59 protein-coding genes (2 of these 59 running past the window's edge) are annotated in these 54604 nt (G+C 62.1%); 29 read left to right on the top strand and 30 right to left on the bottom strand.

The genetic code is table 11. The features are described from left to right. The 3 genes in view from EJ070_RS24965 to EJ070_RS24955 are tightly spaced (each overlapping or abutting the next) and all read left to right on the top strand, a layout consistent with a single transcriptional unit that may run on beyond the window. A protein-coding gene (locus tag EJ070_RS24965) for an ABC transporter permease (RefSeq protein WP_126093732.1) crosses the window boundary here: on the top strand, window positions 1-155 show its final stretch. Its footprint begins 676 nt before the window's first position; 155 of the gene's 831 nt are visible here — the last part of the coding sequence; its start codon lies off the left edge, out of view; it ends in the stop codon at window positions 153-155. After that, window positions 152-724 (top strand): nitrous oxide reductase accessory protein NosL, encoded by a 573-nt coding sequence (locus EJ070_RS24960; RefSeq protein ID WP_126093731.1) that lies wholly within the window; start codon window positions 152-154, stop codon window positions 722-724. Before EJ070_RS24965 ends, EJ070_RS24960 begins: the two co-directional genes overlap by 4 nt. After that, a complete protein-coding gene (locus tag EJ070_RS24955) occupies window positions 721-1770 on the top strand; it encodes an FAD:protein FMN transferase (protein ID WP_126093730.1) in 1050 nt (349 codons plus the stop codon). Before EJ070_RS24960 ends, EJ070_RS24955 begins: the two co-directional genes overlap by 4 nt. A gap of 236 nt (window positions 1771-2006) precedes the next feature. Here EJ070_RS24955 and EJ070_RS24950 read toward each other — a convergent pair whose 3' ends face one another. Continuing rightward, the gene (locus tag EJ070_RS24950) at window positions 2007-2603 is read right to left on the bottom strand and encodes a YitT family protein (RefSeq protein WP_245464670.1); all 597 of its coding nucleotides are present in this window, start codon (window positions 2601-2603) and stop codon (window positions 2007-2009) included. Between the two features lie 581 nt (window positions 2604-3184). Here EJ070_RS24950 and ric point away from each other — a divergent pair. The 4 genes from ric to EJ070_RS24930 all read left to right on the top strand — a co-directional run bounded on the left by ric (window position 3185) and on the right by EJ070_RS24930 (window position 6789). Continuing rightward, on the top strand, window positions 3185-3880 hold the full coding sequence (gene ric / locus EJ070_RS24945; RefSeq protein WP_126093729.1) for an iron-sulfur cluster repair di-iron protein: 696 nt from the start codon (window positions 3185-3187) through the stop codon (window positions 3878-3880). A gap of 354 nt (window positions 3881-4234) precedes the next feature. Continuing rightward, entirely contained in the window at window positions 4235-5662 is a 1428-nt protein-coding gene (locus tag EJ070_RS24940) for a PAS domain S-box protein (protein ID WP_348639559.1), read from the top strand. Then, window positions 5649-6260 (top strand): response regulator FixJ, encoded by a 612-nt coding sequence (gene fixJ, locus EJ070_RS24935; protein WP_126093727.1) that lies wholly within the window; start codon window positions 5649-5651, stop codon window positions 6258-6260. The genes EJ070_RS24940 and fixJ overlap by 14 nt, the downstream gene beginning before the upstream one ends. A gap of 127 nt (window positions 6261-6387) precedes the next feature. After that, on the top strand, window positions 6388-6789 hold the full coding sequence (locus EJ070_RS24930) for a response regulator (protein ID WP_126093726.1): 402 nt from the start codon (window positions 6388-6390) through the stop codon (window positions 6787-6789). A 171-nt stretch (window positions 6790-6960) separates the two neighbouring features. Here the strand turns inward: EJ070_RS24930 and EJ070_RS24925 are convergent, their stop codons facing one another. The 7 genes from EJ070_RS24925 to EJ070_RS24900 all read right to left on the bottom strand — a co-directional run bounded on the left by EJ070_RS24925 (window position 6961) and on the right by EJ070_RS24900 (window position 10539). Then, window positions 6961-7461 carry an SRPBCC family protein gene (locus tag EJ070_RS24925; protein WP_126093725.1) on the bottom strand — a complete coding sequence of 167 codons (501 nt, stop codon included), beginning with the start codon at window positions 7459-7461 and terminating at the stop codon, window positions 6961-6963. 83 nt (window positions 7462-7544) lie between these two features. Beyond that, complete coding sequence (locus tag EJ070_RS24920; protein ID WP_210211958.1) at window positions 7545-8072, bottom strand: hypothetical protein; 528 nt, start codon at window positions 8070-8072, stop codon at window positions 7545-7547. Further along, window positions 8044-8757 (bottom strand): hypothetical protein, encoded by a 714-nt coding sequence (locus tag EJ070_RS24915; protein ID WP_245464669.1) that lies wholly within the window; start codon window positions 8755-8757, stop codon window positions 8044-8046. Before EJ070_RS24915 ends, EJ070_RS24920 begins: the two co-directional genes overlap by 29 nt. Window positions 8758-9447: 690 nt before the next feature. Next, window positions 9448-9570 carry a hypothetical protein gene (locus EJ070_RS37485; RefSeq protein WP_281059627.1) on the bottom strand — a complete coding sequence of 41 codons (123 nt, stop codon included), beginning with the start codon at window positions 9568-9570 and terminating at the stop codon, window positions 9448-9450. A gap of 57 nt (window positions 9571-9627) precedes the next feature. Beyond that, complete coding sequence (locus EJ070_RS24910) at window positions 9628-9891, bottom strand: hypothetical protein (RefSeq protein ID WP_245464668.1); 264 nt, start codon at window positions 9889-9891, stop codon at window positions 9628-9630. After that, complete coding sequence (locus EJ070_RS24905) at window positions 9884-10219, bottom strand: metal-sulfur cluster assembly factor (protein ID WP_126093724.1); 336 nt, start codon at window positions 10217-10219, stop codon at window positions 9884-9886. Before EJ070_RS24905 ends, EJ070_RS24910 begins: the two co-directional genes overlap by 8 nt. Before the next feature lie 68 nt (window positions 10220-10287). Continuing rightward, the gene (locus tag EJ070_RS24900) at window positions 10288-10539 is read right to left on the bottom strand and encodes a DUF2249 domain-containing protein (RefSeq protein ID WP_126093723.1); all 252 of its coding nucleotides are present in this window, start codon (window positions 10537-10539) and stop codon (window positions 10288-10290) included. A gap of 229 nt (window positions 10540-10768) precedes the next feature. On the opposite strand from EJ070_RS24900, the gene EJ070_RS24895 reads away from it, so the two are divergent. Further along, the gene (locus EJ070_RS24895; RefSeq protein ID WP_126093722.1) at window positions 10769-11197 is read left to right on the top strand and encodes an Rrf2 family transcriptional regulator; all 429 of its coding nucleotides are present in this window, start codon (window positions 10769-10771) and stop codon (window positions 11195-11197) included. A gap of 114 nt (window positions 11198-11311) precedes the next feature. Beyond that, complete coding sequence (locus tag EJ070_RS24890) at window positions 11312-11674, top strand: hypothetical protein (protein ID WP_126093721.1); 363 nt, start codon at window positions 11312-11314, stop codon at window positions 11672-11674. On the opposite strand, the gene EJ070_RS24885 is transcribed toward EJ070_RS24890, so the two are convergent. Continuing rightward, window positions 11629-11982 carry a hypothetical protein gene (locus EJ070_RS24885; RefSeq protein WP_126093720.1) on the bottom strand — a complete coding sequence of 118 codons (354 nt, stop codon included), beginning with the start codon at window positions 11980-11982 and terminating at the stop codon, window positions 11629-11631. The genes EJ070_RS24890 and EJ070_RS24885 overlap by 46 nt on opposite strands. A 768-nt stretch (window positions 11983-12750) precedes the next feature. On the opposite strand from EJ070_RS24885, the gene EJ070_RS36380 reads away from it, so the two are divergent. Next, the gene (locus EJ070_RS36380) at window positions 12751-12924 is read left to right on the top strand and encodes a hypothetical protein (protein ID WP_189350035.1); all 174 of its coding nucleotides are present in this window, start codon (window positions 12751-12753) and stop codon (window positions 12922-12924) included. Between the two features lie 161 nt (window positions 12925-13085). Next, window positions 13086-13427: a ferredoxin FdxA gene (gene fdxA / locus EJ070_RS24880; protein WP_126093719.1), complete on the top strand. Its 342-nt coding sequence runs from the start codon at window positions 13086-13088 to the stop codon at window positions 13425-13427. An 810-nt stretch (window positions 13428-14237) separates the two neighbouring features. Here the strand turns inward: fdxA and EJ070_RS24875 are convergent. Together EJ070_RS24875 and EJ070_RS24870 are read right to left on the bottom strand one after the other, a co-directional pair. Continuing rightward, window positions 14238-15347 carry a tellurite resistance/C4-dicarboxylate transporter family protein gene (locus EJ070_RS24875; protein ID WP_126093718.1) on the bottom strand — a complete coding sequence of 370 codons (1110 nt, stop codon included), beginning with the start codon at window positions 15345-15347 and terminating at the stop codon, window positions 14238-14240. Window positions 15348-15456: 109 nt separating this feature from the next. Next, window positions 15457-16620: a cytochrome P450 gene (locus EJ070_RS24870; protein ID WP_126093717.1), complete on the bottom strand. Its 1164-nt coding sequence runs from the start codon at window positions 16618-16620 to the stop codon at window positions 15457-15459. 320 nt (window positions 16621-16940) lie between these two features. Between EJ070_RS24870 and EJ070_RS24865 the strand changes: the two genes are divergently transcribed. From EJ070_RS24865 to EJ070_RS24855, 3 genes are all read left to right on the top strand, one after another. Then, window positions 16941-17480 (top strand): ferritin family protein, encoded by a 540-nt coding sequence (locus tag EJ070_RS24865; protein WP_189350033.1) that lies wholly within the window; start codon window positions 16941-16943, stop codon window positions 17478-17480. Then, window positions 17477-17785: a hypothetical protein gene (locus EJ070_RS24860; protein ID WP_126093715.1), complete on the top strand. Its 309-nt coding sequence runs from the start codon at window positions 17477-17479 to the stop codon at window positions 17783-17785. Before EJ070_RS24865 ends, EJ070_RS24860 begins: the two co-directional genes overlap by 4 nt. A gap of 589 nt (window positions 17786-18374) precedes the next feature. Beyond that, window positions 18375-19085, top strand: coding sequence for a Crp/Fnr family transcriptional regulator (locus EJ070_RS24855; RefSeq protein ID WP_126093714.1), 711 nt, complete (start codon window positions 18375-18377; stop codon window positions 19083-19085). 157 nt (window positions 19086-19242) lie between these two features. Here EJ070_RS24855 and EJ070_RS24850 read toward each other — a convergent pair whose 3' ends face one another. Continuing rightward, a complete protein-coding gene (locus tag EJ070_RS24850; RefSeq protein WP_126093713.1) occupies window positions 19243-19764 on the bottom strand; it encodes a DUF2249 domain-containing protein in 522 nt (173 codons plus the stop codon). Between the two features lie 21 nt (window positions 19765-19785). Next, complete coding sequence (locus tag EJ070_RS24845) at window positions 19786-21138, bottom strand: hypothetical protein (RefSeq protein ID WP_189350032.1); 1353 nt, start codon at window positions 21136-21138, stop codon at window positions 19786-19788. Between the two features lie 363 nt (window positions 21139-21501). Here EJ070_RS24845 and EJ070_RS36375 point away from each other — a divergent pair, with 363 nt between their 5' ends. Then, window positions 21502-21942, top strand: coding sequence for a hypothetical protein (locus tag EJ070_RS36375; protein WP_189350750.1), 441 nt, complete (start codon window positions 21502-21504; stop codon window positions 21940-21942). 56 nt (window positions 21943-21998) lie between these two features. On the opposite strand, the gene EJ070_RS24840 is transcribed toward EJ070_RS36375, so the two are convergent. From EJ070_RS24840 to EJ070_RS24800, 9 genes are all read right to left on the bottom strand, one after another. Further along, window positions 21999-22595 (bottom strand): DUF2478 domain-containing protein, encoded by a 597-nt coding sequence (locus tag EJ070_RS24840; protein ID WP_126093712.1) that lies wholly within the window; start codon window positions 22593-22595, stop codon window positions 21999-22001. Between the two features lie 95 nt (window positions 22596-22690). Continuing rightward, window positions 22691-23947 (bottom strand): gephyrin-like molybdotransferase Glp, encoded by a 1257-nt coding sequence (gene glp / locus EJ070_RS24835; protein WP_126093711.1) that lies wholly within the window; start codon window positions 23945-23947, stop codon window positions 22691-22693. After that, window positions 23944-24225: a hypothetical protein gene (locus tag EJ070_RS24830; RefSeq protein ID WP_126093710.1), complete on the bottom strand. Its 282-nt coding sequence runs from the start codon at window positions 24223-24225 to the stop codon at window positions 23944-23946. The genes glp and EJ070_RS24830 overlap by 4 nt, the downstream gene beginning before the upstream one ends. A gap of 10 nt (window positions 24226-24235) precedes the next feature. After that, a complete protein-coding gene (locus tag EJ070_RS24825; RefSeq protein ID WP_126093709.1) occupies window positions 24236-25135 on the bottom strand; it encodes a peptidylprolyl isomerase in 900 nt (299 codons plus the stop codon). A gap of 3 nt (window positions 25136-25138) precedes the next feature. Then, the gene (narI, locus tag EJ070_RS24820; RefSeq protein WP_126093708.1) at window positions 25139-25918 is read right to left on the bottom strand and encodes a respiratory nitrate reductase subunit gamma; all 780 of its coding nucleotides are present in this window, start codon (window positions 25916-25918) and stop codon (window positions 25139-25141) included. 12 nt (window positions 25919-25930) lie between these two features. Beyond that, a complete protein-coding gene (narJ, locus tag EJ070_RS24815) occupies window positions 25931-26629 on the bottom strand; it encodes a nitrate reductase molybdenum cofactor assembly chaperone (RefSeq protein WP_126093707.1) in 699 nt (232 codons plus the stop codon). Further along, the gene (narH, locus tag EJ070_RS24810) at window positions 26629-28155 is read right to left on the bottom strand and encodes a nitrate reductase subunit beta (RefSeq protein ID WP_126093706.1); all 1527 of its coding nucleotides are present in this window, start codon (window positions 28153-28155) and stop codon (window positions 26629-26631) included. Before narH ends, narJ begins: the two co-directional genes overlap by 1 nt. Further along, on the bottom strand, window positions 28152-31892 hold the full coding sequence (locus EJ070_RS24805) for a nitrate reductase subunit alpha (RefSeq protein ID WP_126093705.1): 3741 nt from the start codon (window positions 31890-31892) through the stop codon (window positions 28152-28154). Before EJ070_RS24805 ends, narH begins: the two co-directional genes overlap by 4 nt. A gap of 14 nt (window positions 31893-31906) precedes the next feature. Continuing rightward, window positions 31907-34648: an MFS transporter gene (locus EJ070_RS24800; RefSeq protein ID WP_126093704.1), complete on the bottom strand. Its 2742-nt coding sequence runs from the start codon at window positions 34646-34648 to the stop codon at window positions 31907-31909. Between the two features lie 169 nt (window positions 34649-34817). Here EJ070_RS24800 and EJ070_RS24795 point away from each other — a divergent pair, with 169 nt between their 5' ends. After that, window positions 34818-35534, top strand: a complete 717-nt coding sequence (locus EJ070_RS24795) for a helix-turn-helix domain-containing protein (RefSeq protein ID WP_245464667.1) — start codon at window positions 34818-34820, stop codon at window positions 35532-35534. Between the two features lie 462 nt (window positions 35535-35996). Next, window positions 35997-36338: a hypothetical protein gene (locus EJ070_RS24790; protein WP_126093703.1), complete on the top strand. Its 342-nt coding sequence runs from the start codon at window positions 35997-35999 to the stop codon at window positions 36336-36338. A 21-nt stretch (window positions 36339-36359) separates the two neighbouring features. Here the strand turns inward: EJ070_RS24790 and EJ070_RS24785 are convergent, their stop codons facing one another. The 3 genes from EJ070_RS24785 to EJ070_RS24775 are packed head-to-tail and all read right to left on the bottom strand — an operon-like array spanning window position 36360 to window position 38743. After that, window positions 36360-36632 carry a DUF2249 domain-containing protein gene (locus tag EJ070_RS24785; protein WP_126093702.1) on the bottom strand — a complete coding sequence of 91 codons (273 nt, stop codon included), beginning with the start codon at window positions 36630-36632 and terminating at the stop codon, window positions 36360-36362. Window positions 36633-36644: 12 nt separating this feature from the next. Further along, window positions 36645-37238, bottom strand: coding sequence for a UbiX family flavin prenyltransferase (locus EJ070_RS24780; RefSeq protein WP_126093701.1), 594 nt, complete (start codon window positions 37236-37238; stop codon window positions 36645-36647). Continuing rightward, complete coding sequence (locus tag EJ070_RS24775) at window positions 37235-38743, bottom strand: UbiD family decarboxylase (protein ID WP_126093700.1); 1509 nt, start codon at window positions 38741-38743, stop codon at window positions 37235-37237. Before EJ070_RS24775 ends, EJ070_RS24780 begins: the two co-directional genes overlap by 4 nt. Window positions 38744-38913: 170 nt before the next feature. On the opposite strand from EJ070_RS24775, the gene EJ070_RS24770 reads away from it, so the two are divergent. From EJ070_RS24770 to mog, 5 genes are read left to right on the top strand one after another with little or no spacing between them, the layout of a single operon-like run. After that, window positions 38914-39336 (top strand): hypothetical protein, encoded by a 423-nt coding sequence (locus EJ070_RS24770; RefSeq protein ID WP_126093699.1) that lies wholly within the window; start codon window positions 38914-38916, stop codon window positions 39334-39336. 46 nt (window positions 39337-39382) lie between these two features. Next, on the top strand, window positions 39383-39928 hold the full coding sequence (locus tag EJ070_RS24765) for an SCP2 sterol-binding domain-containing protein (RefSeq protein ID WP_126095893.1): 546 nt from the start codon (window positions 39383-39385) through the stop codon (window positions 39926-39928). After that, window positions 39925-40923 carry a peptidase U32 family protein gene (locus tag EJ070_RS24760; RefSeq protein WP_126093698.1) on the top strand — a complete coding sequence of 333 codons (999 nt, stop codon included), beginning with the start codon at window positions 39925-39927 and terminating at the stop codon, window positions 40921-40923. The genes EJ070_RS24765 and EJ070_RS24760 overlap by 4 nt, the downstream gene beginning before the upstream one ends. Window positions 40924-40926: 3 nt before the next feature. After that, window positions 40927-41826 (top strand): U32 family peptidase, encoded by a 900-nt coding sequence (locus EJ070_RS24755; protein ID WP_126093697.1) that lies wholly within the window; start codon window positions 40927-40929, stop codon window positions 41824-41826. A 6-nt stretch (window positions 41827-41832) separates the two neighbouring features. Beyond that, the gene (gene mog, locus EJ070_RS24750; protein WP_126093696.1) at window positions 41833-42336 is read left to right on the top strand and encodes a molybdopterin adenylyltransferase; all 504 of its coding nucleotides are present in this window, start codon (window positions 41833-41835) and stop codon (window positions 42334-42336) included. On the opposite strand, the gene EJ070_RS24745 is transcribed toward mog, so the two are convergent. From EJ070_RS24745 to EJ070_RS24730, 4 genes are all read right to left on the bottom strand, one after another. Continuing rightward, the gene (locus tag EJ070_RS24745; RefSeq protein WP_126093695.1) at window positions 42328-44616 is read right to left on the bottom strand and encodes a molybdopterin cofactor-binding domain-containing protein; all 2289 of its coding nucleotides are present in this window, start codon (window positions 44614-44616) and stop codon (window positions 42328-42330) included. The genes mog and EJ070_RS24745 overlap by 9 nt on opposite strands. Next, window positions 44613-45482 carry an FAD binding domain-containing protein gene (locus tag EJ070_RS24740; RefSeq protein WP_126093694.1) on the bottom strand — a complete coding sequence of 290 codons (870 nt, stop codon included), beginning with the start codon at window positions 45480-45482 and terminating at the stop codon, window positions 44613-44615. Before EJ070_RS24740 ends, EJ070_RS24745 begins: the two co-directional genes overlap by 4 nt. Then, window positions 45482-45943 (bottom strand): (2Fe-2S)-binding protein, encoded by a 462-nt coding sequence (locus tag EJ070_RS24735; RefSeq protein ID WP_126093693.1) that lies wholly within the window; start codon window positions 45941-45943, stop codon window positions 45482-45484. Before EJ070_RS24735 ends, EJ070_RS24740 begins: the two co-directional genes overlap by 1 nt. Before the next feature lie 91 nt (window positions 45944-46034). Continuing rightward, window positions 46035-46313 (bottom strand): DUF2249 domain-containing protein, encoded by a 279-nt coding sequence (locus tag EJ070_RS24730; RefSeq protein WP_126093692.1) that lies wholly within the window; start codon window positions 46311-46313, stop codon window positions 46035-46037. 893 nt (window positions 46314-47206) lie between these two features. Here EJ070_RS24730 and EJ070_RS24725 point away from each other — a divergent pair. The 6 genes from EJ070_RS24725 (at window position 47207) to EJ070_RS24695 (ending at window position 52864) form a co-directional block, all read left to right on the top strand. Next, window positions 47207-47749, top strand: coding sequence for an iron transporter (locus EJ070_RS24725; protein ID WP_126093691.1), 543 nt, complete (start codon window positions 47207-47209; stop codon window positions 47747-47749). A 3-nt stretch (window positions 47750-47752) separates the two neighbouring features. Next, entirely contained in the window at window positions 47753-48097 is a 345-nt protein-coding gene (locus EJ070_RS24720) for a cupredoxin domain-containing protein (protein ID WP_126093690.1), read from the top strand. Between the two features lie 21 nt (window positions 48098-48118). Then, window positions 48119-48955, top strand: coding sequence for an FTR1 family protein (locus EJ070_RS24715; protein ID WP_126093689.1), 837 nt, complete (start codon window positions 48119-48121; stop codon window positions 48953-48955). After that, a complete protein-coding gene (locus EJ070_RS24710; RefSeq protein WP_126093688.1) occupies window positions 48916-50349 on the top strand; it encodes a 4Fe-4S binding protein in 1434 nt (477 codons plus the stop codon). Before EJ070_RS24715 ends, EJ070_RS24710 begins: the two co-directional genes overlap by 40 nt. 296 nt (window positions 50350-50645) lie before the next feature. Next, on the top strand, window positions 50646-51731 hold the full coding sequence (locus EJ070_RS24705; protein WP_126093687.1) for an NnrS family protein: 1086 nt from the start codon (window positions 50646-50648) through the stop codon (window positions 51729-51731). A 536-nt stretch (window positions 51732-52267) separates the two neighbouring features. Beyond that, the gene (locus EJ070_RS24695; RefSeq protein ID WP_189350030.1) at window positions 52268-52864 is read left to right on the top strand and encodes a PIN domain-containing protein; all 597 of its coding nucleotides are present in this window, start codon (window positions 52268-52270) and stop codon (window positions 52862-52864) included. Here EJ070_RS24695 and EJ070_RS24690 read toward each other — a convergent pair. Further along, entirely contained in the window at window positions 52841-53842 is a 1002-nt protein-coding gene (locus EJ070_RS24690; protein ID WP_126093684.1) for a hypothetical protein, read from the bottom strand. The genes EJ070_RS24695 and EJ070_RS24690 overlap by 24 nt on opposite strands. Window positions 53843-54349: 507 nt before the next feature. On the opposite strand from EJ070_RS24690, the gene EJ070_RS24685 reads away from it, so the two are divergent. Next, on the top strand, window positions 54350-54604 hold the beginning of the coding sequence (locus tag EJ070_RS24685; RefSeq protein WP_126093683.1) for an AAA family ATPase. It continues 1704 nt past the right edge of the window; the window shows 255 of its 1959 coding nt (coding positions 1-255); its start codon is at window positions 54350-54352; the stop codon falls past the right edge of the window.

The raw sequence follows: 54604 nt of genomic DNA, 5'->3' as shown, positions 1-54604 counted from the left end.
TTGCCGGGCTGTCGAAGACCAGCCTGTTCGCCGGCATGGCCGGCCTTGCCGAGCAGATGCAGTTCGGTCGCGCCGCGCTGGTCACGGCGCTGGCGGCCTGGGTGGCGGTTCCCCTGGCGCTGGCCGCCTTCGTCTTCTCAAGGAAAGAGCCATGATGCGCATAAAGGTTTTCGGCGCGCTGGTCGCCGCTGTCCTCCTGCTCGCCGGCTGCAATCAGGACCTGGCCGGCCTGCCCAAGCCGCCGCCGCAGGAGCCGACGGCCACGTCGGTCGCCTATTTCTGTTCGATGGGGCTGCTCGAACATGGTGGTCCGAAAGCGCAGGCCTTCCGCGCCGGCAAATCCGAGCCGATTTGGTTCTCGTCGGTTCGCGACGCGGTCGCCTTTTCGATGCTACCCGGGGAGCCTAAGGACATCGTTGCCATCTATGTCAACGACATGGCGAAGGTCAGGAACTGGGATCGCCCCGAGGCAGGAGCCTGGGTTGAGGCGCACGACGCCTGGTATGCAATTGGGAGCGACTACAACGCCGGCATGGGCGGCAAGGAAGTCGTGCCCTTCTCCGACGAAAAGGCCGCCCAGTCGTTCACAGCGACGCATGGCGGAACGGTCGTGCGCTTCAACGACATCCCTGAGAACTACGTCCTGGAAAGCGATTTGGGCGACCACGTCGCCGATTTCTCGGTCGCCTACTCGATGCAGCCCAAGACCGCGGTGATCCAATGACGATCCTTAGCGATGGAATCAACCCGGACGGCGTGTCGGCAGGCCGGCTAACCCGACGCCGCTTCATCCGCATCAGCGGCACCGTGGCAGGCGTGAGCCTTGCTGCGCTTGGGGCAGGTTCTGCGTGGCCGGGCCGGGCGTCGCCGCTGTTCCACGAATGGCATGGCGTCGCGCTCGGCGCCGATGCCTCGTTGCGGATATACCATCCCGACGCCGCCGGGGCCGAACGCCTGATCGCGGATGCGCTCGCCGAGGTACGCCGGCTGGAGCGCGTGTTCAGCCTCTATGATGACAGCTCCGCGCTTTCCCGGTTGAACCGGGACGGCGAACTGACCGATCCGCCGCAGGAACTCGTCGAGCTTCTGGCGATGAGCGCGCGCTATGCCCGTGCAACCAGCGGCGCCTTCGATCCGACGGTGCAGCCGCTCTGGACGCTCTACGCCAAGCACTTCAGCACGGCCGGCGCCGATCCGAGTGGTCCGTCAGCGGCCGACATCGGGGGCGCCGTGGCCAAATGTGGCTACCAGCGCATACTCGTCGACACCGGGAAGGTCGCGTTCGCGCAATCCGGTATGGCCCTGACCCTGAACGGCATCGCGCAAGGCTATATCACCGACTGCGTCGCCGAACTCCTGCGCGCCCGCGGCGTCACGCACACCTTGGTCGATATGGGAGAGACGCGCGCGCTCGACGCCCATCCGGCGGGCCGGCCCTGGTCGGTCGGGATAAAAGATCCGCGCGACGACGATCGCTTGCTTGCGACGCTGGCGCTCGACAACCAAGCCGTCTCAACGTCAGGCGGCTACGGCACCGAACTTGATCCGGCGGGAAGATTCAATCACATCTTCGATCCGACGACGGGGTTGTGCGCGGGCCGCTATCTCAGCGTCTCGGTCGTTGCGCCGACCGCGACCTGCGCCGACGCGCTTTCGACCGCCTTTTCCGTCATGCCCATGGACCGCGCTTTTTCGGCTCTCGCCGACGCCGGAGCGACGCGGGCTTATTTCGTGCTTCCTGACGGGCGCGTCATCGAACGGAGCGCCTGATCTTCGGTTCGAAGTTCTTCGGGCTATGGGCAACAACTCGACACCCATTTCCACTGTGCCGTTTACGCCGCAAACCTGCCGCGGATACGCCGTGTTCGGCGAACCCAAGAGCTTCGGTGCCGGGGGTGATCAGCAACTGATTGGAGTGGATCGCAACAAGCTGCCTTCACACATAACCGTCAGCGGGATACCCAACTATGTTCCTCTGCGACGCGGCATGTGCCGCATCTACATGATCAAGTCACGCCAAGATAGCGGCCGGGCCGATGGTTGATGGCCAGAATGAGATTGAGGACAGTCGCACTGAGAACCGACAGTACTAGCCGGTCGGGCGCAAGGACCAGGAATGCGACGGACAGGATTGCGAGATCGACGCCGAGTTGAAAATAGCCGGCGCGCAGCCCAAAATTCTCCTGAAGGAAGATGGCGAGAATGTTGATGCCGCCCAGGCCAGTTCGGTGACGAAACAGCATTAGCATGCCGGTGCCACACAACGTTCCCGCCATGATTGCAGCATAGGTCGCGTTCAACTGGGCAAATGCCACCCATTCGGCCGTAAAACGTGAAAAAAGCGAAACGAGGCTGACCGCGACGAACGTCCGCAAGACGAACGCGCCTCCCAACCGTTTCCAGCCGAGCAGATAAAAGGGCAGATTGATCAGTGAGAATCCTAGCCAGAATTGGATGCCGGTCGTGTACTGGAGCAAGAGCGCCATTCCGGCCATACCGCCGACCGCCAGCACTGCGTTGGCATAGATGGTCGTGCCCAGCGCCACCATGAGGCTGCCGAGAACCAGAGCAAGAGCGTCTTCGTGCAGCCCATGCTTCTCCATCCTCGTACCTCCGCCTTCGCGCATCGAGACTGTGCCAGTTCTCTCTCTGGCGGAATCCTGCCTGCTCCCCGATGAGTTGTCTTTGTCCGGGCGCAAACGCCGCGTCAAAACTCTCGCATGATCTTTGCCACTGAGAGCAAAAACGCGTTGGCGTTGATGCGGATCAAGCATCGCGTGCATGGGTTGCATTGCGGAAACAAGGGGGGCCACCGACAACTTTTCTCGCATTCGCCCTGGCTCTCAAGATGTCTGGAATTTCGATCCAGGCAAGACTGCCGATGCCAATGACCCTGTCTCGGCCCCGACGTGCGTCACACCGAGATTTCCGAGAACCCAACCCTATAGACCGACCTCAGGCTCCGATTCGAATGAAAATTTCGGTCGGAGTCCATCTCCCGCGCAAACCAGTCGCCCCTCACGCTCGGCTGCGGCCGGATCTTATTGCTCCAGCGCAAAGACCCAGACTTGAATATCGGCGATCCGTGACCCAGCGGCCTACAACGATGGGCCCAGCCTGCGCGGCCGCACTTTAACCCACCTGAGTTTCTCGGCCCTACGCCGACTATGTAAGGAGCATCCTCATGAACACTCAATTCCCAGGTCCAGAACTTTGGGAGCGCACCGTCGGCGACATAGCTGCCACGCTGCCGGGCGCAACGGGAGTTTTCCGGAAGTTCAAGATCGATTTCTGCTGCGGCGGCGATCTCACCCTCGACAGCGCCGCCCAACGGCGAGGGGTCGAGCCCAAGGAGCTTGAGCAGGCGCTGGCGGCGCTGCGCACCGCCGATGGCGCTGGCACGGCACCCACCGCAATGAGCAACGAGGTTCTCATCGACCATATTCAGGCCTGCTACCACGAGGCTCACCGACGTACCTTGCCGGAGCTTATAGTGCTGTCGCGAAAGGTTGAGGCCGTGCATCGCGAGCATCCGAAGGTTCCGGCCGGGCTCTCCGAGGCGTTGTGGCAAATACAACGCGAGCTGGAGCCGCACATGGCCAAGGAAGAGGCCATCCTGTTTCCGGCAATGCTGCAGTGGACCGAGGGCAAGTACGACATGCCTATTTCGGAACTGCGACACGAGCACGACGACCAGGGCATTTCGCTTCGGCTGCTTGAAAGCCTCACGGAAAACTTCACCACGCCCGAAGGGGCTTGCCGCTCATGGCAAGCGCTCTACGTGGGGGTTTCCCAGCTCGCTGAGGATCTGATCGAGCACATCCACTTGGAGAACAATGTCCTTTTCCCGCGCTTCGTCGTGGCGGAAAACCGGGCCTAGCGCCAACGTTGACGACGGCGAATTCGGATCGCCGGGCCGATCTCGGCTCGGCGACACAAGATCGTCCGCGTTCGCGGGGTCACGTAGGCGTTTGCCTGCGGCAGCCCTAGCTTGGTGCGCACGCTCTGTTGTCAGTCTTGCGCGTAGCCGATTTTCGCGTCTCCTTCGACGAAGAACGACGGGCTGGCGGATTGTCGTACCAGTCGGCTTCTCGTGAGAAGTTTGCTTCAGATCAACAATCGGTCCCGACTGCATGGGTAAGAAGGCTTTCTGGTCAACTTATCCATGGGATCGAATGACGTGCCGGTTCGGGATCGGTCAGTGGAGACGGCGCACTCAGGACGGGAAGCAGCCTTGCGCTACGCCATTGCCGTGGCGGCGGTCGCGGTCGCGTTCATCGCAAGGTTCGTCCTGGCATCGATTCTCAAAGATCAAGCTCCTTACCTCTTCTTCCTGCCCGCCGCGCTGCTCGCGGCGGGTGTCGGCGGCTTCGGTCCGGGCATTCTGGCCACCGGCTTGAGCGTTCCCCTCGTCTTCTTCTTCATCGCCAATTACGGGGCAGTCGGTTGGACGGAGATCGCCAATGGCGCCGTTTTCGTACTGATCGGGGTAGGGATTGCCTGGATCGGGGAACGCCTGCGAAAGGCGCGCATTCTTGCCTTGACGCGCGAGGCTCATCTCCAATCGATCATTGACATAGTTCCCGAAGCCACGATCGTGATCGACGGGCGCGGCATCATCCAGTCATTTAGCGCGACCGCCGAGCGGATGTTCGGCTACACCGCGGCTGAGGCAATCGGGAACAATGTAACGCTGCTGATGCCCTCACCCTATCGCGAGGAACATGATGGCTACATCAAGCGCTACCACGACACCGGGGAGCCGCACGTTATTGGAACTGGCCGTGTGGTTGCAGCGCAACGCAAAGACGGCTCGACGTTTCCAATGGAACTGGCCGTCGGAGAGATATGGTCAGCGAGCCAGCGGTTCTTCACGGGGTTCATCCGTGACCTGACGGAGCGGCAGGAAACCGAAGCGAGGTTTCAGGAGCTGCAATCCGAACTCGCCCACGTGTCGCGCCTAACTGAGATGGGCGGGATGGCATCGGCGATCGCTCATGAGCTCAACCAGCCGCTGGCGGCCATAGCCAACTATCTGAAAGGCTCACGGCGCCTGCTCGACGGCAGCACCGACGAGCGGCTAGCGATTCTTCGAGATGCAATGGACAGCGCGGCCGACCAGGCATTGCGAGCCGGCCAGATCATTCGACGAATGCGCGATTTCGTCAGTCGAGGGGAGAGCGAAAGACAGGTCGAAAACATTGCCAAGCTTGTCGAGGAAGCATCCGCCCTCGCGCTTGTCGGCGCCAAGGATAGAGGCGTTCACGTGGCGTTCGACTTTGACCCACGTGTCAATCTGATCCTGGCCGACAGGGTCCAAATTCAACAGGTTCTGGTCAACCTGATCCGCAACGCCGTCGAGGCCATGGAAGAATCGTGTGAGCGGAATTTGACCGTTCGCACGACACCAGCAGACAACATGATTGTCGTGCAGGTCGATGATAGCGGTTCTGGCATATCGGAGGAAATGGCGGCGAAACTCTTTCAACCATTTGCAACCACCAAGCCACACGGGATGGGCGTAGGCCTTTCGATCTCCCGGACGATTGTCGAGGCGCATGGCGGGCAGATCAAGGCCGAGCCGCGTCCAGGCGGGGGAACGACGTTTCGCTTTACACTGCCTGCGGTAACCGAGGAGGAGTCCACAGATGCCCGCCGATAATGTCGTCCACATCGTCGACGACGACGAAGCGGTGCGCAAGTCGCTCGCCTTTCTGCTTGGCACTGCGCAAGTCTCGGCGCGCAGCTATGAAACGGCGGTTACTTTTTTGGCGAACATCGACAGCGCCGAACGTGGATGCATTATCTCCGACCTGCGGATGCCGGGAATCGACGGGCTTGAGCTGATGCGGCGACTAAAAAGCCTTGGCGTAGACTTGCCGGTCATCATCATTACAGGCCATGGCGACATCGCGCTCGCAGCGAAAGCATTGGAGGCAGGAGCGGTCGATTTTCTGGAAAAGCCTTTCGACGATGAGGCGGTATTGGCCGCCGTTCGGTCTGCGTTCCGTCAGCAAGAGCGGGACACCACGCGAGAAACCAAGGGGGTGGAAGTTCAGGGTCGGTTTGCCCGGCTTTCCAATACAGAGCGGCAGGTGCTGGAAGGTCTCATAGCCGGATATTCGAACAAGACAATCGCGGACGATCTAAAGATCAGCCCGCGAACCTTTGAGATTTACCGAGCAAATGTGATGGCCAAGACGCAGGCCTCAAACCTGTCCGAACTCGTGCGCTTGGCATTTATTTCGAATCGGAGCTGATGGCGGCACCGCCTTCCCAAGATCGGCGGTATCTGCGGACCTCTGATGGTTTTTGTCTCAGGTCAAGGCGAAGTGTCTCTGAGTAGCGGCCTGCTAGGCTGTGAACGGATGCTTGGAGATCAATGCGATGGAAAGCGCTGCGGATTCTGCATCGCTCGAAAGACCGACGGTGATCGTGGTTGACGACGACCCGGCGGTACGGAGATCACTCAAATTCTCGCTCGAACTCGAGGGGTTTTCCGTCCGCACATATGCCGATGCGGCGGACCTGTTGAACGAAGCGGCGCTGCCTACTTTTGGCTGCCTGGTCATCGACTACAACTTGCCGCAACTGAACGGGCTCGAAGTGCTGCAGCGTCTCCGGAACGGACAAACTCGGTTGCCGGCGATCATAATCACCTCGTATCCGAGTAAGATGCTACGGGAGGGCGCGGCCGCTCTTGGGATTCCGATCGTCGAGAAGCCGTTCTTCAATCACGCCTTGAGCGATAGCATTCATGTCGCACTGGAGCAGTGTGGCGGGCATTGAGCAAAACCGAAATCGCCTTCCCGTTTGGAGACGTTGCTGTTGCGCGGAAGCAGCCACTCCGTCTCCAAGCGGACTGATCTGCTGCGAAACGCCTTGGTGCACGACGTAGCATCTGGCACCGAACGAAGGTGACATGCCGAACTTCCAGCCTATCTCGACATCACCATCCGCTCATTCCGCCAAAAGTTCCTGATAGGCGCGCCGCGCCGCGACGTAGCGATCAAAGGGAAATCGGATCGGGACCCCCTCTAGCGCCGCGGTAAGCATATCGAGATGCGCCTCGAATCCAGCGCATGCCTTGGCAATGTCTTCCCCTGCCGACAGTTGTACGGTTAGTGTCAGTGCGGTGCCCCTGTCTACGGGATCCAGTTCCCAGCGCAACGGCCGATTCGCACCATCGCCGCTGCTCCACGAATAGGCGAGCAGTCGCGGCGGATCGAACGCAAGCACGGTGCTGTCGATCACCACTCCGCTGTCGCCGAAATCGATACGAACTCGACCGCCTTTACGCAACTCGATTGAACCTGGAGCAAGCCACTGCACGAATTGTGGCGGCTCGGTCAACATACGCCAGACCATTTCCTGTTCGTGCCCCATCCAGCGCTCGAGGCATCCTTCGAAACCTTCCGCGAGACGCCGAATCTGGCCTGGCTGAATAGCGTCGTCGTTCATCGAACTTCTCCATATCGCTGTCGCCATTCCGGGGAGGCTAACGGCACCCGGTCCGGCCATATGATGCCGTCAGCGAATAAATGTCAGCCACTGCGGAATTGCCGATAGAAATCGAAGACCCGGGCCAACTCGCGCATATAGAAATCCCGCGCCACGGGGCCTTCCGGGGCACCCGAAAAAAGCCCCAGCACCTGAGCGGTCATGAAGAAACCGGGCGCGGGCAAGTCGTTGCGCAGGCGGCCCACGCAAAGCGCGGCCAGAAGCGGCCGGCCTGCTTCGGCATCTTCCGCCATCAGCTTTTCCAGTAAGTCGGTGGCTCGATGGATCGTCTGCGGCGGCATGAGGCAGAGCCGCTCGGCGAGGTTCTTGTAGGTTACAACGGTCTCAGTTTGCGCCAGCTCGATCAAGATCTGGCGCAACCGGTCTTTCAACACCCGGGCCTCGTCATTCCCTGACAATGGCGCGGAACCCTCATCCTCGGGCCAGGCCATCGACCGCGAGCACCCGGATTGCGTCAGCCCCAGCCCGCTTCCCTCGATCGCCTTATTCAGATCCAGAACCACCTGCATGAGTTCCGGCGCCTTAGGGAAATACACGAGCCTCGACAGCATCGTTTCTGTCCTTTTCTGACTGCACGTGGCCGCGCCGGATGGGGCCGGATCTCTGCTCAGGCGCGGCCTTCCATTCGCAAACTCGGATGAGTGCAGGGTCATCTGCGTCACGGATCAGCATTTGCTCGACACGAGCTTGCCAGAGTGTCGCAAAGCGTTCCCGTTCATCCTCATCGGCCTGCTCCGTCATGACCCTGGGAAGCAATGCCTGCATCTCGCGCGCGAATGGGACGATGGTCATATCGAGGTCAAGGATCACACCCCGCCCATTGTCGCTCCGCCGAAGCGCCATGATGCCGTCGAACGTTGTGTCGAAACGCAGCAGATCGCGGCGCGCGAACCTATGGCGCGTGCCGATGCCATTGAAGCCGGTCTCGGGCGCTGCCCCCGTGAGCAGCGTTGCCACTGCGGCGATCACGCCCGTCGTGCCCTCGTCGCGCGGTGCACGCAGATAGACTTTCACATTGCCTCGCTCGGGCAACTCGTCGCCGTAGTAGAGTTGGCTGAGCCCCCGTCGTACCATCAGATAGGCGCCGGCGACGATGGGACAGGAATGACCAGCGAGCTTCACGGCATCTGCGTAGGCATAGGACATCACTCCGCTTTTCGAGAGGCCAAGGAATGCAGCTAAAGGATCGCGCAGCGTGATCGTGGGCACTTTAGAAAAGAAGCCAGGGAACTCCATCGCATCCTCCGATACATGATCGCGTAGCGCCTCCATCGGCGATGGCGGGGCCATGTCACTGTAGAATAAACATGCATTTCTAATTCATGTTTATTCGGATGACAATCGAGGCACGATGTCGCGTCGATGCCGCAGACGGTGGCCAGAGCACTCGCAATCAAGGATGGTCATGGCATCTTCCTGTCCTGCGATGTTGAGCGTGATCCGCGACCTGACCAGCCTCCCTGCCTGTCACCGCAAGCGAAATCATGTCGAAAGCCTAACCGGAATTCCGGTTATTTCCGATAAGAGCCTCAGGTGCGAGCGGCTACTCACCGAGCCGGAACGAAAGGTTGCGTTCAGACCCATCGACTGATGCAAGAAGGATCGCGTGAGTTCCGTTTCGCGCCGACTTTCGTGTCCACAACCCAAGCACGTCGTTCTGCCCAGAAGGGTCATGCCGTGAACTATCTCGTTGTGTTTCTCCTTCCCGGCCGTCGTTGGCCGAGAAGAAACGATTGTGCACGCCGATTCACATGCATGGCAGGCAGCCATCCGTCGGCACCAGGCCGACGCTCGTCAAGCTGCGATCGTAGGCTGAGCCGTCTTCCCTGATGTCAGCGCTGGCTAACCCAAGTTCCAAGGCAGATATCTTGCCGTCGCCGCATGGTCTGGCTCGATGTCCAACGTCGAGACGAACCGACTATCTGTTCAGGCCAGCCAGGCAACCAGGAGCATCCCGACCACGATGAGCACAAGGCCGCCGATAAGCATGGGCAGCAAGGAGCTTTCGTGCTGGGCATTCAGCTTGCTGTCCTGATCGAAGCCGCTCATGTCAAAACTCTCCCGTGTTGGTTCTCGATGCAGGCTTTCAGAGAACGCGACTAAACTTCAAGAATCGCCCCACGGCGCTTGGCTGCTCAGCCGATGCAGCAAGGCATTGAATTTCCGCCATTGGGCGGGGTTGGAGACGCGGAGCGCGGCACAGGCCTTGCCAGCTTGGCGGCAGGCGGCATCGGCTTGCCCTGCCTTCGCCAGCGTCTCGAGACTGGCGACCAGAATATCCGCCAAGGCGGACACCAGATGGTCCCCGCTGGAATATGCGACACTGGAGTCCGGTGCCTCGGTCCGGTCTGCGCCCATGTCATCACTCATCGCTGTCTGCGATGCCAAGGTGCAATTTGGCGGCCGCGCTCATCTTCTGTGGCGACCAAGGGGGTTCGTAGGTCACCGTGACATCGACGAACTCGACACCCGGAACGCCCCAAGCCGCATCGCGGGCGCCCTCCTTCAGGTAATCGGTGGCGGGACAGCCCCGCGTCGTCGTTGTCATCACGATGTTGACGACACCGCCGTCGTTGACCAGGACGGCATAGACGAGCCCCAGGTCGACGATGTTGTGGCCAAGCTCCGGGTCGATCACGAGACGAAGCGCCTCCTTGACCGTCTCGTCATCCAGCTGCGTTTCCGCTCCAACGCTCATGTCACTCCCTTTGCGCCATCGCCGTCCGCGCAAGCTAGCGGGCGGCTCTTTGCCCCGCGACGCTCGACTCAAGCGGCCTTCAAGAGACGGCCGATCTCGACGCGCCAGACCTCCGGTCCCCTTTCGAGGTAGGTCCAGGAGAACTGCTGGGGATGTTCCGCCTCGAGCTGGTAGTAGAGAGGCTTGGGATCGTGGTCGTTGACGAGAACGAACTTCCCGCCAGGGGCAAGCTCGTCGACGAGCTGGAAGATCTTCTGGTGCCTCTGCATCGGCACCAGGCTGCGGACGTCTGTCTCGTTTTGGACGGTCGTATTTGTCATCGGGTCATCCTTCGATTGCATTGACGAGCGGGCAATCCTGTCGCCCGCCGCCAGCGGCGGCGATGCGTACAACGCGTTTCGCTCCGGTTCGCGATAGTCGGCGACAAAACATACATTGTCAATATATGTTTTGTCGATCGGCTGCGTGGCCTTGCAAAACATACATCCTCCGCGCATCTTTCCATTGGATGGGCGACATTGCGATTGTGGCCGGGCAAAGGGATTTCGGATGAGACTGACGGATTTCTCAGACTACTCACTTCGCGTGCTCATGTATGCGGCGGCCAGGGACGGGCAGTTGATCACCATCGAGGAAACCGCTCAGGTCTACGGGATTTCGCGCGCTCACCTGATGAAGGTGGCCAACCAACTGACCCGCGCCGGGTTTTTGAGGGCGGTGCGTGGCCGCTCCGGCGGCTTGACGCTTGCCAAGGCGCCGGGACAGATTCTGCTGGGCGAAGTGCTGCGGGCGACGGAGCCCGACTTTGCGCTGGTCGAGTGCTTCAGGAGCGGCAATAGCTGCCTGATCACCCCCCGCTGCCGCCTCCGCGGAGTGCTGAAGGAGGCGCTTGCAGCCTTCGCGGGGACGCTTGACCGCTACACCTTGGCCGACCTTCTGCTCTCACCGGAAGATTTCGGCATCCAGCCAGCGGCATAAGCGGCAATATCCGGGCTTTCCAAGAAGGCCCATCTCACGGCGGTTCCGCGTCTTGCGCCGGCAAGGCTTGCGGCTCATGCTTCCTTCATCGGGGTACATTGAGGAGCAAACCAGATGACCGACAATCATCGCCTTCCGGATGTGGAAGAGCATCTCTTGCCGACGATCAGGCTTCTCATGGAGATTGGCATGCCTGATCCCGTGGAAAGGATGATCAAGTTCCACGGCGAAAGGATGCGGTCGTCCGGGGTCGCTGAAGCGAGCCGCGCCCTAGACGAGGCGCAGTCATGGTTGATTTCGGCCAGGTTGCATGAAGGGGTTCATGGGAAGGGCAGCCTGCTCAACAAGGAGCATCCAACATACGTGAAAGTCGTCGTTACGAAAGAAGCGGGGCGTCCAGTTCCGGAACAGTTCAGATATCCGATCAGACCTCACGGCGCCGGACGATCGGTCAGCGCAACTGCTAGCGCGTCATAGGTTTCATAGATCTGCCCTATAATCTCCTCCGTCTGCGGATCAACAGCTATATAGCGCTTCTTCGTAACTGCCCTGCCGTTTGAATAAACCACGACATAGACGGCATCGAATACCCAAACCCCTGTCGTCGGTTCATCGACTTGGGTGATCGTGATCTGGGCGTTGTAGAATTCGGCAGCGGCAACCGCGTCGGATTCGCTCAGGAAGTAACCTGCAACCCGCCCGAGGCAATCACGCGAGCACCATACTTCGAGTCCTGAGATGACTGCTGAATAGGTTCTCGGTCCGCCACCTTGCTTGGATGTCATTATTCCCGGTCTCCGTTTCCGAAGGATCTAGGACAACTGAAGTTGATCGACCCTTAATGCTGGCTCCCATTCCTGCGCCGGGCATGTCCTCTTAGAAATCCGACTACGCAAAAGGGGTCAAATCTCACGCTTCGTCGAAGGGATCAAAAAGGGCCGCGGCTTGTGGGGTTATTCTGAAATCGGGATGCCAGTCATTGCTGGCTGGAGTCAGCTTATGGGCATGGGACACCCTAGATGACTGCACTGTTAGGGTCATGAACAAGGACTTTGATGATCGCGCCATTGGTTGTGATTGCGGCTTTGTGTGATCCTCTTTTCTGACTGGCATTTCGAACTGCCGAACTGGGACAAGCGACTGTGACCTGGGTCGTGGTCTTGCGGGATGAATAGGCGCCGCTTTTGATCGTCGTATAGGGCACGCAACGCCCTAGGCGGGATCTATTGCCGCCACCGCTTCACCTGGTCGCATCGCCCACCCCCTTGCCGGGGTGGGTTGAAAAAGATATATTAAATGTACACCTTTTATCGATGGTGCCTGTCTTGCTACCTCTGTTCCTCGTTCACACATTGCGCACCTTCCGTGGTTTGCTCCCGACCTTCACGCCATGCGAGTCTGCGTTCGCCCTCTCGCGCCAGGAGCGGCTCGGCCTGATCTGGTCGGCCATCGACCGCTGGGGCGCCGATTGCCCCGCCTGCGCCATCTGGGCGTTGGAACAGGACAGATGGCGGGCGGCGTCGAATTGAAAAACTGACTGAAAGGAAACGCTCATGCCGAGCAATTCGCACGATTCTTTCATCCGGCCTGCCGACGCATCCGAGCGTGCTTACCTCGAATCCTTAGTTCGCTCGGATTACGACAGGAGCCACCCCGGCGACACCTTCGACGACATGAAGCGCCGCATGCCCTTTTCCAGGGAGGACCAGGGCCTCTATCGCGACTGAATCGCGCTTGCCGCAGCGCGGGCGGATACCGCTGCGAGCGCGAGACCAATTGCCGCCTGAGATACTCGCAATCAAGCGATCCCGTCAGCCGATGCCGCCAGTGGACCGCGCTCGACTCCAGCGCGGTCATCCAGCACGGCGTCCCGTCAAAGGGCAGAAAAATGGCCTACGTCGTCACCGACAACTGTATCAAATGCAAGTACATGGATTGCGTCGAAGTGTGTCCCGTGGACTGCTTCTACGAGGGTGAGAACATGCTCGTCATCCATCCCGACGAGTGCATCGATTGCGGCGTTTGCGAGCCCGAATGTCCGGCGGAAGCGATCTTCCCCGACACGGATTCCTCGGCCACGCAGGCATGGCTCCAGCTCAATCATCAATATGCGTCCTCCTGGCCCAACATAACGCGCAAGAAGACACCGCCCGCCGACGCGGAAGCCTGGGACGGGGTGCCCGGCAAGTTCGATGCCCATTTCAGTGGCGAACCCGGCGAGGGCGAGTGATCTGGCTCCATTCCCTTACCACGCCCCGGCCGCAACAGGGACAAAGGGAACATCGCCGTCCAATCGGGTAACGGCATCTGGAACGGCCGCCGGGCCGATTTCGACACTCACGGCGACGGATGTCGCTGCTTTCGGCTTAGCAGCCACAATCGTCTCGCGGCATGGCCTCCGCCCCGCAAGGCATGTGTTTTTCCGCAGAGAAGCCTAGCTGAGACTCGATTGGCATTCGGCGCTTTATCGGAGGCGAGGAAGGCCATGCAACCATCCGTTCTGCAAAAGCATGACGGGGCGTGCCTGCCACGCTACACCAGCTACCCGCCGCCGCTGGAGTTCTCGCGTTCGGTCGGCCCCGATACTTATGAAAACTGGCATCGCGCCTACCTCCGGATGACTCGGCCTCGCTCTATCTACACATCGCGTTCTGCCTCTCGATGTGCTCGTATTGCGGGTGCCACACCACGGTCACCGCCAAGGATCAGCCTGTCGTCGAGTATCTGCACCTGCTACGCCGGGGTTCGACTTGGTCGCCACGCGAGTGCGGCAGCCGCGTCGGATCGACAGGGTGCATTTCGGCGGCGGCAGTCATGCGACCGCCTAACTGATGACAGCAAACAATTCTGGAGACTGTCGACAAGACAAGAAGACAGCTTCGACGGTGCTCGATGTCTTTTTCGCTCGGCGGCTTGCATCGGTGAGCATGCTGATCGTCCGGCCGCATGAAGATGCGTCGGGACGGACGAGCCGCGGCATAGGCCAGGTAAATGGATGCCGCTCAAGTCCAATCACAACCGCTTTCCGAGAAGCCGCGGCTCATTTCTTCGTCGTACCGCCATTTCCCTGCAAGCTCGGAGAACAAGCACTTTTGCCGTTCAAGACGCGGACTAGCGTGCAAAGCATGCCGACGAAGGTGATAATCCAAGCCGACAGGGCAATGTAGAGGAAGGCGCGCGGCAGCGGCGTTAGGAAACCGAATTCCATAGCGTGGTCCATCTGCCAAGTGGAAGCGGCATACATGCCGAGCGGAAACACGGCACCCCAGTAGAGCGGATCGTAGCGGAAGGGAAAGCGCTCGTAGCCGTAGCGCCAGATTGCCAGCAGAAGGAGCATGGGAATCCACCAGGTCCCCGTCGCCCAGTAGAAGACGGTGAATCCTTTCAGGAATGGCAACAGCGACATCAGGTAGGGCGCGTGCGGGGCGTTCAGGATCAGCAGCGAGCCGGCCAACGTCGAGATGGCCATCGCCCCCATGTTGATCCAGTAAGGCGGCGCCAGGTCGCCCGGTGAGAAGCTGAAGAAGGCATAGCGGTAGAAGATCAGCGACATCATCCAGATGTAGAGCATACCGCCCCACAGCCACATCGACAGGGCCATTAGGTTGAGCTCAAGCCGATAGGGTTGGTCGATGCGTGCCGCCAGCATCGCGCTGGATACCGAGAGCGCTTGCGTCGCCACCACCGCCAACAGCCAGCCGCCGTTGATACCCTTGTCGAGTGTGGGCTTCTCGCGCTTGACAGTGAAGGCGGTGAAGATCGTATAGGTCAGGCACACCCAGAGCAGTATGGCCAGCATCCACAGGGCCGTGCCGACGACGATGTTCTCGCGCAGCACCATGAACTGGCTGGCAACGATGCCGGTGCCGGCCACCGTGGTGAAGTACCCCGGCCCGGTCAGGTGAGCGACCATATCGCCGAAGAAACGGCGCGGATGGCGCCAGGCCCGCATGGCGTACAATACGCACAGAACGGCATATTGCCCGACATTGAGATAGAACAGGCCGAGGGCAATCGTGTCGTGCTGCATCATGAAGGCCGCCAGCGAGATGATGCCCGTGGCCATGACCAGTCCGAAATAGGCGGGCGACATCTCGGCAAGGCCTGAAAACACTTCTCCCGCCTGCTCGGCTCGGCCGCTGGTCGTCATGGCTTCCTCACCTATTGCGGCCCGCCGCGCGGGCATCGCCCTCGCCACTGGGGCGTGTCGGAACTAAGTTGCAAGCACCAGTTCGGACAAGCTGCGATGCCTCCACAAATTACAAGATAAGCATCGGCAGACAGGAAAACCCGCTTGCCGGATAGATGGCGATTGTTGGTTGCGGGCCGGGCACCAGCGCGACATCGCGGGTCCGCTTCAGCAATTCCTCCATGAGGACGCGCAACTCCAGCCGCGCCAGTTGCGCGCCTGGGCAGACATGGATGCCGCGGCCATAAAGGAGGTTCCGCGCAGGGTCGCGATCGAGGCGGAATTCGTCCGGGTGGCCGAAGACAGCCTCGTCGCGGTTCGCCGATGCCCACATAAGCGTGACCCGCTCGCCGACGGCGATCTTGCGCCCTCCGATTTCCACCGGCCTTGTCGCCACCCGTCGGTTGGCGATGAGCGGTGCATGCATCCGCAATATCTCATCGATCGCTGCGGGCAACAGATGCGGACCTTCCCGAAGCCGCTGCTGGACCTGCGGGTTCTCCGCAAGATAGTAGCCCAGGATACCGACGCAGGCAGTGATGGTGCCCAGTTCGCCAACGGTCCAGTTGCGCAGGATGCTAACGATCTCCTCGTGGTTCAACGGCCTGTCGCCCACTCTTTCCCGCAACAGATCCGATGTGATGTCTCCCGGCACGGCCGCGCCGGCCTCGCGCCGGGCCTCCAGCAACTGGCTGATATAGCCGTCGAACTCGAGAGCTATGGCCGCCATCGCGCTAGTGTCCCTCGCCAATGTGGCCTCATGGTTCTTTTGAACCCATTGAAGCAGCGGCTGATGGAGGCTGTCCGGCCAGCCGAGAAAGGCACACTGAATTCGTACAGCGAAGCGCTGGGCAAGCTGCGTGACGAGGTCTATCTCCACGCCTCTCCCCAGGCCGGACACAAGATCGGCCGAAATCGTCCGACAAAGTGGCTCGAAGGATTCAACGCGCTCAGGCTCGAAATGACGTTCGATCAACCGCCGGTATGCCGTGTGCAGGGGTGGATCCATGCCGCTCGGCACAGAAAGGTGGCGGGAGACCACGCTGCTGAACGTTTGGTGATCGTCCAAGGCCCGCGCCACGTCCTCGTACCGAAACAGCGACCAACCCAGGTAATCGCTATATGCCACCTGGCAGCGGTGGCGCATCGCGTCGTAGGCCTTAATCTGGTTGGAAACGACCGTATCGGATCTGGGATCCCAGTCGGGTCGCGGCTTGTCTGTCATCTGGCTCATCCTCCGACAACGAAATTCGCGACCCCGCAGCGGCGGCCATGAAATTATCGGCAAGCCCTATAGCCCGGCGCGCGCACGGGATCTTTGTGCAAGCTCAAACAATTGCGCCCCCGGCGCATCTATTTTTCCTTGGCTGGTCACCAAAGGATGCGAAATCATTTTTGATGCTTCGCGGATTTGCGGTGGGCATGGCCCAAAACGCGCGCTCTTTGATGAAACGCAAACAAGCGTGTTGACGGAGCCAATATGGTCGACCGCCAATTGAGAGGAGACGGCCCATGTCCCGCCTGACATCCGAACCAACGGCATCGATCCGGTCGATGGGCGAGCTTCTCGCCACCGCGCTGATCATGGAGAAGGAGTCCGCCGACAGATATGCGGATCTGGCCGGGCGCATGCGCGCCGCCGGACGGCGAGAACTGGCCGACGTATTCGACCGTCTCGTGCGCGAGGAGACGGGCCATATCGACATGGTCGTGATCTGGTCGCGACAGGTCACCCATAAGCCGCCCGAAATCCTGCCGCCCGAAGCCGTCCCGCAGGATGTTTTCGACGAGGATGGCATCGGGTTCGTCTCGCCCGAATTGGTGGACGCTTATCGCTCCCTGGCCATCGCCGTCCGCAACGAGGAGCGCGCCTTCGCATTCTGGTCTTATGTAGCAGCCCATGGGGTGTCTCCGGAAATCCGGGAAGTCGCCGAACGGATGGCACGCGAGGAACTGGAGCACGCAAAGACGCTGCGGCGCGAGCGCCGGAAAGCCTTCCTCAAGGATCGGCATCCGGGGTCGGCAATCCAGGAGCCTTACGATCTGTCCAGTCTGGAAATGGAGGTCTGCACGCGCCTTGAGGAGTCAACATGAGGGTGAACACCGGTCTCAAAGGGAACGAGAATGAGTACCGGGATCTAGCTGTCGAGGCCCGCAAAGTCTCCCTCGACCTCGCATCGGATCCACTTCAGGGCCCCGCGCCTGTCGGGCCGATGCCGCCGCGGTCCTTGGATGCCCTCTGCGAGTGGCTGGCCGACTACTATATCGACGCGGGTGAACACCTGCTTTCGCAGGCCGCCCGGGACAGGGCGCAGGCGCTCGCCACCATCGCTGTCAAGCGCCTCGCCATCGTCCGCGATCTTTGTAATGAGATAGGTAGAATCCAGTCCAGCCGCTAGAGACAGTGCGCGCTCCGCTTACGCGCCATTCCCTGATCGGCCTTTTCTTTTTGCCGCAAAAAGGGGCTGGCAGACGGACAAAGGGCTTTCGTCCACCAGCCCCTGCCGGGCTGACAGCGGCTGGAAGGGGGAGGATCCCCTTGGAACATCGCTTGTCGATCGCTTCAGCAGCAGCAACTTTAGGGCAATGTTCCCGCCTTCCAAGCAATCAATCGCCATCCCGCAACGAACGGTTACTGGTTCATTTCCAGCCCCTCATGCTTGGGCCGCCGGTGGCCATACGAGCTATCTGAGTCAGTGTATCAACTACCTGACCGCAGACCGGGCACACGTAGCTGGTCACATAGCCGCGCGTCCTAGGCTTGTCAGGTTGATTACTGGATATCGCTGGCTCGAGATCGGACAATTTCGTCACGTTAGAAACATTCAACTTGGCTGAAATGTTCCCGGACGAGAGCCTTAATCCAGAAACGCCCAGCAAGAGAAAAAGCCGCAGCATGAAGCGCTTGCGGCAAACGGCGCATGCGTGACATGGTGCACTGGGAGAGAAAGCTCATAAAAGCGAGATGCCGTAAAGCGGAGCAACAACATGAGTAGACTCGACCGCTCGCTGATCGCCGATTTGCCTTCGTTCCAGGGCCTGAACGCCTCTGAACTCGACCGCATGATCGGCCAGGCGCGGGCGCTGCGCATCGCAAAGAAACAGCCGGTCTTCGAACAAGAGCTAAACGCCCAGTCCTTTTTCCTCTTGCTGGATGGCCATGTCCGCGTGGTCAAGACTACGCCGGACGGCGAGGAAGTCATCGTCCGCTATATCAGCCCCGGCGAATTGATGGGCATCGCCAGCGCGCTTGGGCTCACCGCCTATCCGGCCAGCGCCATTGCCGCCACCGACTGCGTGGTTCTGGCCTGGCCAAGCAGCCTCTGGCCGGAATTCGCCTCCTCCTATCCGAGTTTCGGCGCCAACGCGTATAGGACCATCGGCAGCCGCCTGCAGGACGCCCATTCGCGCGTGATCGAGATGTCGACCGAGCAGGTCGACCGCCGAGTGGCTCATGCCCTGCTCAAGCTGGTGAACCAGACGGGCAGGAAGACGGAGGCAGGTTTCCTGATAGACTTTCCGCTTTCGCGCCAGGACATCGCCGAGATGACGGGAACGAGGTTGCACACGGTCAGCCGCCTGCTGTCCGCCTGGGAAGAAAAGGGATTGATCAAAAGCGGACGCCAGAAGGTGACTGTCGTCGAACCCCACCGCCTGCTCATGCTTGCCGAAGGCCGGGCGCTGAAGACAGAGAGCTGAACACCTCGAACTGGGCGCTGCTCCCCCGACTCGCTGCGCAATCCGCTCCCGCCCCGATCATGGTGTCGTCGAGCAAGAACCCTATCGCGGGTCAGTCGCGGACCGCGAATGCGGTCGTTTAAGCAAACTTGGGGCGCGTCCGTGGACTTGCAGTTGCTCAACCGCGTCGGATCACGACGCGATAGTGCCCTTCCGGCTCGAACGCTCCGCGCCAGAGGTGGCCACGCCTCTCCAGCTCTTCGAAGAGGAACACCGGTTCGCGCGGCAGTAGGGCCGCCAATGTCTCGCCAGGCGACAGCGCCTCCACGCCTTCCAGCGTCCGCACCATCGGCTCAGGTGGTTCGAGACCGCGGTTGTCCAGCTCGACGACCGACTCCGGCCAGGTCTCGATGTCAGAAGTGCGGTCGGTTGCGGAGTCCCTTTCCGCAACGGCGGAATCCTGCCGTCCGGCAATCGGCCTGAAGATCACTTCCCAGTCACCGTTGCCAATCTCCCGCGCAGTGGGCTCGAAGCCACGCTGGCCCAGAACATGAAATAGCGGAACCGGCTTGAAGGGCGCAAGCAGGCACAGGTTCTGGCCCGGAGCGAGCGTGGCTACCGCCTCCATGACAGCGCCGAAGGGTTCGCCGCCTTGGGCCAGGATCGGGCGGACGTCGAGTTCGTAGTCGGATTGGGTCATCGCGGTCTCCATCTGTTTGATTCAATTCGGCCTGGGCAGGAAGAGGCGCGGCGGCAAGGCACCTTCGGGCAATCGCTGGGCGTAGGGCACATTCTTCAGGCGACGGGCCAGAACGAGTTCGGTCACGATAGCCAGGGTGGCGAGCAGCGTCCCACCGGCGGCGATGTGAAACAGGCGGGGCTGCTCGGCAAGCAGGGCGGCTGTGCCGGCCGTCACGCTGAGAAAATAGAGTACAAACCAGATTCGGTCACGCGGCTCTGCGACGAGGTCCTGCACGCGCGGAGTGGGCTTCTTGCCCATCACGGGACCATAGCATTCCAACCAGGTCAGGAACGGCACAATCTTGTAGAGTTGCGAAAGACCGAGCCCGCTAAGCCAGCCGAATGCCACGAGATAGAGCAGAGCGCCGACGTACCGCTCCAGCGTGCCGCTTGCCAGTAAGGCAAGCAGCAGTGCAGCCGACAAGGCGAGCGCCAGAAAGGCTCCCTCCGCTGCCCGACTGTTGAGTTCGACCGCGCGCCGCTTGCGGTGGCGGTAGAAGAAGACCAGATCGACGCCGTAAAGGACGAGGCATACGCCGCCGAGCAGAACGGCGACTGTACGGGCAGATGTCGTGATGTCGGGAGTTCCTAGCAGGCTTGCAAAAGGCGTCGCCAAGACCATGAGCAGCAACGCGACCGCGCCTGTCCACCACGCCGCACGGCTGCTCCGACGCTCCCTGTCCGGCGACAGCATGAACATGGGCAGGAGCCGATAGGAGACGCCGATGGCGGTAAAGCTCAGCCATCCGCCGAGTCCGACCGCGATGTGGACCGGAAGCGCATGCGTTCGGAAGTCGACCTCGGCCAGTGCTGGAAGGTAACCGGACAGCAGCAGCGCGAAAAGAGCGCCGAGGACGGCGGTGGCGAGCACGCTCGGCAGGCCTACCGCAACGAAACGCGCCGGCAGTGGAAGGCGGGCGCCCCAGAGCGTGCGGCAGAGCACGCTCGCGATCAAAGCAAAGCCGGCTGGCAGCAACGCGGCCGCGAAAGCAAGCAGCGGAACTCCCGTCTCGAGCGTACCCGCGAGCTCCAGAAAGCCGCCGAGCAGGCATCCAAGGCCTACCAGAAGACAGATCAAGGCAGGCAATACCAGCCGCTCGCTGCGCAATGGGCTGGCGATCAGCACAGGCACGAACTGGAACAGCGCGCCGCACATTAGAAGACTGAGCCAACCGATCGTCACCATATGAACGACGACCAGCGTCTCGGGCGCCTCCGCCACCACCGAGGGGAAGCCGTAGCCAGCGACCATCAGCGCTTGCGCGCCAACAAAAAAGAGCAGCGCCGCGGCAAAGTAGGACATCGTCCAGCGCGACAGCGCGGAGTGCATCATGATTCCCTCCGTGAGGCATCGCCAAAGCTAAAGATCGGTGCTGAAATCCATCGTTGTATCATCGTTGCCGAGCGCTCCAGCGAACGTCTGCCAAGGTATCGACGATCAGGCGCATTCGATCTGCCGGTTCGCCACAATGCCGCAGCATTCTGAACGGCCGCAGTTTTCCGATCTTTGTCCAAACGCAAGCTGGTTGGCGAAGGCGCGGCAAACCGAGTGCGACCAGAACATCTGGTGACAGACGGAGTGCTTTGTCGCGCGAAGATCGCAAAGACGCGATGGCTTGAATGTTTGTGAAGCTAGAGCCTACCTCGACCTTTCGGTCGTTCAACATCGTCTCTACCGCTCCGCGGCATCAGAATCATGAAACGGGCCATCATTGCGAACCGACGCATTTCGCAATTGCCAATCACTGGAAGGGATTCCCGCCGCGCTGTCGCGGCCAAAGTTCGCGAGACCTTCGCCAGCATCCCCTTCATCGTCGACGTCGACGACAGCTTCCACAACCAGCCCGAGCGGCTCCGGCTTTCGATCGACCAGGACAGCCTGGAATATTCCTGGTCATCGCGCAGTTCAGCTCATTCAAGCTGCCACTGGATCCTGACCCCTATTCCGCTGACGCTGATCGGCATCATGCTTGGCCACTGGGCGTTCGCAGCGCCCTTCACGGCCACCGCCAGACGGAAAACCGTCTCACAGTTTTCCTGGAATTGCGTTAGCCCTGGCGGAAATCGCCGCAGACGCCGAACACTATCAGGATCGCCACCAAGACAATCAAAACCGATGGCCCCCCCGTCAGATTGACAACAGCCGCCGAAACACCCACGACAATGCCGGCAACGACGGAACGCACGATGGTCTTAAGCCACCTCGGCACCGGCTATTCTCCCGTCCTGGGATTGATAGGGGCCGCGCGCCGTCACGCTGCGGTCGAGCAAACGGTCCAACGCCGCGAACCGATCGGACGGCAGACGAGGCAGTTCGATTTGCCGGGCGAGGTCGGCCGCAAATTCGCGGAACGGCGCGAGATTGATGGCGGGAACGCCGATCAGCACGGGTACGGAAAGTTCCAGCGCCTTTGCGATGAGAGCCCTGAAGCCACCGCCTTCGACCTCGGTCTTTCCGAATTTGCAAAGAACCAAAAGATCGGTCTTGCCGGACAACTCAGTTCCGGCGGCTTCGCAGGCGCGGAGCAGCCGATCGGTATTCAAAACACAGCCTCGGGAGTGGGGACCTCGATCGTCGGATATGCTGTGGAGTTCGCCCGAAGCGAGATCCCGCAGGTGCATGTCGCATTTCACCCGATCAGGTTTCTTTTCGCTCAGCTGGACGAGGCCGGCCAATCGCACGCCCCGCTCGGCCATGATGGTAGTAATTTCCTGCAGGAATGCTTCGAACTCCGCGCCGTTTGAATAAACGATAGCGGTAATCGGACAGTCAGCACGAACACCCTGCATGGGAAATCTCCTTAAGTTTGAATTTGCCGACCGAGCAGCAGGCGCGGCGGAATCGGTCCGGAGCAGCGGGATTGGCGATGTCCGGGGCCATCGGTCTATCTCCCAAAGCGCCCAAGGCTAAATGGAAGCACTTCGACGGACATGCCAGGCTCGGCCGGCGTCGACGCACCGGGCACAATCACGACGGCGTCGGCCGACACCATCGGCATCATTCTGTGCGAGCCATCCGGCCCGCTGCGGCTGGCGGTCAATCGCCCCTGCTCGATATCAAGGCGGACCGGCACCAGTTCCGTGCGATCCGGCTTGCGGGAACATGTGAAGGCCAACTCGGCGGTGATGCCCCTCGGCGGCACAAGACCGAGGAGGGTCGCTATGATCGGGCGCGCGAAGGCGAGCGCGCCAAAGGCCGCGGCCTGCGGGTTGCCTGGCAATCCGACGAAGCACGCCTCCCCTATCTTGCCGATTGCCAGCGGCTTGCCGGGCTTCATCGCGACACCGACGATCTCGAGTTGGCCGCCGGAACGCATTACGGCGTTGCGCACGTGGTCCTCCTCGCCAACCGACATGCCGGCAGCGGTGATGACCAGATCCGCCGATCTCGCGCTGTCTTCGAGCACTCGCGCGATGGCCGCGATGTCGTCGTGAACGGTCGACAATGTGACATCGGTGTTCGGCTCTCTCAGAAGAGCTGCAAGAAGCGGACCGTTGGCGTCATAGATCGCGCCGGATGCAAGCGACCCGCCGGTCTTGCGGAGCTCGGAGCCGGTCGTGACGACGGCGATCCGCACGCGACGCGCAACCGGGACGCGGTCAATCCCGATGGCGGCAAGAAGCGCGATTTCCGGCCAGCCGATCATGCGACCTGGACGAAGAACGCAGGCTCCTTGCCTCACATCCTCGCCGGTCCTGCGAATATGCGCGCCTGGCGCCGCGTCGAACGCGAGCTGCACGAGATCGCCACGCCGCGTCGTTTGCTCCTGCATGACGACAGTGTCCGCGCCCTGGGGCAATGCCGCACCCGTCATGATACGGTGCGCAGCGCCCGGAGCCAGCGCACCTGGCGGATCACCCGCCATCGTGCGACCTATCACCGGGAGGACCAGAGGCACGCCTCTCCTGCCGGTCAGGCTTATCGCATAGCCGTCCATTGCCGCCTGATCGAAAGGCGGAATAGCACGGGGCGCTTCGATGGCCGCGGCCAGAAGACGTCCAACGGCGTCGGCCAACGCAACCATTTCCGGCTGGTCCAGCGGCCGTGCCAATGCGATGCCTGCGCTTCGCGCCGTTTCGAAGGGCACGGCGCCTGCGCCTGGGCAGAAGCAACTATCGGGCAGTATTGCCGGCATGGTCATGGCTCGACGTCCGGCAGCGTCTTTTCGAGAATTGCGCGCATGGCCGCAAGTCCCGGATCCTGCGCGCGGTTCATGATACCGATGAGTTGCGTCCAAAGATCGTCGGATGCGGTGTCCACGAAATTGCGAACGGCCGAGCCGACGATATCGGCCGGCGAGCGACCGGACGCATCGGCGGCGGCGGTCAGTCTTGCTGCCAAGCCCGGCTCTTTGAAAGCGGCAACGATTGCCATGGCTGCTTTCGGGTCTTCCAGCGAGGCAATGATATCTCCGAGCATCGCGTCCGCCTCACTGAACCAGCGGCGAGGATGCGCCGTCGATGGCAATTCCGCCGATGTCCGCCCGGCCGACGAGGAGAGAGACATATTGCGCCGTCGCCTGCCGGCTGACGTGCTCGGCCAGGTAGGACGCGATGCGTTCCCGCACAGCCTCGAATGGAAGCTGGCGGCCATCGATGCGTCGCGTCAACCGGATGAGGTGGACGCCGTAGCGCGTCTCCACCGGCGGCGAGATATCGCCCGGGGTGAGATCGATGAGAGCGGCCTCGAATTCCGGCGTCGTGTCGCCCGGTCCGATCTGGCCGAGGCTGCCGCCAAGAGCTCCCGACGGGCAATCCGAGCAGTCTTGCGCCAGCGCCGCGAAACGCTCAGGCGCGGCGGCCAGGCTGGACCTGAGTGACAGCGCCTTTTCACGCGCGGCGGCAAAGGCCTCATTGTCATCGCGACGAGCCGCTATGAGAATATGGTCGGCTTCATAGAGGGGCGGCGTCATGAAGCGGCGAAGATTGTTCTCATAGAAGCGACACAGCGCCTCCTCAACCGCCTCGGGAACGCGAACCTCGCGCTCGATCAGGCCGCGCACCAGCGCATCCTCGATGGTCTCCCGACGTCCATCCTGATCGATCCGCTGCTCCACGGCGATATCGAGGCGCCGGGCCTCCTGCAGCAGCAATTCGCGGATGACGAGCGCACGGGTTGCGGCACGCCAGCCCTCGCCGGGATTGCGGGCGGGAAAGTTCTGCACCTCGGCGGCGATCGCCTTTCGCGATATCGCCACACCGTTGACGGTCACCGGCGGCATCGCCACGCGTTCACGAGAGGGCGCCGTGTCAGGAGTTGCGGGTCGGTGTTCGTGCGGATGTTCGGACGATTTGCGGCCGGCCGAATGATCGATGACGAGCGCGGCCATGGTCTACTCCGCAGGCTGATGGGAGGGAGCGGCAGCGGGCCGCCGAACCGGCTCGGACGACCGCATCGCTGGCACCGGCGCAGGTGGCCGGCGGGCCGCGAAGCGTGTGCGCACGACCTGGTAGCCGGGACGGCCGAGATACCAGACCGGCGCGCTCCAGACATGAACCAGCCTCGTGAACGGGAAGACCAGGAAGATCGTCATGCCGAGCAGGAGATGCGCCTTGAAGATCGGGTTGACGTCGGCAACGTAGGCCGCGGCCGCCGGCTGCAAGGTGAGAATGCCTTGCGCCCAGTTCATGAATTTCACCATCTCATGGCCATCCATGTGGCCGAGCGAGACGAAGATGGTTGAAAGGCCAAGCGTGAGCTGCAGCCAGAGCAGCAACAAAATCGCGATGTCACCCGGCGCCGACGTGTTGCGGATGCGCGGATCGAACAGACGACGATGGGCAAGAAGCGCTATGCCGATGAAGCAGGCCACACCGGCGATGCCGCCGGCGGTGATGGCAAGACCCTGCTTGAAGCTGTGGGAAACACCGAGCGCATCGAAGACCCAGATCGGCGTCAGCAGGCCGACGAAATGGCCGCCGAAGATCACCAGGATGCCCACATGGAAGAGATTGGAACCCCAGCGGAGCTGACGCCGCCGCAGCAGCTGGGAGGAACCCGTCTTCCAGGTGTACTGCTCGCGATCGAACCGGATCAGGCTGCCGAGCAGGAAGATGGTCAGGCAGAAATAGGGATACCAGCCAAAGAGCGCGGCGTTGATTGTGTCGGACATGGCTTTCCTCCGTCAGGCAACGCTACTGCGCGCATCGCGATTGGCGGCGCGCATCTGGATTCTTAGTCGGTCGACGGAACAGCCGTCGGTCGCATTCCCGGGACCGAATGCGACCGCGGTCTCTTCCCAGGCGGCGTCGATGGCCGCCAGGTCGTCGGGCTCGTCGAGTTCGGCGGCGCCCACGGCCACGGCCGGCTCGCTGACAATCGAGCGTATGGCCGTGAATACGGCGGCATAGCCTGCGTCGCGCTTGGCGAGCCGCTCTTCCAACAGTGAGAAGATGTGGCCGGTTTCATTGAGCAGCCCGCGCGCCTCCTCAAAGGGACGGGCAGAGAGGAATTCGAGGAAAAGCGGGATGAAGTCAGGCAATTCGTTTGACGCGACGGCAAGGCCGCCACGCCGGTAGTGTTCGGCCAGATCGACCATCGCCTGGCCGCGATCGCGGCTCTCGCCGTGGATGTGCTCGAAGAGATGCAGCGAGTGGCGGCGCGTCTTGTCGAACAATTCCACGTAGCGCTCTTGCAAGTCGTAGAGATCCAGGGTGGCCAGATCGGCAAGCAAGGACTGCAGGTGCTTGCCTGCTTCGTCCGATACCAGTCCCTCGTCTGCGACCGCCGCGGTGATTTCCGGGATCGCCGCGCAAAGTTCCTCGGTCGGATAGGAAAGGAGAGCCGAGAGCGCCTTGAAGGTCCTGTTCGAGAGCGGCGCCATCACGCGATCTCCATCGGGTTTGTCGGCCGCTTGGTCTGCTTGGTGCCGAAGAGGTTGGTCTCGGTGGAACCGCCCGAGCAGCCGTTGCCGAAGGAGAAGCCGCAGGAGCCACGCAGGTCCTGGGCGTCCTCGCTCCATTCGCGGTGCGACGTTGGGATGACGAAACGATCCTCGTAATTGGCGATCGCCATCACCTTGTACATGTCGTCGATGGCCGCGCCCGTAAGGCCGACCCGCGCCGCGATCGACTCGTCGAGGCGGCCGTCGATCGTCTTTGCCCGCATGTAGCTTCGCATCGCCAGCATGCGTTCTAGCGCAAGGGCCACGGGCTCCTCATTGCCCGCCGTCAGCAGATTGGCGAGATACTGGAGCGGGATGCGCAGGCTGCGCACGTCGGGCATATCGCCGTCCAGCCCCATCTTGCCGGCGGCCGCCGCCGACTGGATGGGCGAGAGCGGCGGCACGTACCAGACCATCGGCAGGGTGCGGTATTCCGGGTGCAGCGGAAAGGCGATCTTCCACTCCATCGCCATCTTCCAGACCGGCGACAATTTGGCCGCCTCCAGCCAGTTGTCGGGTATCCCGTCGGCACGGGCCTGGGCGATGACGGCCGGATCGTTCGGATCGAGGAAGACGTCGAGTTGCGCCTGATAGAGGTCCTTCTCTTGCGGCGTACTGGCGGCCTCCTCGATAAGGTCGGCGTCGTAAAGGATCACGCCCAGATAGCGGATGCGCCCGACACAGGTTTCCGAACAAACCGTCGGCTGGCCCGCCTCGATGCGTGGAAAGCAGAAGATGCACTTCTCCGATTTGCCCGACGACCAGTTGTAGTAGATTTTCTTGTAGGGGCAGCCGGACACGCACATGCGCCAGCCGCGGCACTTGTCCTGATCGATCAGGACGATGCCGTCCTCCTCGCGCTTGTAGATGGCGCCTGACGGGCACACGGCCGCGCAGGCCGGGTTGAGGCAGTGCTCGCACAATCGCGGCAGATACATCATGAAGGTGTTTTCGAACTGGCCGTAGATGTCCTTCTGGACGCCCTCGAAGTTCACGTCCTTCGACCGCTTCTCGAATTCGCCGCCGAGGATTTCCTCCCAGTTCGGCCCCCATTCGATCTTTTCCATCCGCTCGCCGGTGATGGCCGAGCGCGGACGGGCGGTGGGGAAAGCCTTCGACTCCTTCGCTGTGTGCAGATGCTGGTAGTCGAATGTGAACGGCTCGTAATAGTCGTCGATTTCCGGCAGATCAGGGTTTGCGAAGATGTTGGCGAGGATGCGCCACTTGGCGCCCATCTTCGGCTCTATCTTGCCGTTCTTCTTGCGCCGCCAGCCGCCGTTCCATTTCTGCTGGTTTTCCCACTCCTTGGGATAGCCGACGCCGGGCTTGGTCTCGACATTGTTGAACCATGCGTATTCGACGCCTTCCCGGTTGGTCCAGACGTTCTTGCAGGTAACCGAGCAGGTGTGACACCCGATGCATTTGTCGAGGTTCAGCACCATCGCGATCTGTGCGCGGATCTTCATTCTGCGGCCTCCTTAGGGGCATTGGCTTCCAGGGGTTCCTCGAGCCAGTCGACGGCCGCCATCTTGCGAACCACGATGAACTCGTCGCGGTTGGAGCCTACAGTTCCGTAGTAGTTGAAGCCGTAGGCTTGATGGACATAGCCGCCGATCATGTGCGTCGGCTTGAGCACCGTGCGCGTCACCGAATTGTGGATCCCGCCGCGGTTGCCGGTCATTTCGGAGCCCGGCGTGTTCACGATCTTCTCCTGGGCGTGATACATCAGCATCATGCCTTGCTTGACGCGCTGGGAGACGACGGCGCGGGCGGTCAGCGCTCCGTTGGCGTTGAAGACCTCGACCCAGTCGTTGTCGACGATGTCGGCGGCCTTGGCATCGGTCTCGGAAATCCACACGACAGGACCGCCGCGATTGAGCGTCAGCATCAGGAGATTGTCGGTGTAGGTGGAGTGAATGCCCCATTTCTGGTGGGGCGTGATGAAGTTGAGGACGATTTCCTTGTTGCCGTTGGACTTGAGCCCCTTGACCGGAGCGATCGTCTTGAGATCGACCGGCGGCTTCCAGGTCACGAAACCTTCTCCGAAGGCCCGCATCCAAAGATGATCCTGATAGAGCTGCTGGCGCCCGGTCAGCGTGCGCCACGGGATCAGTTCGTGGACGTTCGTATAGCCGGCATTGTAACAGACCTTCTCGCTCTCGATGCCGGACCAGGTCGGCGAGGAGATGATCTTGCGCGGTTGGGCCTGAACGTCGCGGAAGCGGATCTTCTCGTCTTCCTTCGGGATGGCGAGATGGGCGTGCTCGCGGCCGGTCGCCTTGGAGAGCGCTTCCCAGGCCTTGACCGCGACTTCGCCGTTGGTCTCCGGCGCGAGCATCAGGATGACTTCGGTGGCGTCGATGTCCGTTTCGATTTTCGGCAATCCCTTGGCGGCACCGGCGGGCTGGACGCCATTGAGCGCGCCCAGCGCCGCGATTTCGTGCTCCGTCTTCCAGCTGATACCCTTGCCGCCATTGCCGATCTCGGTCATCAGCGGGCCGAGCGCGGTGAAGCGGGCGTAAAGGTTCGGATAGTCGCGCGTGACGACGCTCACCGCCGGCATCGTCCTGCCCGGGATCGGTTCGATCTCGCCGCGCTTCCAGTCGGCGACATCGAAGGGCTGGGCGATCTCGCCGGGCGTGTCGTGCTGGATGGGGGTGAGGACGACGTCCTTCTCCACCCCCAGCACTTCCGGCGCGATGTCGGAAAAGGCCCTGGCGAGGCCCTTGTAGATGTCCCAGTCCGAGCGCGCTTCCCAGGCAGGGTCGACAGCCGCCGACAGCGGATGGATGAAGGGATGCATGTCGGACGTATTGAGATCGTTCTTCTCATACCAGGTGGCGGTTGGCAGCACGACGTCGGAGTAGACGCAGGTGGTCGACATGCGGAAATCGAGCGTGACCAGAAGGTCGAGCTTTCCTTGCGGCGCCTCGTCGTGCCAGGCGACCTCCTTGTTGCGCACCTTGCCTTCGGTGCCGAGATCCTTGCCCATGACCCCGTGCTTGGTGCCGAGCAGATGCTTCAGGAAGTATTCGTGGCCCTTGCCCGACGACCCTAGGATGTTGGAGCGCCACACGAACATGTTGCGTGGCCAGTTGGCCGGATCGTCGGGATCGTCGCAGGCAAGGTCGAGCTCGCCCGACTTCAGCGCCTTCGCCACATAGTCCTTGACCTCGAGGCCGACCGCCGAAGCGCGCTTGGCTATGTCGAGCGGATTCTGCTTCAGCTGCGGCGCGGAAGGCAGCCAGCCCATGCGCTCGGCGCGGACGTTGTAGTCGATGAAGCTCTCGTTCCAGTCCCCTTCGGGCGCGGTCGGCGACAGGATCTCCGCCGCCGTCAGGGTCTCGTATCGCCACTGGTCCGTATGCGCGTAGAAGAACGACGTCGAGTTCTGGTGGCGCGGCGGGCGCGCCCAGTCGAGCGCGAAGGCGAGCGGCGTCCAGCCGGTCTGCGGGCGCAGCTTTTCCTGGCCGACATAGTGCGACCAGCCGCCGCCCGACTGGCCAATGGCGCCGCAGAACACCAGGAGGTTGATGATCCCCCGGTAGTTCATGTCCATGTGGTACCAGTGGTTGAGACCGGCGCCGAGTATCACCATGGAGCGCCCGTTGGTCTTTTCGGCATTGGTGGCGAACTCGCGCGCCACGGTGGCGATGGCGTCGCGCTTCACCCCGGTGATGCGCTCGGCCCAGGCGGGCGTGAACGGCACGTCGGCGTCATAGGAAGCGGCGACATTGGCGCCGCCGAAGCCGCGGTCGAGGCCGTAATTGGCCATGAGCAGGTCGTAGGCTGTCGCCACCTTCACCGGCCCGTCGACGGTCTTGATGGTGCGGACCGGGATATTGCGGGTCAGGATGTCGCCATGCTCGGTGGCCACAAAATGCTCGCTGGCGCGGCCGCCGAAATAAGGGAAGTCGACGGCCGCGATGTCGGCTCCGTCGCCGGCAAGGGTGAGCTTCAGCCGGACATCCCTCCCCTTGCCGTCCTTTTCCTCGAGGTTCCACTTGCCCTGCTCGCCCCAGCGGTAGCCGGCCGATCCGAGCGGCGCGACCAGCGCGTCCGTCGCCTCGTCGATGGCGACCGTCTTCCATTGCGGGTTGTTCTTCTCGCCGAGGGCTCCCCTGATCTCGGAAGCGCGCAGCAGGCGCTCCGGGACGAGCCTGCCCTCGCGCTCGGCAAGCCGCACCAGGAAGGGCATGTCGGTGTAGCGCCGGGCGTAATCGTCGAAATACGCCACGTTGCGGTCGAGGTGGTATTCGCGCAGGATCACGTGGCCCATGGCGAGCGCCAGCGCGGCGTCGGTGCCCTGCTTCGGATTGAGCCAGATGTCGGCGAACTTCGTCGCTTCGGCATAGTCCGGTGAGACGACCGCGCTCTTGGTGCCTTTATAACGCACCTCGGTGTAGAAGTGCGCGTCGGGCGTGCGCGTCTGCGGCACGTTGGAGCCCCAGACGATGATGAAGCCGGCATTGTACCAGTCGGCGCTTTCCGGCACGTCGGTCTGCTCGCCCCAGGTCTGCGGGCTTGCCGGCGGCAGGTCGCAGTACCAGTCGTAGAACGACATGCACACGCCGCCCATCAGCGACAAATAGCGCGAGCCGGCCGCATAGGATACCATCGACATTGCGGGGATCGGCGAGAAGCCGATGATGCGATCCGGGCCATGCTTGCGGGCGGTGTAGGCATTGGCTGCCGCGACGAGCTCGTTCACCTCGTCCCAGGTGGCGCGGACGAAGCCGCCATGACCGCGGATCGAGATGTAGGACCGGCGCTTGTCCGCATCCTCCACGATCGAGGCCCAGGCCGCGACGGGCGTCATCTTGGCGCGGGCGGCGCGCCACAGCTTCAGCAGCCGGCCGCGGATCATCGGGTATTTCACCCGGGCGCCGGAATAGAGATACCAGCTGTAGGAGGCGCCGCGCGCGCAGCCGCGAGGCTCGTGGTTGGGCAGATCGGGCCGCGTGCGCGGGTAATCGGTCTGCTGCGTCTCCCAGGTGACGATGCCCCCCTTGACGTAGATCTTCCACGAACAGGAGCCTGTGCAATTCACACCATGGGTGGAGCGCACGATCTTGTCGTGCTGCCAGCGCTTGCGGTAGCCGTCTTCCCAGGAGCGGTCCTCGTTGGTCACGATCCCGTGGCCGTCGGAGAAACTGTCGACGGTCTTGCGGAAGAAGGTTAGCCGGTCGAGAAAATGCGACATTGATTTTTCCCTGGTTATTCGGCTGCGGCCGGATGGACGGGCGCGCCGCGCTTGGCGCGCTCGATGTCGTGGAGAAGGCCGCCTTTGCGGGTATAGACAGCCCAGGTGATGGCAAGGCAGCTCACATAGAACAGAAGGAACGCCCACAACGCGGCGTTGGGCGAGCCCGTGAGAGCGATCGAGGTGCCGTAGCTTTTCGGGATGAAGAAGGCGCCGAAGGCCGCGATCGCCGAGGTGAAGCCGGTGATGGCGGCGGACTCCTTCTCCGCCTGCTGGCGACGGGCTTCGGCGTTGGCTTTGGGCAGCAAGCGGCCCAACTCCTTGGCCATGATCACCGGGATCATCTGGAAGGTGGAGGCGTTGCCGACGCCGGTGGCGAAGAACAGGAGCAGGAAGGAAGCGAAGAAGCCCAGGAACGCGCCGGGCTGATCCTTGATGCCGATGAACCACAACACCCCGGAAACGCCAGCGATCATCAGCACGAAGGCCCAGAAGGTGACCCGCGCGCCGCCATATCGATCTGCCAGCCAGCCCGAGCCCGAGCGCGAGAGGGCGCCGACGAGCGGGCCGAGGAAGGCGAACTGGAGCGCGTTGACGTCCGGAAACAGCATCTTCGTCAGCAGCGGGAAGCCGGCCGAATAGCCGATGAAGGATCCGAAGGTTCCGGTGTAAAGCCAGCACATGATCCAGTTGTGGCGGCGCTGGAAGATCACGGCCTGCTCGCTGAAGGACGCCTTGGCCGAAGCGATGTCGTTCATGCCGAACCAGCTCGCGAAGGCCGAGAGGATGATGAACGGGACGAAGACGAAGCCGGCGTTCTGCAGCCATAAGGGCGCATCGCCGGCTGGTCCCTTGACCATGGCCGGATCGCCGCCGAGCCAGCCGAATATCCCGGTGGTGATCGCCAGCGGCACGACGAACTGGACGACGCTGACGCCGAGGTTGCCGAGGCCGGCGTTGAGGGCGAGCGCATTCCCCTTCTCCGCCTTCGGGAAGAAGAAGGAGATGTTGGCCATTGAGGAGGCGAAGTTGCCGCCGCCAAATCCGCAGAGCAGCGCCAGCATCAACAGCACGACATAGGGCGTGTTGGGGTTCTGCACCGCATAGCCAATGCCGACCGCCGGTATGATGAGCGACCAGGTGGTCAGCGTCGTCCAGAGCCTGCCGCCGAAGATCGGCACCATGAAGGAATAGAAGATGCGCAGCGTCGCCCCGGATATCCCGGGCAGAGCGGCGAGCCAGAAGAGCTGGTCTGTGGTGAAGGTGAAGCCGACGAGCGGAAGCTTGGCCACGACGACCGACCAGACCTGCCAGATGGCGAAGGAAAGCAGCAGCGCCGGGATCGAAAGCCACAGGTTGCGCTTGGCGATACGGCGGCCGGTTTCGGCCCAGAAGGTCTTGTCCTCCGGTCGCCAGTCGGTAAGGGGGCCGCCCGTCCGCGTCTTTGCCACGGGCGCGGGCATGTCCTGCATCTCGGGGAAAGGCGGGAGCTTGGCGAGAGCCTCGCCTACAGTTCCGCGTTCCATCTGGCGAATGGCCATATGCATCCAGATCAGCGCGCCGGAGACCAGCAGGAAAAGCGCCATGAAACAGCTCGTCCAAAGGCCGGTCAGGTCAAGCAGCAGGCCGAACAGGATCGGCAGCACGAAACCACCGAGGCCACCGATCATGCCGACAAGGCCGCCGACCGACCCGACATGGTCGGGATAATAAACCGGGATGTGCTTGTAGACGGCGGCCTTACCGAGAGCCATGAAGAAGCCGAGCACGAATATCGTGACAATGAAGCCGAAGAGGCCCATCTCGATGTGGAAGGAGGTTGTCGTGCCGTTGACGCCGTGAACGAGGTAGTCGGTCGGCGGATAGGACAGGACAAAGGTCGTCACGACCGACACGAAGAAGGTCCAATAGAGCACGCGGCGGGCGCCGAAGCTGTCCGAAAGGTGTCCGCCATAGGCACGAAACAGGCTTGCGGGCACCGAGAAGAAGGCCGCGATCATGCCGGCCGTCTTGATGTCGAGGCCGTAGACATTGATGAGATATTGCGGCAGCCAGAGCGCAAGCGCGACAAAGGCGCCGAAGACGAAGAAATAGTAGAGCGCGAAACGCCAGATCTGGACGTTCTTCAGAGGCTCGAGTTCAAGCCAGGCGCTCTTCGGCTTGATGCCCGACCGCCGACGTTCGACGATGACAGGGTCGTCATCCGTCATGAACCAGAAGATGACGGCCATGACGACGAGGGCCGCTGCCCAGACCTCAGCCACGGCCTGCCATCCGAAGGCGACGAGCACGAAGGGGGCGAGGAATTTGGTGACCGCGGCACCGACATTGCCCGCGCCGAAGATACCGAGCGCCGTACCTTGTCTTTGCGGCGGGAACCAGCGCGACACGTAGGCAACGCCGACGGAAAAGGAGCCGCCCGCGATGCCGACGCCGAGGGCCGCGACCAGCATCTGCGGATAGGTGTGAGCATAGGACAGAAGGAAAGTCGCGGCCGCGGCCGCGAACATGTTCACCGTGAAGACGATGCGGCCCCCGTAGCGGTCGGTCCAAATGCCAAGCGCGACCCTGAGCAGCGAACCCGTCAGGATCGGCGTGCCGACAAGCAGGCCGAACTGCGTCTCGCTGAGGCCGAGTTCCTGGCGGATGCGGATGCCGATGATGGAGAAGATGGTCCAGACCGCGAAGCAGACCGTGAATGCCGCCGTGCTTGCGCCCAGGATTTGACCGGACTTCGCATTGACGGTCGTTTTCATCGCCGGCAGCCTCTTCGACAGTTGCTCTCAAGGATCGGACTCTCGCCCGATCGAGGCCAAAATGGCTAAGCCGGCATCGTCAGGCATTGATCTAAATCAAGGCGCGGCGTGACATTTGTCACAGACAATGCGGCGATGGCCGAAAGACCTGAAATCGGAGAAGAAAGATTTGCTGGGCGAAATGACGCATGGCGACGTGGCGCCGGAAGAGCTGCCGCTGTTTCGGGGGCTACCCGCGTCCCGCCGCAATGACCTGTTGCGACATGCCATGGTGCATAGCGTGTCCCCAGGCACTGTTCTGTTTGAACAAGGCGACGTGCCGAATTTCCAGCTGATCGTGCTGGCAGGGTCCGCGCAGTTGTTCGGACGATCGGCCGAAGGTCGTGAAGTCCTGATCGAGGCTGTGAGCGCTCCGGATCTCATCATCCCCGCCGCCGTCCTGAGCGATGCGCCTTATCTGATGCAGGCCCGGGTGCCCGAGCCTTCGCGGTTCTTGTTGATTCATGCGGTGGCGTTCCGCACGGCCGTCGATGCGGACCCTTTGCTGGCGCATGCCGTGATCGGAAGCCTCGCGCACCAATTTCGACGCATGGTCCGTCAGATCAAGAACCTCAAATTGAGGACAGCGACCCAGCGTGTCGGATGTTATCTCCTGGCGCTGTCGAAGCGGCAGGGCACGCCGGATCGAGCCGTTCTGCCGTTCGAGAAGACGCTCATCGCCTCGGAGCTCGGCATCACGCGCGAATCATTTTCACGCGCGCTGTCGAGCCTGGGACAGTCGGGCATCAGGGTCGACGGCCAGACGATCGCAATCCTCGATTCGCGCCGCCTTGCCGCCGCATGCACGCCCGACCCGCTTATCGACGGAGCGGACTTTGCAATCTAATTTGGCAATCGCAACGAAAGCGGAAGGATCCGCCGATGGGACTACCGCGTTGCCGGGCCACTCAATTCGGTTGATCCGTGATCGCCGGCAAATGCCGTGGTGCGATTTACAGTCTTCGCTCCGCCGCCCCGTGCCCGGTCGATGGTGTTGCGGTCTCAACATTGGCAATGTGCCGTGCTGTGGCCGCTCTACACCCTGCGGGCCTGGCGTCGCCCGCCATCGGGACAACTAAGGCGCAATAGGTGCGAAGATCGATCTGGTATTTGCTCCAGCGCAAACATCCCCCGGAAGCATCGATTATCTTGAAGATTATTCTTGAAGTAGCCCACCGATCTGGTTCCAGGTTTCATTTCGGCCAGGCTGCCAGGGCGCAGGTCAACAGCACAGCGACTCCAGGCACACTGTCCGCGACGGGAGAAGAAGAATATGAAGCACGGTCTTCCCGAAAACAGCGCCGCGGAAATGGCGATCACCGTTGCGCGGCTGGCGGGGCTGATCGCCGAGGCGGGGCTGGATTGCCGGTGCCGCTCCAAGCTGGACGAGACGCTGTCCCGCTTTGCCAGTTCGGAGATAGGGCCGGCGGCTCGCGGGCATCTCACCAACGCTCGCCATCAACGCGCGCACATCGAGACCATTCTATTGTTCTTGCAGGATCTCGACGAGATAGGAGAGGCCGAACCGGACAGCAGTGTCTACCAGGACTTCGCCCTTCTCTTTGACGACATCGCGACGATCGCAAGGGACGGCGCGCTTTCGATGCGGCAGCTCGGTCAATTTGCCGCTCTCACCGCGCTTGTACGCTAGTTGAAACCTCAAGCCGGCGGATCATCGAGCCGGTTTTCTTTTCCCGATTTCGATCAGCCATTCCGGCGGCCCAACCTCAAGGCAAACCCAGATGAGGTCGCCGGCGAAAGATGATTCGAGCTGACGCTTCAATCGGCGGGGATCGAAGTCCAGGATCACCGAGAATGTCCGGCCCGGCTCGAGGCCGTCGAACATCGACATGACGGCCGACTGTTTCCTTGCCGTATGAAGCCGCCTCACATCATATGGCGCGACTTGCTGCTCCTCATAATTCGCCGGGATATTCCCTCCCATTGCGCGGCTCCATCAAAACAACTGGCGGGTCGCGACGTTCTTTTCGCCCCATCTGGTCAGCTTGTCGCCGGGGTCCACGCCGGCCCAACTGACCAGCCGTGCGGCCATCTCGACGACCATCGCCTCGATCGACGCCGGCTTGACATAAAATGGCGGCACCGGCGGCGCGACGATCGCTCCCATCCGTGTCAGCCTCAGCATCGCGTCCAGATGCCCTTCATGCAGGGGCGCCTCGCGCGGCACGACCACCAGCCGGCGCCTCTCCTTCAGGACGACGTCGGCCGCCCTGGTAAGAAGGTTGTCGCCCAGGCCGTGGGCCATCGCCGCAAGGGTCCGCATCGAGCAGGGCACGACGATCATGCCGTCCGTCCTGAAGGAGCCGCTGGCGATAGGCGCGGCTAGGTCCTGCGGGGAGTGGGTGTGGTTGGCGAGCGAGGCAAGCTGCGCCAATCCGTCGGCGCCGAGCTCGTACGCAATGGTCATGCGCGCGCTCTTTGAGGTGACAAGATGCGTTTCCGCTCCAGCTCTGACCAGTTGTCGTACGGTCTCAAGCGCCAGCACCGAGCCGGACGCGCCGGTAACCCCGACTATGATCCGTTTGGTCATTTCCGCACCGGACCGGTAGCCTGCGGAAAAAGCTCGTCCCAGCGCTCGGAGACCCTTTCAACGATGTGAGGCGACATCTTCAGCTCCTTCCCCCACTCACGGGACGTTTCGGACCCGATCTTGCGCGTCGCGTCGAACCCGATCTTTCCGCCAAGCCCTTCCAGGGGCGACGCGAAGTCGAGGGAATCGATAGGGGTTCGATCCAGCGTCATCAGGTCGCGCGAGGCATCCATGCGCGTGGCGACCGCCCACATCACGTCCGGCCACGACCGGATGTCGATGTCGTCGTCCACGACGACGATCATCTTGGTCATCGAGAACTGCGGCAACAGCGACCAGAACCCCATCATCACGCGCCGCGCCTGTCCGGCATATTTCTTGACGATCGATATGACCGCGATCCTGTAGGAGCAGGCTTCCGGCGGCAGCCAGACGTCGAGAATTTCCGGTATCTGCTGGCGCAGCAGCGGCTTGAAGACGTCGAGCAACGCCTCGGCGAGGACGGACGGCTCGTCGGGCGCGCGCCCGGTGAAAGTCGTGAGATAGTTTGCGCCGTCCCTCGCGCGAATACGCTTGAGCTTGAAGACGGGAAAATGCTCAGCGCCGTTATAGTATCCGGTGTGGTCGCCGAAGGGGCCTTCCTGTGCCGTTTCGTTGGGTGAGACGGTTCCCTCGAGCACGATCTCGGCACTGGCGGGAACATGGAGCTCGATGCTCTTGCATGGCGACAATCCAACCCGTCGGTCGTTGATCATCCCGGACAGCGACAGTTCCGATACGCCTTCGGGAGCCGGCATCACCGCTGCTATCAATGTGGCGGGATCCGCGCCGATGACGACGGCGACAGGCATCTCGAGCCCCCTCGCCCGCCACATGCGATGATGGGCCGCGCCGCCTCGCATGGGCAGCCATCGTATGATGGCGCGATCCCGGGCGATGACCTGCATCCGGTATATGCCCAGATTGTACTTGCTGGGATCGCCATCGCCCGGCGGGCGGGTGACGACCATCGGCCATGTGATGAGGGGGCCCGCGTCCTCCGGCCAGCAGGTCTGGATGGGAAGGATTGCGAAATCCGGTTCCGCATCCCTCCATAGTCTTGATGACGATACGATCTTCGGCCGAGCCGCCAACGCACCGCGCGCGGCCGAGAACATATGGCGGGCCTGGCGCAAGTTCTGCGGAACCTGGGGGGACCTCATCCACGCCAGCAGAGCGCCGAGGGTTTCAAGTCCGCGAGCGTCCGTGCCAAGCCCCCAGGCGACGCGTTCCCGCGTCCCAAAGATATTTGCCACGGCCGGAAAGGACGAACCGCCGCCCCGATCGTCCGTCGGCATGGTCATGCGCAGCGCCGGCCCGCGCGCCGCGATCACCCTTTTATGGATCTCCGTCAACTCGAACCGTGTCGATACCGGGGCGCGGATTTCGCGAAGCTGGCCCTTTTCGTCCAGGTACGAAAGAAAGGATCCGAGATCACAGAACTGAGGAAGAAGGCGATAATGCATGGCGAAATCCGGCACGACCGGGTCCGTCGGCGACGCCGTTCTCTCACGACAGCCGCTCGAAAACATTGCGCTAGGTCAAAGAGCGGGCCGTTTGCGCGCTGTAGCTTGTATTCACCGGTCCACTCGCCTGAGGGCTGGCCGATATCGAGACAGTGCCGGGAGACGTTCAGATGGCCAGCAACCTAGTCGACGACGCGCTTGAAGCATGCCGGTCGGCGATCGCCGGTCTGAAGGACCGCGGACGGAGCAAGACCGCGAGACGGGAATTCTGGGCGCTTGGACCGGAGGAATGCACAGGCATGTTGAATGGCATCGGCATGTCGCCTGGCGAATTCGATGACGCCATGCATCTGCCTTATGCCTCGGAAGATTTCCTCACTTTGGCGATGCTTTCAGTCGGGATCGATCCCGACAGCTTTCATACACTGGAATTCGCGCGTGACCGTTTCATGTCCCGAACCTGCATCTCGTGCCCCCATCGCCGCAGATGTCACGATCATATGCAGGCCTTCGATTTCGACAGCCACTATCGCGATTTCTGCCCCAACAGCGAGAACTTCTCGAAGCTGCTCCGCAAGAGATGCGACGCCTAGGCCGCGGGACCCTCCTGATCGAAGCCAGACCGGAAAGCGCTTGAAGATGCGGCCGCCAAACGCCGAGCCAATGTTGCCAGGACTTGTTCGCCACCTGTTTCCGGCGGTCGCAGGGCTGCCGCTCGGGCCGTTGCTGACATTGTCCTTGCGCTCGCTTGCCAGGCGGCGGCCCGGCCTTTTCGAGCGCCTTGGCGAATCCCGGTCGGCCTGCTTCGGTATCGATCCTGTCGACCTCGCATTCGCGTTCCGTGTGGTTCCGGAGGGACAACGATCCAGCGTCCGTGTCGTGAGCAAGGACGAGGCTGCTCGGTCGGACGTGCAGATCAAAGGACCGCTTCTGACCCTGTTGGGCCTGCTTGACGGTACGCTTGACGGCGACGCGATGTTCTTCAGCCGCGTGATCTCGGTAAGCGGGCGCACGGAAGCGGTGCTTGCCTTGAGGAATACGATAGAGGATGCCGAGCTTCGTCCTGCAGACCTGCTCGGACTGCACGGCATCCTGGCCCGCTGTGTCGACACGGGTATCCTCGGCGCCTTGAGCGTTGCGCGCCGGTTGGTCGACAAAAATCCCAGCGGGACACAGGAAGCATGACGACGACACGCATGGAACTTGTCTGTCCGGCGGGAACGCCTGCTGCGTTGAGGGCAGCCGTCCAGGCCGGCGCGGATGCGGTTTATTGCGGATTTCGCGATGAGACCAACGCTCGCAATTTTCCCGGGCTGAATTTCTCCAGGGATGAGCTCGCCGGGGGCGTCCGCTTTGCGCACGACCATGGCAGCAAGGTGCTGGTTGCGATCAATACCTTTGCGCGCGTCGACGATGTCGACATCTGGAAGAAAGCTGCCGACGCAGCGGCGGAAAGCGGCGCGGATGCCATCATAGCCGCGGATTTCGCCGTCCTCGATCATGTGGCCAAGAACCACAAGCAGATCCGACTTCACCTGTCGGTGCAGGCCGCCGCGGCGACGCCGGAAGCGATCGGCTTCTATGCGGCTCAATTCGGCATCCGCCGCGTTGTGCTTCCAAGGGTTCTTTCGCTCCAGGAGATAGCGGCGCTGAGCCGCGCGATCGACGTGGAAACCGAAGCCTTCGTTTTTGGCGGTCTTTGCGTGATGATCGAGGGTCGCTGCTATCTGTCTTCCTATGCGACGGGCAAATCGCCGAATCTCAACGGTGTCTGCTCGCCGCCCGAGATGGTGAGCTATGACGAAGAGCCGAGCGGCACAACGGCGCGGCTGTCGGGCTTCACGATCGATCGATACGAGCGCGGCCAGCCGGTGGGCTATCCCACTCTCTGCAAGGGCAAATTCAAAGCCGAGGGGAAGACGTCTCATCTGTTCGAGGATCCCGTCAGCCTGAACGCCGGCGGCATGATTTCAGGCTTGAAGGCCGCCGGGGTGACTGCGCTGAAAATCGAAGGGCGCCAGCGCGGCAAAGGCTATGTAAGCGAGGTCGTGCGCGCCTTCAGGAAAGCCGTCGACGCGGTCGAGATGGGCGGCGATGCCGTCGACATCGACCGGCTTCTCGCCGGCCAGTCGGAAGGGGCTCGGCAGACGGCGGGAGCCTACGAGAAGAAATGGAGATAGCCGGTGTCCGAAATCGCGCTGACGCTTGGGCCGGTGTTCTTCCACTGGTCCGCCGACCGTCTCCTGGATTTTTACCGCAGGATAGCGGACGAGGCTCCGGTCGAGCGCGTTCACGTCGGTGAAGTCGTCTGCGGAAAGCGGATGCCATTCTCGGACCCCGCGTGGCCGGCGGTCATCGAGCGGCTGGAGCGTGGAGGCAAGCAGGTGGTGCTGTCCACGCTGGCGGCACCCGCGACCGTGCGGGAACGCAGAAGCGTCGAGGATCTTTGCGGCGACGAGAGGATGGTGGAGATCAACGATGTCTCCGGCCTGCCGTCACGTTCCGGCAAGGCCTTCGTCACGGGTCCGTTTGTGAATGTCTACAACGAGGCCTCCGCAAAGTTCCTGATCCAGCTCGGCGCTCAGACGATCTGCCCGCCCGTGGAACTGTCGTTTGCGGCGATCGGCGCCATGTCCGTGAAATGTCCGGAGGCCGAGTTCGAGATTTTCGCTTTCGGGCGGCTGCCGCTCGCTCTGTCCGGACGCTGCTACCATGCGCGGATCCATGGCCTTCACAAGGATTCGTGCCAATTCACATGCGAAAGGGATCCCGACGGTCTCGGGGTCGACACGCTCGACGACCAGCAGTTCCTCGCGGTCAACGGCGTGCAGACTCTTTCCAATCAGGTGCAGGCCTTCTGCCCCGCTCCTGACGCGCTTGCCTCAAAGGGCATCAGGCGCCTTCGGCTGTCCCCGCAGACGTGCGACATGGTCGAGGTGGCGAGGATCTATAGAAGACTTGCCGACGGCAGGGAGGAGTCCGAAGACGCCCGCTTCGCCCTGTCATGCCTCGATCTGCCGGGCACCCTGGTCGACGGGTACGCCCATGCCAGGCCCGGTTGGCAGGCAACCGCGGCGCCCTGACTACAAATGACCCGGATCGCGATCGTGACCATCTCCGACCGTGCAAGCCGCGGCGAGTACGAGGATCTTGGCGGGCCTGCGATCGAAAGCTGGCTTGGCCGTGTCCTGGCAGAGCCCTGTGATTTTGTTCGTCGCATCATTCCCGACGGCCTGGAGAGTGTCCGTGACGTGCTCGTCGAGCTTTGCGACCAGGCAGGCGCCGACCTGATCCTGACGACCGGCGGAACCGGTCCCTCCCCAAGGGACCTCACCCCGGAAGCCATGCGGCAGGTCATCACCAAGGAACTGCCCGGGTTTGGCGAGCTGATGCGGCAGGCAAGCCTGCAGCATGTGCGCACCGCCATCCTTTCACGGCAGACCGCAGGAGTCCGCGGACGATCGCTGATTATAAACCTCCCCGGAAAGCCGTCCTCCATCGACGTGTGCCTCAGCGCCGTCTTCCCCGCCGTGCCTTACTGTCTCGAACTCATCGGCGCTGGCTCAATCGTCGTGAATTCCTTTTCAGGGTGATCCGCCGAGCAGGCCGGGCAGGCGCTCCCCTCCTCCGTCTAGCGCCGCAAGGACGCGCTCTGGCGAAAGCGGGAGTTCAGTGAGTTCGGTGCCTAAGGCGTCATTCACGGCGTTGACCACCGCCGCCGCCACCGGAATCGTCGCAATCTCCCCAACGGCCTTGGCGCCGAAGGGCCCGGTAGGTTCGCCCTCTTCGACGAGCAGCACGCGCATCGGCGGCATCTCGGGCGCGTTGGCCAGCGTGTAGCGGCTGAAACTGTCGCCGCGCATCCGGCCAGTGGAGCGGTCGATTGCGACATCCTCATAAAGTGCGTAGCCGATGCCGATCTGGATTCCGCCGTGGATCTGGCCCTCCACCAGCATCGGGTTGATCGCCCTGCCGATATCATGGACGGCGAGATAGTCTGTCACCTTTACACGGCCTGTAAGCCTGTCGATCTCGACCTCCGCGAAATGCGCCGCATACGAGCCTGGATTGGCTTGTGCGCGATAGCTTTCAGTTGCCGCCGGCAGTTCGATCCCGCGACTGACCAGGCGGGCGGCCAAGTCCGGGAGCGCGATGCCGACGTCGCCCCGGCAATGTATCGCGCCGGCTTCCAGACACAGATCGTCGGCTGGCGTATTCAGCTCCAGGCCCGCGGCTGCGCGGATCGACCTTGCAAGAGCGACGCCCGCGCGACGGATGGCTTCCCCGCAGATGTAGGTCATGCGACTGGCGCGCGTGCCGAGGTCGTAGGGACAGGTGTCGGTATCGGCGGGAACGATGACGATGTCGCACGCCCTTAGCCCCAGCGTCTCGGCTGCAATCTGCGCCAGCGTGGTGTCGGCCCCGCAACCGAGATCGTGAAGCGCGCAGATTAGCTCGGCCCGCCCGTCCGGCAACAGCGTTAACGACGCCGTGGTTTCTTCATGGAAGCCTGGATAACAGCCATTGATGTGGGTAGCCGAGGCAACCCCTGCCCCCCGTCGCCACCGCCCCCGCTCCACACCCCTCTGGCGGCGTCCGACCCAGCCGAAAGCTTCAGCCCCGCGCGCCAGGCACTCTCGGCCGCGGGCGTTGCCAAGGTCGAGCCCCTGCCAAGGTTCGATCGCGCCCGGGCCGACGAGATTCCTCTGGCGCAGGGCCACCGGATCCATTCCCATGCGGCGGGCGGCTATATCCAGCGAAATCTCCGCTATCGTGTGAATCTGCGGCGAGCCATAGCCCCGGAACGCGCCTGCCGGGACGGTGTTCGTGTAGACGGCGCGGCCGCTGTAGCGCTCCGCCGGTACGTCGTAGAGCCGCACCAGCCGCTGAAGCATCGAACTTGGCAGGTAATTGCCGCCGGTGCAGTAGGCGCCGATGTCGACGAGTGCCTCGGTCTCGCGCGCAAGGATTCGGCCGTCGGACTTCAATGCGATCTTCATCCGCCCCGTGACGCTGGAGCGCGTGCGGGTTGCTGTGAATGTCTCCTGCCGGTCGTAGCGAATAATCACCGGCCGGTTGAGTTTCAGGGCGAAGAAGGCGCAGAGAGGGTCGAGGATCGGCTCCGCCTTTCCTCCGAACGAGCCGCCTATCGGGGTTTTTTGTACCCTTATCTTCTCGGACGGCAGGCTGAGCGCCTGGCCGACGACCGCCTGAACGGCAAAGACGCTCTGGCACGGCGACAGGACCAGGATGCGGCCGTCGGGCTCGGGCATGGCGATACAGGCGTGAGTCTCCACGGCGCAATGATGGCTTCGCGGAGTTGTGACGCGGGTCTCGACGATCAGATCGGCGGCGGCGAACCCGGCCTCCGGGTCGCCGTAGACGAAAGTCTCGCCGGCAACGGGGTTCAAGAACGTTGGAGTATCGTCCTGCCGCAGCGGCAGCCCGGCATGACCGAGCGCGACTTCGGGATCGAAGATTGTTGGAAGGTCGACATAGTCGACCTCGATCAGCCTCGCCGCACGGCGTGCGATTTCTTCGGTATCGGCAATCACCGCCGCCACCCGATCGCCAATGTGGCGGACGACTTGCGGAAACATCTGTTCGTCCGCCAGCGCCTTCTGCCCCGAAAACCATATCGAACTATTGTAGAGGTGGGCGGGCGTGTTGCCATGCCAGAACACTTCATGCACCCCTTCTACCGCCAGCGCGGCGGCAGGGTCGACACGAGCGACTCGAGCATGGGGATGGGTGCTCAGCACGAGCGCGCCGTGCAGCAGACCTTCGACATCCAGGTCGGCGGTGAAGCGCAACGCGCCCGTGACTTTCGCGACACCGTCAACCAACGGCACGCGGCGCGACAACTGATTCATTGCACCACGTCCTCAAAGAGTTGGTCGCGCGGGCTCAGTCCCACCGCTTGCGCGATCAGGTCGAGGCCCAGCCCGGAGATCGCGCGACGCTTGTAGGCTTGCGAATAGCGACCCGGGATCGCCGCATCGACATCGGCGGCCAAAACAGCAAGAAAATCACGCAGTGTGGCATATTCGAGTTTTCTGCCGGCGAGCGCCGCCTCCGCGATCCGCAGACGCAGCGGCCGAGGCCCAAGCGCTCCTGCGGCGATTCGGACATCGCCAAAACGGCCATCTTGAAACTCCGCCAACAGCGCGATGTTGAGACGCGAGATGCTGAGGTCCTGCCGGGGTCCGAGTTTGACAAAAGCGCTGCGTGGAAGGAGGCAGTCGCGCGGCAGTATCACTTCCGCGATCAGGCATCCGCGGTCAGGCGCGTAGTCGCAAATTGCGAGCTCGCGCGACGCGCCGTCACGCCCGATGCATCCCAGGCGGGCATTCGCTGCGACCAGGACGGGCACAAGATCGGCGGCCGGGGCGGCATTTGCAATGTTGCCGCCGATGGTTGCCCGGTTGCGGATCTGAACAGACCCGCATTGCGCGGCAGCCTCGGCAAGGGCAGGCAGTCGGAACGCGAGTTCGCGATCCGCGGCGATCGCGGCAACAGTCGTGGCGCCACCGATACGGATGCCGCCATCATCGGCATAGATGAAGGCCATGCCCGCTATGCGTGAGAGATCAATCAGCAAGCCGCCTGTAGGCATCGGGCGGCCCGCGATGAGCATGTCCGTCCCGCCGCCGATGAAATTTATCGGTCCCGCCACTGCGGACAACAACGCCCGCAACTCCACCGTGTCGATCGGTGTGACCACTGACAGCTCGCCCATCAACGAGCCGCCTCGCGAGCGGCAGCGTGGGCGGCAACAGCTTGAACGATGGTCTCGAAGCCGGTGCAGCGGCAGATATTGCCTGCCAGCGCGTGGCGGATTTCGACTTCGGACGGACGGGAATTGTCCCGCAAGAGGCCATCGGCCGCCACCAGCATCCCCGGCGTGCAGTAACCGCATTGCACGGCGCCCATCTGCAGGAAAGCATTCTGCAAATCGCTGCGTCCGCCGAGACCCTCGATGGTGGTGACTTCGTGCCCCGCGGCCTGGAACGTCAGCATCAGGCAGGAATTGATCGGCTTCCCGTCCAGCAGCACTGTGCAGGCTCCGCACTCCCCTTCGCAACAGCCTTCCTTGACGCCTGTCAGGCCAAGGACGTCGCGGAGAAAGCCGCTTAGCCGCAAGGCAGCCGAGACCTCCGTCTCGACCGCCTGGCCGTTGATTTCCAAAGACACTCTCATGGCGGGGAACGCTCTTGCATCTGATGTCTTGGCTTGCCCTGAATGGCGGTTCACGCCAGCAGGTCGTGCCGCCGAGCATTGATCTTGATCATCATCCGCCGCAGCAGCAGTCGCAGCCGGACGACAGCGTTCTCTTGATCTCAACGCGCCAAATATCCGGCCCTTGCTGCAGGTATTCCCAATCGAACAGGCCAGGATATCTGGCTTCCATCTGATAGCGCAAAGGTCGCGGATCGTGATCGTTCACGATTATGAACGACTGCCCCTCGGCCAACGCATGGACCATTCCGAATATTCGAGAATGGCGTTCCGTAGGCAAGACGGCGCGTACGTCGAGCTGGGGCGGGGATGCGACTTCTGATTCAGACATGTTCACACTTTCCACTGTTGCGGAAAGCGCCGAACAGCCAACTCTCCGATCCGGCCTAAGAATCTAGCCCGGTCGAAATCCGCTTATTTGTCGAAGCGCAAACAATTCGCAGAAAGTGCGCCGATAAAGACCGGTTGCGAATGCCCGACCGTGCAGGACCCCGACATGCATCGCCAGAAAGCGTAGCGCGCGATCGGGTCGCCGCCCAGCTATGCGACAGAACGCCTCTGCGCGTTCGCATAGACCATACAAACCCATCCTGGGCAGCGAGGATCTCACGGACCTCCTTCGACTTTGATGCACGGATTACATGCTAGCCAGGGTCATCTCTTGCCGCATCGCTGCCCACCGCTCGTGACGCAAACACCCGCGTCGTTTTGATCGTTGGCGGCGTAGCGCCGCGCAGGCCCGATAGCGGCGCGCATGAATGGCGGTGTGGTTTGCGATGTCGCGGCGCATAGTGTCACTCACGGCCGTGGCGAACCGATAGAGGCGGATGTCGGCTCCGCCCACCAGTGGTGACGCAATGCCTACATAGAGTGAATTGGCCGAGAACAGGGTACGACCACGAACGCCAGCGCAGCCCAGGCTGGCTCTCGCTTGCGTTGCGTTCGGTCTCGCGCTGACGACCAACCAATGAACCAAGGGAATCGCTGCTCGAGGCGCTATGCCGTCGGCGAAGAGGAACAAGAAATTCTCGAAGAATGCGACAGCACCGCAGACCGGGTTTCAGTTTAGAACTCTTCTAAACTACTGTTTTCGCTTGACTCTCTGACAGGGGGAGTGGAAAAGCGCGCATTAACATGATCTTTTTGGGAAGGTATTTGGTCCGACACGAAACACGCTGTCGGAGGGTTGGCTTTTGTGATCGAGAAACAAGGACACGAATAACGATGCAAACTGTCAAGGCGGCGCTGATCCTGGGCCTGTTGATCGGCGGAACCGGTCAGCTTCTGGCCAAGGAGATTCCTGTTGGCACCCCGCAGATGGTGGCAGGCATGGAGATTGGCGCCGTCTACCTCCAGCCTATAGAGATGGAGCCGGAGGGGCTTATGCGTCCGGCCAAGGACTCCGATGTCCATCTGGAGGCCGATATCAAGGCTGCGAAGGATAACAAGAACGGCTTTGCCGAGGGCGACTGGATGCCCGACCTCCTCGTCTCCTACGAGTTGACGCATATGGACAACGGCCATGTCCAGAAGGGCGATTTCATGCCCATGGTGGCCAATGACGGGCCGCATTACGGCGATAACGTCAAGCTCGACGGCGCCGGCAAGTACAAGCTGACGCTGACCATCTCGCCGCCCTCCGCCACTGCGCACGCACATTTCGGGCGCCATGTGGACAAGGAGACAGGCGTTGGCGAATGGTTCAAGCCGTTAGCGATCGATTTCGATTTCGTCTATGCCGGCACTGGCAAGAAGGGCGCGTATTGACCCATGAAGCTGTGCGCGCGCATCACGGCTATTCTCGTCGGGCTGGCCTTGGCATCGGTACCATCTGCCGTGCTGGCAGATGACGATCCCACCTTCCGGATCGAGTTCAAGGACGGCGCGATCTCGCCGCTCCGCCTCGAGGTGCCGACCAATAGACGCATCCGGCTAGACCTGGTCAATCTCGGCGACATGCCTGCCGAATTCGAAAGCTTGGAATTGCGCAAGGAGCGTGTCGTCGCGCCACACTCCGAAACGGTAATGGTCATCCGCACACTCGATCCGGGCCAGTACCCGTTCTTCGACGATTTCCACCCCGGCGCAGCCCCAGCCGTCCTTGTCGCCAAATAGCGGTTAGCAGGTACCGTTGCCATGAGCATGCAGGATTTTACCGTTATCTTCGTCATCTGGCGCGAGTGCGTCGAGGCGCTGCTTGTCATCGGCATTCTAAACGCGTGGCTTGGACAGCGCCCGGCAGCCCAGCGCCGCGCAGGACGGGTTTGGCTTTGGTCCGGCGTGGGCGTCGGCTTGATCGGCGCCGTCGTGCTGGCCGCTCTGCTTCTGACGGTGGGCGATGCGCTGAGCGACGATGCGCAGGAGTATTTCCAGACGGTCATCGTCCTGCTTGCCGCGGCGCTCATCGTGCAGATGGTGTTCTGGATGCGCCGCCGCGGCCGCACGTTGAAATCCGACTTGCGTGCGTCCTTGAGCGAAGTAGCGGACCAATCGAATTGGCTCGGCGTGTTCGCGCTGGCCGCGCTGGCCGTACTGCGCGAAGGCAGCGAAGCGGCTGTCTTCCTCTATGGAACGATAGCTGGTGTCTCGGCCACAAACCTCGGCGCGGCACTCGCCGCTGGGCTCGGCATCGTAGCCGCGCTCGTCAGCTATTGGCTATTGCAACTCGGCGGCAAGGTGCTCTCGTGGCGGACTTTCTTCCAGGTGACGGAGGTGATGCTCCTGTTCCTGGCCGGCTCTTTGCTGCTGTCGGGTATCGACCATCTGATCTCGCTAGGGCTCCTGCCGTCACTGTCGGGGCGGCTGTGGGATACGTCGCTCCTGTTGCCCGACAGCGGCATGGCGGGCGGCCTGATATCCGGCCTCATCGGATATCGCGCCCGCCCAGTTCTAATAGAACTGCTCACCTTCGCAGCCTACTGGGCTTTGATCACATGGCTTCTGTACAGACCCCACTCCGTCCAGCAGGCCTAGACCCGCAGGCAAGCGGTCGCATACAGGCAGGCGTCGCGCGCGTCGGCCTTTGGCTGCGCGACCATCAGGCAGCAATCCGGCGTGTCCAATGGACGATCATCGTGGCCTATGTGGCCCTGCTGGTCGCGCCCTTGCTCGCGCCGATGCCGACGCGGCTGTCGCATATCTGGTCCAATGCCGTACTATTCGCTCAATTCGTCTTCTGGGGCATCTGGTGGCCCTTCGTGCTGGTCAGCATGGTGCTGGTTGGCCGTTCCTGGTGCGGGCTGTTCTGTCCCGAAGGGGCGCTTGCGGAAGCGGCCAGCCGCCACGGACTCGGCCGCGCCATCCCGCATTGGATAAAGTGGAGGGGATGGCCCTTCGTCGCCTTCGCCAGCACGACGATCTACGGCCAGATGGTCAGCGTCTACCAATATCCCAAGCCTGTCATCGTCGTGCTAGGCGGCTCCACTTTGGCCGCCATGGTCGTCGGCTTCCTCTACGGTCACGACAAGCGCGTCTGGTGCCGCTATCTCTGCCCGGTCAACGGTGTCTTCGCGCTGCTCTCGAAGCTCGCGCCGCTGCATTACGCGGTCGACAACCAAGCGTGGCACGCATGGCGGCATCGGCCGGGAAAGCCCCCTCCCTTCGTCAATTGCGCGCCGCTGGTGCCCATCCGCATCATGCAGGGCGCATCGGCCTGCCATATGTGCGGACGCTGCGCAGGCTTCAAACAGGCCGTGGCTCTGGAAATACGCTCTCCGTCGCATGAGATCGTCCATGTCGCGGGTGGCGAACCGAAGTCCTGGGAGACATTCCTGATCGTGTTCGGGCTGATGGGTTTGGCGGCGGGCGCGTTTCAGTGGGCATCGAGCCCGCTGTTCGTGACCGTGCGGCAAAAGTTTGCAGAATGGTTGGTCGAGCATGGCGGCATTGCGATGATCGAACTGCGGCTGCCCTGGTGGATCCTCACCAACTATCCGGACCAGAACGACATGATGACACCTCTGGATGGCACCCTCATGATCGGCTACGTGCTGGGCATCGCCTGTCTGACCACCGCTGCCGTGAGCGCGGCACTTGCCCTGTCTACGCGGGCACTCGGCCCTTTCCAGATCGCCCGATTCCATCACCTTGCCCAGTGCCTGATACCCATGGCTGGATGCGGCTTGTTCCTCGGCCTGTCGATGACGACCGTGACGCTGCTGCGCTCGGAGGGGCTGCCGCTTGGCTTCGTCGGCGACCTGCGCATAAGCCTGCTAGGCGGCGCAACTCTCTGGTGCCTGTGGCTGGCATGGCAGGTTTCCGCCTGTTATTCGGCCTCGACCGCGCGCAGGCTTGCTTCTAGTGCTGGGATCGGCGCTGCCGTGCTATCCGGAGCCTTCAACTGGTGGCTCCTCTTCTGGGCATGGTAAGGCACTGCAGGAAGCGCCTCCCGAAATGGGCGAATAGGCCCCAACAACGCTCGGCGGAATAGTTTCGGTATTGGCTGCCGTCCTCGGAGGGCGGCGCGTCTTGAAGGAGGACGAGCGCATCCATCAAGACATTAACAATAGTTTTGCCGACGCGCTGGAAAATTGCGACGCTCAGCCTGCCAACGGATCTTGTTTTGATACGTCCTTATAATCATCAGGCGGTTTTGTCAGAGTCTGCCCGGTCTCTTAAACCTCGACATAACATCTTACCCGACCGACGGAGGAGACCGGACGGCATGAAGCGCAGTCCGCTGATCTTCCATCCGGCCGGGGTATTCTTCGCCCTCGCCGCCATGGTCGCGGTCATTCTACCATGGCTGTGGCTGCTGCCGTTGGCGGATCCCGGGCAGGCGCATGTCCGCCTGGGAATATTCGGCTTTGGCGGCATGGCGGTCTCCGGCTATCTTCTGACCGCGCAGCGCGCGTGGACCGGGGCGGAGCCTCCTCTGCCGACGCTGGGGCTGGCTACCTTGGCTTTGGGCGCGCGAATGCTGGCGCTGGCGGAGCCAGAGGCGGTCTGGCTGGCATCCCTGCCCTTGCTGGTCGTCGCGCTGGCGATCCTGTTGCCCGTTATGCGGGCGAGGCGCTGGGACAAGATGCCGCTTGCTCTCGTGCCACTCGGCCTGGTGATCGCGGAAGGGGCATTGGTCCGACATCAGATACAGGCTGCGGCACTTCCCCTGGCGATGGGCGCGCTGATCCTGGCGGTGGGCGGCCGGATGATAGCCGCCTTCCTTATCGAAGAGTGCCGACGCCGCGGCTTGCCGCAACGGCCTGCGGCACGCACGTGGCCCGGCCTCGCCATGATGGGGTTTGGGGTCCTCTCGAGCGGATCGATCGGAACATCGGCCCTGGCGATCACCGCCTTGTGGGTGCTCCGCACGGCTTGGACCGGGGTTGGTGCGTGGCCGGCAAGCCGGATGCTGTGCATAGCTTATGCGACCCTCGCGGCCGGACTTCTCGGGATCGTTGCCGCGCGGGTGGGGATGCTTCCGCCGCTAGCCCAGACGCATCTGCTGACGATGGGCGCAATGGGTTCAATGGTCGTGGCGGTGGCAGCGAGGGTTTCGATGCGGCGGGTCAAGGACGTGGGCCTGATGCCGCTGACACGCCACTGGATCGCGCTGTGGCTGATCTTCGCGGCAACGGGCGCACGCTGTCTGGCCGAGATAGCCACGCCTCACCATGCGCTGATGACCATGGCAGGCATCGCTTGGTCGGCGGCGTGGCTTCTGTTTCTGTCGGCGCATCTTGCCGCCCTGCGGCAACCGGCGCCCTTCCCGCTTCTGAGCGCCGAGCGCGCCCGTTCTGAGCCGGCTTGAAAGGATCGCCTTGGACTCTGGAGCAAGCCGCTTCGATAGTCCCGCACTGAGGCGTTGCCCGTCGGCGCCCAGCGCCTGCGAAAGTCGTAGCCGACCGCGTCTCGAGGTCGGCCAAGCGCCCAGGTATATCGCGCGCTTTTGGGAAAACATTTCCCGAAACCGAGCAACGCTCCCGTCACTCCTTGCCCGATTTTCCGGCAGCTCCTACACGCCCCCCGCTCAGGAGTAATTCCTTCGCCTCAGGCGACCAGCGGCTTCTTGTCAGGGTCAGTTTGAAGCTGCGGTTGTGGTCGACGATTGTCTGAGGGCCGCGATTTGCAGCGGCATCGAGGAGGTCCGCGAACCGCTCCTGTGCCTCAACGACTGGCCAGGAGTTCAACTCGGTTTCCGCAGGCTTTGGGCCTCTCTTTTTCCCGGGGCTTTTGCCCATGGCGAATCCTTCTACTCAGACGGAGACTATGCTTAACGATTTGCCGGTGCCTCTCGCCTACGTTCGCGCCGCACAATCACACTGACACAATAACAGGATGCCAGCGGTGAGCCCACTCCCGAGAATCTATGTCCTTGACACGAACGTAGTAAGCGAACTCATCAAAAAAAGACCACATCCCAGCGTTGTCCGCTGGATAGCGGAAACGGACACCTCGCTCGCGATCCCGTTTGGTTGCGTGATTGAGATCCAGCGAGGCATAACGATGCTTGAAGCACGAAACGTTACCAGATCCCTTGAACTGCAGTCCTGGCTCGACCGCCTTCTGGTGTCGGACATGGCGTTCCTCCCCATGGATGCCGAAACCTCGAAGCTGTACGCCCGGATGACGCTCGTCCCCAGTCTAAAAGACCTGTGGACGAAATCGCCCCAAGCCAAGGACGCGAGAATGCACCAAGACCTGGCGATCGCGGCATCCGCCATCATTCATCGCGCCGTCGTCGCCACGATGAACACCAAGGACTTTTTGCGGATCAACTGTCATTTCCCGCTGCCAGGACTTTTCGATCCCGCATCACTCGAGTGGAGCATCCTTCCGAAAGGCGGGCACCGTCGGCCACAACCGGTGCATCGTTTTGCGGCAACTGCCCGCCCCCGCCATAGGGCGGGCGCTTCGCTTTCACTCCGTCGAGATGCCTTTTGAGGGTTTTGCCCCGACGGCGAACTCGATCGCGGGAACGACGTCCGTGACAAGCCAGGCGCCCAGGTCGTTGGCGTCGGGCCATTCCTCGCGCCCGCCAAGCTTGAAGAGAACCTGAGAAACCGCCTCCCACGGGCTTCCGTGCGGGAAGATCGCAGGATGCACTCTCCAGGTTTCGCTGCTTCGGGAGTTCGGCGCGACAAATAGCGCGAGGTTCTCCAGTTCGCTGCGCGCCCGGCGCGCCGGATGCTCCAATTTCGCGACCAGCGCTCCCTTGGCGACGTTCTTCCCTTCGAAGTGCGGCTGGAGGGCAGCCTGGATATCGCCAAGCATCCCCTTGAGCCTCTCCACCAGGATCGGCACCCCGTTCTGGGCCTTCGCCCGCGCCAGCGCTCTCAACCCGTCGACTCCGGCAATGTCGGCGGGGTCCGGTTGCGCACTCTGGGTATCACCGGAAACCAGAGCCCTGATTTCGCGAACGGTCAGCCGCTTGCCCGCCTTGAGGTCTGCCACTACTGAAGCGACGGTTTCGGCCTCCGCTGCCGCCAGCGCGTACATAGCGGCCGCAGTCACGCTGCAGTCGACCAGGACCTTCCGATGGGCACGCAGGTTGTTGTGAACGGCGATGTAGTTGCCAGCGCCTCGCCTGGTGAGCCGGCACGCCTGTTTAGACCACCGTTCAAAGACCTCTTGACTGGGTGCCTTGCCGCGCACTTTCGCGAGCATCTCCCCGCAAGCGAACACCTCTTCGGTCCGCTTCCGGCCGAGCGAAACGAACATCTCCCGAGCCTCCTCGAACGAGGGCACGGCGGCTTCCGGAATCCCGAGGCTGCCGTAGTCGATCGACTGCTCGTTCGTTTTTGCCGAGCCGGACCGACGGTTGTTGCGCCTCCCCCGCCCGGAGGCGGCGACGTCCCTTGATGGCGCGACCCGGTCGATTTCCTGCGCAGTTTCATTCAGGGCCTTCCCTCTATCCATCAATCTAACCTCCCAACATGATTGTTGAAACTGCGGCCGTCAGAACAGAACTATCAGCGGGGCTCGCCTACCAGGTGCCGTGACTTACGACATATTCGTTTAGAGATGCAGGAGAATGGCGGGAAATGTTTCCCCAGTTCCGCAACCATATATTTATAAGGCAATCCAACGGCCGCCTACACCGTTTGCTCACGGAACCACGATGTTCTGGGGAGCGCGCTTGACCGCCAGGACTATGTTCACTATACGTTCTCACCCATGACCACGCACCAACACCTCGACCTCATACGCTGACCGCTCCCGCAGCCGCCCTCGCTGCGGCCGAGAACGCATGCGCATGAAACCGAGGACACTGTCGTGATCCACACCTCCAGGAAATCCGAAACGATGACGAGACAGTCCTGGCGCGCGCCCATACGCGCGGCCATCGGCGCCTGAGCGCGCGCGTCTCTTCGTCAGTTTCCGATTTCTATCACCGTGCTGTGGCACGGTCGCGGCCGAGGTGTCGAAATGATCCGTTACAAAACCCTGAAGGATGCTCGGAGCACCAATGCCAGCACCTTTCGCAACAAGCTGCATCAATCCTTGCCGCGCTTCCTCGCCTACTGCGGGATCATGCGTGCATGCCGCTCCATCCCGCAATTCCGGCAGCTAAAACCTGTGGTCGTCGGTTTATTGCTCCCGGCGGACCCGGACAAGGACATCTATGAAGAGGCCGTCCACTATGCCGCGCATGGCCCTTCCTTCATCTATGGCGGCCTCGAC

The organism is Mesorhizobium sp. M1E.F.Ca.ET.045.02.1.1 (genome assembly GCF_003952485.1).
GTDB lineage: Bacteria > Pseudomonadota > Alphaproteobacteria > Rhizobiales > Rhizobiaceae > Mesorhizobium.
The sequence above is the reverse complement of the archived record's forward strand: the minus strand, read 5'-3'. Positions and strand labels throughout refer to the sequence as shown.

What these genes read in the sequence shown, in the direction of transcription:
- EJ070_RS24960 (WP_126093731.1), top strand. Translation starts at nt 152, where the DNA reads ATGATGCGCATAAAGGTTTTCGGCGCGCTGGTCGCCGCTGTCCTCCTG.
- EJ070_RS24955 (WP_126093730.1), top strand. Translation starts at nt 721, where the DNA reads ATGACGATCCTTAGCGATGGAATCAACCCGGACGGCGTGTCGGCAGGC.
- EJ070_RS24950 (WP_245464670.1), bottom strand. Translation starts at nt 2,603, where the DNA reads ATGGAGAAGCATGGGCTGCACGAAGACGCTCTTGCTCTGGTTCTCGGC.
- ric (WP_126093729.1), top strand. Translation starts at nt 3,185, where the DNA reads ATGAACACTCAATTCCCAGGTCCAGAACTTTGGGAGCGCACCGTCGGC.
- fixJ (WP_126093727.1), top strand. Translation starts at nt 5,649, where the DNA reads ATGCCCGCCGATAATGTCGTCCACATCGTCGACGACGACGAAGCGGTG.
- EJ070_RS24930 (WP_126093726.1), top strand. Translation starts at nt 6,388, where the DNA reads ATGGAAAGCGCTGCGGATTCTGCATCGCTCGAAAGACCGACGGTGATC.
- EJ070_RS24925 (WP_126093725.1), bottom strand. Translation starts at nt 7,461, where the DNA reads ATGAACGACGACGCTATTCAGCCAGGCCAGATTCGGCGTCTCGCGGAA.
- EJ070_RS24920 (WP_210211958.1), bottom strand. Translation starts at nt 8,072, where the DNA reads ATGCTGTCGAGGCTCGTGTATTTCCCTAAGGCGCCGGAACTCATGCAG.
- EJ070_RS24915 (WP_245464669.1), bottom strand. Translation starts at nt 8,757, where the DNA reads ATGGAGTTCCCTGGCTTCTTTTCTAAAGTGCCCACGATCACGCTGCGC.
- EJ070_RS37485 (WP_281059627.1), bottom strand. Translation starts at nt 9,570, where the DNA reads ATGAGCGGCTTCGATCAGGACAGCAAGCTGAATGCCCAGCACGAAAGC.
- EJ070_RS24910 (WP_245464668.1), bottom strand. Translation starts at nt 9,891, where the DNA reads ATGAGTGATGACATGGGCGCAGACCGGACCGAGGCACCGGACTCCAGT.
- EJ070_RS24905 (WP_126093724.1), bottom strand. Translation starts at nt 10,219, where the DNA reads ATGAGCGTTGGAGCGGAAACGCAGCTGGATGACGAGACGGTCAAGGAG.
- EJ070_RS24900 (WP_126093723.1), bottom strand. Translation starts at nt 10,539, where the DNA reads ATGACAAATACGACCGTCCAAAACGAGACAGACGTCCGCAGCCTGGTG.
- EJ070_RS24895 (WP_126093722.1), top strand. Translation starts at nt 10,769, where the DNA reads ATGAGACTGACGGATTTCTCAGACTACTCACTTCGCGTGCTCATGTAT.
- EJ070_RS24890 (WP_126093721.1), top strand. Translation starts at nt 11,312, where the DNA reads ATGACCGACAATCATCGCCTTCCGGATGTGGAAGAGCATCTCTTGCCG.
- EJ070_RS24885 (WP_126093720.1), bottom strand. Translation starts at nt 11,982, where the DNA reads ATGACATCCAAGCAAGGTGGCGGACCGAGAACCTATTCAGCAGTCATC.
- EJ070_RS36380 (WP_189350035.1), top strand. Translation starts at nt 12,751, where the DNA reads ATGCCGAGCAATTCGCACGATTCTTTCATCCGGCCTGCCGACGCATCC.
- fdxA (WP_126093719.1), top strand. Translation starts at nt 13,086, where the DNA reads ATGGCCTACGTCGTCACCGACAACTGTATCAAATGCAAGTACATGGAT.
- EJ070_RS24875 (WP_126093718.1), bottom strand. Translation starts at nt 15,347, where the DNA reads ATGACGACCAGCGGCCGAGCCGAGCAGGCGGGAGAAGTGTTTTCAGGC.
- EJ070_RS24870 (WP_126093717.1), bottom strand. Translation starts at nt 16,620, where the DNA reads ATGAGCCAGATGACAGACAAGCCGCGACCCGACTGGGATCCCAGATCC.
- EJ070_RS24865 (WP_189350033.1), top strand. Translation starts at nt 16,941, where the DNA reads ATGGGCGAGCTTCTCGCCACCGCGCTGATCATGGAGAAGGAGTCCGCC.
- EJ070_RS24860 (WP_126093715.1), top strand. Translation starts at nt 17,477, where the DNA reads ATGAGGGTGAACACCGGTCTCAAAGGGAACGAGAATGAGTACCGGGAT.
- EJ070_RS24855 (WP_126093714.1), top strand. Translation starts at nt 18,375, where the DNA reads ATGAGTAGACTCGACCGCTCGCTGATCGCCGATTTGCCTTCGTTCCAG.
- EJ070_RS24850 (WP_126093713.1), bottom strand. Translation starts at nt 19,764, where the DNA reads ATGACCCAATCCGACTACGAACTCGACGTCCGCCCGATCCTGGCCCAA.
- EJ070_RS24845 (WP_189350032.1), bottom strand. Translation starts at nt 21,138, where the DNA reads ATGATGCACTCCGCGCTGTCGCGCTGGACGATGTCCTACTTTGCCGCG.
- EJ070_RS36375 (WP_189350750.1), top strand. Translation starts at nt 21,502, where the DNA reads ATGAAACGGGCCATCATTGCGAACCGACGCATTTCGCAATTGCCAATC.
- EJ070_RS24840 (WP_126093712.1), bottom strand. Translation starts at nt 22,595, where the DNA reads ATGCAGGGTGTTCGTGCTGACTGTCCGATTACCGCTATCGTTTATTCA.
- glp (WP_126093711.1), bottom strand. Translation starts at nt 23,947, where the DNA reads ATGACCATGCCGGCAATACTGCCCGATAGTTGCTTCTGCCCAGGCGCA.
- EJ070_RS24830 (WP_126093710.1), bottom strand. Translation starts at nt 24,225, where the DNA reads ATGCTCGGAGATATCATTGCCTCGCTGGAAGACCCGAAAGCAGCCATG.
- EJ070_RS24825 (WP_126093709.1), bottom strand. Translation starts at nt 25,135, where the DNA reads ATGGCCGCGCTCGTCATCGATCATTCGGCCGGCCGCAAATCGTCCGAA.
- narI (WP_126093708.1), bottom strand. Translation starts at nt 25,918, where the DNA reads ATGTCCGACACAATCAACGCCGCGCTCTTTGGCTGGTATCCCTATTTC.
- narJ (WP_126093707.1), bottom strand. Translation starts at nt 26,629, where the DNA reads ATGGCGCCGCTCTCGAACAGGACCTTCAAGGCGCTCTCGGCTCTCCTT.
- narH (WP_126093706.1), bottom strand. Translation starts at nt 28,155, where the DNA reads ATGAAGATCCGCGCACAGATCGCGATGGTGCTGAACCTCGACAAATGC.
- EJ070_RS24805 (WP_126093705.1), bottom strand. Translation starts at nt 31,892, where the DNA reads ATGTCGCATTTTCTCGACCGGCTAACCTTCTTCCGCAAGACCGTCGAC.
- EJ070_RS24800 (WP_126093704.1), bottom strand. Translation starts at nt 34,648, where the DNA reads ATGAAAACGACCGTCAATGCGAAGTCCGGTCAAATCCTGGGCGCAAGC.
- EJ070_RS24790 (WP_126093703.1), top strand. Translation starts at nt 35,997, where the DNA reads ATGGCGATCACCGTTGCGCGGCTGGCGGGGCTGATCGCCGAGGCGGGG.
- EJ070_RS24785 (WP_126093702.1), bottom strand. Translation starts at nt 36,632, where the DNA reads ATGGGAGGGAATATCCCGGCGAATTATGAGGAGCAGCAAGTCGCGCCA.
- EJ070_RS24780 (WP_126093701.1), bottom strand. Translation starts at nt 37,238, where the DNA reads ATGACCAAACGGATCATAGTCGGGGTTACCGGCGCGTCCGGCTCGGTG.
- EJ070_RS24775 (WP_126093700.1), bottom strand. Translation starts at nt 38,743, where the DNA reads ATGCATTATCGCCTTCTTCCTCAGTTCTGTGATCTCGGATCCTTTCTT.
- EJ070_RS24770 (WP_126093699.1), top strand. Translation starts at nt 38,914, where the DNA reads ATGGCCAGCAACCTAGTCGACGACGCGCTTGAAGCATGCCGGTCGGCG.
- EJ070_RS24765 (WP_126095893.1), top strand. Translation starts at nt 39,383, where the DNA reads ATGCGGCCGCCAAACGCCGAGCCAATGTTGCCAGGACTTGTTCGCCAC.
- EJ070_RS24760 (WP_126093698.1), top strand. Translation starts at nt 39,925, where the DNA reads ATGACGACGACACGCATGGAACTTGTCTGTCCGGCGGGAACGCCTGCT.
- mog (WP_126093696.1), top strand. Translation starts at nt 41,833, where the DNA reads ATGACCCGGATCGCGATCGTGACCATCTCCGACCGTGCAAGCCGCGGC.
- EJ070_RS24745 (WP_126093695.1), bottom strand. Translation starts at nt 44,616, where the DNA reads ATGAATCAGTTGTCGCGCCGCGTGCCGTTGGTTGACGGTGTCGCGAAA.
- EJ070_RS24740 (WP_126093694.1), bottom strand. Translation starts at nt 45,482, where the DNA reads ATGGGCGAGCTGTCAGTGGTCACACCGATCGACACGGTGGAGTTGCGG.
- EJ070_RS24735 (WP_126093693.1), bottom strand. Translation starts at nt 45,943, where the DNA reads ATGAGAGTGTCTTTGGAAATCAACGGCCAGGCGGTCGAGACGGAGGTC.
- EJ070_RS24730 (WP_126093692.1), bottom strand. Translation starts at nt 46,313, where the DNA reads ATGTCTGAATCAGAAGTCGCATCCCCGCCCCAGCTCGACGTACGCGCC.
- EJ070_RS24725 (WP_126093691.1), top strand. Translation starts at nt 47,207, where the DNA reads ATGCAAACTGTCAAGGCGGCGCTGATCCTGGGCCTGTTGATCGGCGGA.
- EJ070_RS24720 (WP_126093690.1), top strand. Translation starts at nt 47,753, where the DNA reads ATGAAGCTGTGCGCGCGCATCACGGCTATTCTCGTCGGGCTGGCCTTG.
- EJ070_RS24715 (WP_126093689.1), top strand. Translation starts at nt 48,119, where the DNA reads ATGAGCATGCAGGATTTTACCGTTATCTTCGTCATCTGGCGCGAGTGC.
- EJ070_RS24710 (WP_126093688.1), top strand. Translation starts at nt 48,916, where the DNA reads ATGGCTTCTGTACAGACCCCACTCCGTCCAGCAGGCCTAGACCCGCAG.
- EJ070_RS24705 (WP_126093687.1), top strand. Translation starts at nt 50,646, where the DNA reads ATGAAGCGCAGTCCGCTGATCTTCCATCCGGCCGGGGTATTCTTCGCC.